Here is a 57,671-nt window from a genome sequence, read left to right as displayed (position 1 = left end):
GAATTTGTGGATTTTGATAGGGATCTTCGTCAGAAGAAAGGTAGTTGCTAAGTTCGACTACCGATACGTAAGAATAGGCCGGAGTCGTAAACTCGGCAATTTTCAGCTTATTAAATTCGGTTTCAATCACATTCAATTCTGCCATCGTCGGGCGCAAAATCATCAGCATGAAATCGGCTTTTTGTCCAACAACGCTGTAAAATGAATGACTGCCTTCTTTCGACTCCTGTGTGGCTTCCAATTTATAAAGAAACTTGCGGAATTCGCTGATTGCACTTTCCCGCTCGTCACTCGACAGCATTTTCCATGATGCCCAGTCAATTGAACGGAAATCATGCAAACAGTACCAGCCCTCAAGCGTTTTTGCTGCTTCACTCATTTTCATTCATCTCCTATGTATTGTATTCTGACTCTACTATAGCATAAAATGATCAAAAGCTAACTTCGCGGTGTCCTCCCGCTGCGCTTCAAAGCTGCCACGTCCTGTGGCATTCACGCGACTAGACCATCCGGGTCGTCGCAACGCTTTTGTGCCCTGCTCAGCAGGCCTAAAGCTTGAACCGCTCCCGTCAGAAAGCTACAGTTGAAAGAGAACATTTTGTGAAGGGGAATAACAATTATGGATCAATCAGAATCGCTCATACGCCGTCCGGTTTGGCGATTTATCGACCAATCCGCCTATGGACCTGGCTTTAACCCGCTTCATTCATTTGCAACCGACGATGCGCTGGCAACAGCAATCGGTGCCGGATACAGCCCGGCAACTGCACGTGCGTGGGTGCATCATGATACGGTCGTGCTGGGCATTCAAGATACGAAGCTTCCGTATTTAAAAGACGGCGTGAAAGTCCTGGAAGACGCCGGCTACCGGGTCATTGTCCGAAATTCGGGAGGCTTGGCGGTACTCCTTGATGATGGCGTGCTAAATTTGTCGCTTATTATACCAGATACGGAAAAAGGCATCGACATTGACCGCGGCTACGAAGCGATGTACACGCTTATGTGCCATATGTTTCCAGAGGCCAATATCGATGCCTATGAAATTGTCGGTTCCTACTGTCCTGGAAGCTATGATCTTAGTATTGGCGGACAGAAATTCGCTGGTATTTCACAGCGCCGCTTGAAAAAAGGCGTTGCTGTTCAAATCTATTTATGTGTGAATGGCAGTGGATCAGAAAGAGCGGCAGAGATTCGTACGTTTTACGAAGCGGCCAAACGAAACAATGAGACGAAATGGGTTTTTCCGAATATCGAGCCGGATGTGATGGCGTCTCTTGCCGAACTAACCGGAGAGCCGTTGACAATCCAGAGCGTGATGATCCGTTTCCTTCAATCGCTAAAAGAACTCGGTGGTCCGCTTGAAGGCGGCTCCATGAATTCGTTTGAAGCAGACATCTTTGACGGCTATTTGCAGCGGATCATCGAACGAAACGACAAAGCACTCGCATAGGGTTATTCGGCTACTTTTTCGAGGTTGCCGTTTCGTTCCATTTTAAATGTTACAGCAGGTGTCTCATCATCATCTAGAGCAACAAATTTACGGGCACGATTCATAATTTTCATCAATGTTTCATAGTCTTCCTGCATAATTTCAGAAGATTGCTCGATTTTATCCAACCTGTGCTGCAGCTGTTCGTTTTCGACGCGCAGCCGCTCGTTTTCTGCTTTGACAGTGTCAACTGACTCAATGCTTTGCAAATAGCCGATGACATCCGCCATTGTTAAGACTCCTTCAACAGGAGGGGCATACAGCACTTTTTTCTCAATCATTCGGTTTCGTTGTTTTCGCTGTTTTTTGGCGAGACCGAGCGCTTTTTCATATTGTGTGCGGACGACGGCATTCCAGCGAAATCCGCAAGCGGCGGACGTTCTGTTTAACAAATCGCCTACTTCTTCAAATGCGTTCAACTGTGTGCTGCCTTCGCGCACATGGCGAAGAACCGTTTCAGCTAGCAGCAAATCATTTTCTTCTGACCAAGCATCTTGACGAACTTTCATCTTAGCATCTCTCCTTATGAAAATAGTCTCTATGGACAGGATAGCCGGACATTTGCCGTTTTATACATGGTAAGCTTGCAAACACGCTTTTTTCCATGTAAAATATCGTGATGAATGAACGGAAAGGAATGTTTGACATGGCGAATGAATTTCGCGTATGCGATGATTGCCAAGCAGTAAATCTGAAAACATTGATTCCAAAGCTCGAAAAATTAGATTCGGACGCATCGATTGATATAAAGTGCCAATCATATTGTGGTCCTGGCCGCAAAAAAACGTTTGCGTTTGTCAATAACCGACCCGTTGCGGCGTTAACAGAAGACGAGCTCATGGAAAAAATCGTGAAAAAGCTAAAGTCATAATCCAAATCACCTTTTCTTTTGAAAAAAGGTGATTTTTTTTCTGTTTGCTAGCAGTATATGCATCCATCAGTGCGAATTTTCCCATAATGATTGATTTTTCCGTTATAATGGACAAAAAAAGAGAATGGGGGCGCATATGTGAGCTACGCGAAGCAGAAGTTGAAAGAAGAGAAAGTGTTTAAAGATCCGGTTCATCGCTACGTTCATGTGCGGGATGTGGTGATTTGGGATTTAATCGGCACGAAAGAGTTTCAGCGGCTGCGTCGAATTCGTCAGCTCGGTACAACGTACTTCACTTTTCATGGGGCAGAGCACAGCCGGTTCAACCATTCTCTCGGTGTCTATGAAATTGTCCGCCGGATTGTCGATGATATTTTTCGCGGCAGACCGGAATGGAATGCGGAAGAACGTCTTGTCAGTCTTTGTGCGGCGCTATTGCACGACGTTGGCCACGGCCCGTTTTCCCATTCATTTGAAAAAGTATTTGGGCTTGATCACGAAGAATACACGAAGCGGATCGTACTTGGTGATACAGACATTAACCGGGTACTGTCCAAAGTGAGTGACGACTTTCCAGAAAAAGTGGCCGCGGTCATTAATAAGACGTATCCGAATAAACTGGTTGTAAGTTTGATTTCGAGCCAGATTGACGCGGATCGGATGGATTACCTGCAGCGCGACGCGTATTACACGGGCGTAAGCTACGGCCACTTTGATATGGAGCGCATTTTGCGGGTCATCCGTCCGCGCGAGGAACAGGCTGTCTTTAAATTGAGCGGCATGCATGCGGTAGAGGACTACATTATGAGCCGCTACCAAATGTACTGGCAAATTTATTTTCACCCGGTTACGCGCAGTGCCGAAGTACTGCTGTCCAAAACATTGCACCGGGCAAAAGTGCTGTATGAACAGGGATATTCATTCCGGCAGGAGCCCGTTCATTTTATCTCTTTGTTTGGCGGGGATTGTACGCTTGAAGAATATGTGAATCTTGACGAGTCGGTTATCATGTTTTATTTTCATGTCTGGCAGGAAGAAGATGATGAGATTTTACGGGATTTGTGCAGCCGGTTTATGAACCGGAATTTGTTTAAATACGTTGAATTTGATCCAGCGGCGGAGCAGGAAAAGTATGCAGAGCTGGAAGAATTATTCCGAAAAGCAGATATTGATCCCGAGTACTACCTCGTCCATGATTCATCGTCTGATCTGCCGTACGATTTTTACCGGCCGGGTATTGAATCAGAGCGGCAGCCTATTTATTTATTGATGAAAGACGATGAAACACTGCAGGAATTGTCCAGCCGCTCGGACATTGTTGAAGCGATTTCCGGCAAACGGCGGACGGATCACAAATTATATTTCCCGGTTGATCTGCTGCGGGATGAATCATCGAATCGGACGGTGAAACGGAAAATAAGAAATATATTAGAAATATATCGAAAGTAAAGGAGATTACTTTTTGGAACAATTTTTAGCATTTCGACTGGAGCAATTGCCGTTTGTTATTATTGCACTGCTTGTCGCATTTACGGTGCATGAGTTCGCACACGCATATACAGCGTATAAATTCGGGGATGATACGGCAAAAAAGCAGGGAAGACTAACGTTAAACCCGGTTCACCATCTTGACCCGATCGGAACGCTTTTCATTTTAATTGCCGGGTTTGGCTGGGCGCGCCCGGTGCCGGTTAACCGCCGTAACTTTAAAAACCCGAAACTTGCCGGTGTGCTCGTGTCGCTTGCGGGGCCGCTCAGCAACTTTCTAATTGCATTTATCGCATTGGGCATTTTATATTTGATCGGCGGCAACGCGAATGAATTTGTTTTCAAGCTATTTGAAACGATGGTCTGGCTGAACGTTCTCCTGTTTGTGTTTAACCTGCTGCCGTTCCCGCCGCTCGACGGTTACCGGATTTTAGAAGATTTGGCGCCGTCGCACTTGCGGGTAAAAATGACGCGGTACGAACAATACGGCGTGCTGCTGTTTTTAATTCTGGTTATTACACCGCTTGGCGATTATACGATCAGGCCATTTTTGGACACGATGACAAACGCAGTACTCGCTGGATTCAATACGATTTTTGGCGCATTTTTGTAAGGAGGGCTAAACAACGATGGAACAAAAAAAGAAAGTCGGCTTTAACATTATTAAAAACGACCCTACAGATGGACATAAAGGATTCGGGAAGAGTGCACTCAGCCTTGAGCAGATGTCACCGGTTATTATTGACGTGGAGGATGGGTCCGCACATATTGATATCGGTGCGATGCATGCGCGCAGTGCGGTTGAAAAAGGCATTAAGTTTTTAAAAACAAAAGAAGAAGTGCCGGATGCAAAACTATATTGGCTCGTTTGGGTGACAGTGGATCGAAACGAAGAAGGACCGTATTATGCGGGCGTGACAGCGTGTGAAATGACGGTAAACCGCGAAATCCGACGCGGTTATAAGTCGCTGCCGGAACACGTGAACCGGATGGATAAATCGTTAAAACGCCACATTATCGTTGATGTGATGGATGATCGTTCAAAAACAATTTTGCATGATTTTCTCGTCAGCCATAACGCGGATATGTGGGGACGTTCGTCAAACGAATTGAAAAATGGGTTAAATGTGACGAAAATGTGAAAAATCCAAAATTTAGCTTTCTTCTGTTGCCGGATACTGCAAAAAAAGAGTAAACTGAAAGCAATGCATAAATGCATACGCTAGGACATGCAAATCGCCCGGGGGACAGCACCCCCGGGCTTTTGCATGTCATCGGAACCATTCGGGCAGCTCCGGAAATAGCATATCTTCTGTATGATCATTTGTTTGCTGACATTCTTCCTTCGGTTCGGTCCCGCGCTCAAACAGCAATTTATGCCCGCCGTTGCACGCTTTTCCGCTTATGATATCCACTTCCACTTCTATTAATCCGCGCGGCCGCGTGAATTCTTCCGGCTGCCGTCCCGCGTGGACCTTTTCCATATACTGTGACCAAATAACCTTCGCACGTGAACGGTCTTCTATTTTTGTAATTTTTGATCCATCATCGTAGCCGGTCCAGACGACAGAGGTAAGAGAAGGAGTAAATCCGGCCATCCAGTAGTCGTACGGGGTTGACCCGGATTTCCCGGCATATGGACGCGTCAGGGCACCCGCCATCGCCGCGCCGGTCGGCGTTGCATAATCACTCATTGTTTCGTCAAACATACCGGTCATTAACCGCGTCAGCACGGCGATTTTTTTTTCGTCAAACCGCTGTTCATGACGTTTTTTGTATCGGTAAAGCACGGTTCCGTCTGTGCTTTCCACTTTTGTAATAAAAACCGGCTTCCCATACGTGCCGCCTGAGGCGATCGTGGCATATGCGTTGGCTGTTTCAAGAGCCGTCATACCTGATGTGCCGAGTGCGAGGGATGGGACAGCTTCCAGCTCGGATGTAACACCAAATTGCTTCATCGTTTTGACAAGTGTTTCCGGCTCCAGCAGCATATTTGTTTTCACCGCGTAAATATTATCGGATACGGCAAGCGCCTCTGCCATCGTCACGCCCCGCTCCGCGTATTGGCTGTTAAAATTTTTCGGTGAGTACGCCGCGTTAAACGTTGTCGGTTCGCTTTTTCGTTTTGTCACGGGTGTGAACCCATTTTCAAGCGCTTCGTAGTACAAAAAAGGTTTCATTAAAGAGCCAGGCTGCCTGAAGGCTTGAACGGCTCGGTTAAACGGACTTTCGGTGTAATCCCGCCCGCCGGACAGGGCTGTTACATAATGGGTGTCAGGATCGATTGAAACAAGTGCCGCCTGAACGGATGAACCATCTGCAATGCCTTCCGCTACTGCTTCATTAGCTGTTTTCTGATGTGACGGATTAAGTGTCGTGTACACTTTCAGCCCGCTTTGCTCCCGAAACCCGAGCGATTCCAGCTCGCTCCTCACAGCGTCGATAAAATAGGGCGCTTCATTTTCGCTGTTCGCAAACGCCCCTGTCACATCCGGAATTTCGGCTATTGCTTCTTCGTACTCGTTTTTTGGCAAGTTCATTTCGGACAAAATAAGCCGGCGCCGGTCTTCTGATTTTTCACGTGAGGCGAGCGGTGAATAAATAGACGGACCTTTCGGAATGCCGGCAAGCAGTGCCGATTCCGAAGCTGTTAAGGCATCAGCGGACTTGTCAAAGTAAAATTGGGACGCCGCTTCAATGCCATACGCGCCATGGCCGAAATATACGGTATTTAAATAGCCTTCCAAAATCTCGTCTTTTGAATAAAAGGCTTCAATCCGCAGCGCCTGCCACGCTTCTTTCAGCTTGCGTGCCCACGTTTTATCATGTGTTAAAAAGACATTCCGCGCATATTGCTGCGTAATCGTGCTTGCCCCCTGCACTTTTGCCATCGCTTTTATGTCTGCCAGTGCGGCTCCGGCAATCCGTTTCGGATCCAGACCAAAATGGTGATAAAACTGCTTATCTTCGATGGAAATGACGGCATCGATCGCAGACGGGGCAATGTGATCAAGCTTCACCCAATAGCGTTTTTCACCTGTATGCGTTTCGGCTGTTTTCGTTCCATCTGCCGCATAAAACAAAGTGGAGCGCGGCACCGTTACATCCGGCGGTCCAGCGGCATATAACGCGTAAAAAAAGACAAGAATAGCACTGGTGACCAAAACGAGTATCGCGATGATCCACTTTTTCATGCGGCATATCCTCCTTTTTCTAAAAATGAGAAAGTGTATATTTCTGAGCATTGTCCAGCTCCAGGCGGCCAGTCCTTCGGTCATAAGCCGTCACAGCTGTGTGGCAAAGAGCGCCACCCTGCTGGTCCGTCTTACGTCTGCCAGGCCTGAACGGCCGCCTTGCGCTTTTCTTTTGTTAGTATGAAAAAAATGGTGGTTTTTTAAACGTCTTATCACAAAATCACTATGCTTTTTCATCAAATTGTTCTATACTTTTTTTTTAGAGTCGCACGAAGCGGCATTTGTAATCCTTAAAGGAACAAGGAGGCAGTAAAAATGAGTGAATTATGGTACACGGAAAAGCAGACAGGCAGCTACGGCATCACGATGAAAGTGAAGCGTACTTTGCATACAGAGCAAACCGATTTTCAATATTTAGAAATGGTCGAAACAGAAGAGTGGGGCAACATGCTGTTTTTAGACGGCATGGTAATGACAAGCAAGCGCGATGAATTTGTCTATCATGAAATGGTTGCACATGTGCCATTGTTCACGCACCCGAACCCGGAAAACGTTCTTGTTGTAGGGGGTGGTGACGGCGGCGTTATTCGCGAAGTGCTCAAGCATCCGTCTGTGAAAAAAGCGACACTTGCCGAAATCGATGGGAAAGTCATCGAATATTCAAAAGTATACTTGCCGGAAATCGCAGGCGATCTTGAGGATCCGCGTGTAGAAGTAAAAGTCGGTGATGGATTTATGCATATCGCAGAATCTGAAAATGAATATGATGTGATCATGGTGGATTCAACAGAACCGGTCGGCCCGGCGGTTAATTTGTTTACAAAAGGCTTCTATGCCGGCATTTCAAAAGCATTAAAACAAGATGGCATTTTTGTCGCTCAATGTGATAATCCTTGGTTTAAAGCAGATCTAATCCGTCAGGTGCAGTCAGACGTGAAAGAAATTTTTCCGATTACGCGTCTTTACACAGCAAATATCCCAACGTACCCGAGCGGCCTTTGGTGCTTTACAATCGGCTCGAAAAAATATGATCCGCTTGCAGTAGAAGACGGCCGTTTCCATGAAATTGAAACGAAGTACTACACAAAAGAGCTGCACAAAGCGTCATTCGCGCTGCCAAAATTCGTGCAGGATTTAACATAAGATGAGATTTGACGAAGCGTATTCAGGAAATGTATTTATCGGAACACAAACTTCATTTGAAGATAGCGATGTTGTGCTGTACGGCATGCCGATGGACTGGACGGTCAGCTACCGTCCGGGCTCGCGTTTCGGCCCTGCCCGTATTCGTGAAGTATCAATCGGGCTTGAAGAGTACAGCGCGTATTTAGACCGCGAGCTGCATGAAGTGGCGTATTTTGACGCCGGTGATATTCCATTGCCGTTTGGCAATGCGCAGAAAAGCCTTGATATCATTGAAGACTACATTGACAGCTTGCTTGAGGCTGGGAAAAAACCGCTTGGCATGGGCGGTGAGCACTTAGTATCGTGGCCAGTTATGAAAGCAGCGGCTAAAAAATATGATGATCTCGCCATCATTCATTTTGACGCACACACGGATTTACGTGAGGAGTATGAAGGCGAGCCATTGTCGCACTCTACGCCTATCCGTAAAATCGCTGGGCATATCGGACCTAAAAATGTTTACTCGTTCGGCATTCGCTCCGGCATGAAGGAAGAATTCCAGTGGGCAAAAGAAAACGGCATGCACATTTCGAAGTTTGAAGTGCTCGAGCCGCTGAAAGAAATCCTGCCAACACTTGCGGGACGTTCTGTATACGTCACAATTGACATCGATGTGCTTGACCCGGCGCACGCGCCTGGTACAGGGACCGTGGACTGCGGCGGGATTACGTCAAAAGAGCTTTTGGCATCGATTCATGCGATCGCCGGTTCTGACGTAAACGTGATCGGTGCCGATCTCGTTGAAGTCGCGCCAATTTATGATAACTCTGAGCAAACAGCTAACACAGCATCAAAGCTGATTCGTGAAATGCTGCTTGGTTTCTTTTAATGAATGAAGTGTCCGGTTTTCAGCCGGACGCTTTTTTCTCGCGTCCGCAGCGGATTGGTCACGAAAAGCGGGAATTGCTGACGATCACAGTAGATTAGTCATGGAAAATAGGAATTGCCCACGATCAAATTTGGTGCTGACGAAAAACTGAGTTCAGCCTTCGTCGTTTCTGTGTTAAAATATACACACATTAAAACAAGGAAGTGATTCGGCGTGACAGATGAGCAGATGCCGGTGAAAATCTGGGTGAAGACGGATGTGGCGCACGAAGGGGAACGTGAGACATTTGAATTATCGCTGTTCGGACGGCTGTTTAAAAAAGATGGCTCGACCTTTTTAAAATACGATGAAGTGCAGGATGAAGGCGTTGTGCATACGATTGTAAAGCTGGCAGATGAAAATGCGCTTATCTTGCGGAGCGGTGCGCTGAAAATGCGGATGATTTTTGAAAGAGGCCAGCAATTAAACGGCTCATACGAAAGTCAGTACGGCACCCTGCTTGTTACAACGGATACGCAAGCCTTTACGCATAACACGAGCGATGCGGGCACCGGGCAGGCAGAATTAGTTTACAAGCTGCTCATGCAGGGCGACGCAGTCGGCACATATACGATGAACATTCATTATGAACTGGAGGAAAACTTGTGAACATTGCAGAACAAATGCAGGCACAGCTGAAAGAAGAAATTAAAGCAGCTGTCCTGAAAGCGGGGCTTGCCGCAGAAAGTGAAATTCCGGCCGTCCTACTCGAAACACCGAAAGACAAATCACATGGCGATTATTCAACAAACATGGCGATGCAGCTTGCGCGTATCGCGAAAAAAGCGCCGCGTCAAATTGCCGAAGCGATTCAAAAAAACATGGATTTGTCAAAAGGCTCGGTTGAAAAAATAGGCATTGCCGGTCCGGGTTTTATTAACTTTTACATGAACAACAGCTATTTAACAGACCTCATCCCGGCAGTATTGAAAGCAGGCGATGAGTACGGGAAGTCGAATGCCGGACAAAATCAAAAAATTCAGGTCGAGTTTGTTTCTGCCAACCCAACCGGCGACTTGCACCTTGGCCATGCCCGCGGCGCATCTGTCGGTGATTCATTGTGTAATGTGCTTGATGCAGCCGGCTATGACGTCACACGTGAATATTACATTAATGACGCCGGTAATCAGATTCATAATTTGGCGCTGTCCGTTGAAGCGCGTTACTTCCAGGCGCTTGGCGAGGAAAAAGCGATGCCGGAAGCCGGCTACCACGGAAAAGACATTATTAACATCGGGAAAGAGCTCGTCGATGAATTTGGCGATGAATTTGCGAAAATGCCAGAAGAAGAGCGCTATAAAACATTCCGCGCGCATGGCTTAAAGCTCGAATTTGCCAAGCTGCAAAAAGATTTAGCGGATTTCCGCGTAAACTTTGACGTCTGGTTCTCTGAAACATCCCTTTATGAAAACGGTAAAATTGACGAAGCACTCAAAGCACTCGATGAAAAGGGTCATTCATTTGAAGAAGATGGTGCACTTTGGTTCCGTTCAACAACGTTCGGTGACGACAAAGATCGCGTTCTTCGCAAGCAGGATGGATCTTACACATACTTAACACCAGATATCGCTTATCACCGCGATAAATTCGAACGCGGCTTCCAAAAAGTCATCAATATTTGGGGTGCTGACCATCACGGCTACATCCCTCGTATGAAAGCGGCGGTCGAAGCACTTGGTATGAAGCCGGATCAGCTGGAAGTGGAAATTATCCAGATGGTGCAGCTGTATAAAGACGGAGAAAAAATGAAGATGAGTAAACGGACAGGGAAAGCTGTAACGATGCGTGAGCTTGTCGAAGAAGTCGGTTTAGACGCCGTTCGTTATTTTTTCGCGATGCGCAGCGGCGACACACATATGGACTTTGACTTAGATCTTGCTGTATCGCAATCAAATGAAAACCCTGTTTATTATTCACAATATGCTTATACCCGTATTTCAAGTATTTTGCGCCAGGCGGCCGAGCAAGGCTTAAAGGCATCGCCAGAAGCAAATGTTGCATTATTAACATCTGAAAAAGAAATTGATTTGCTGAAAAAAATCGGAGACTTCCCGCAAGTCGTAGCTGAAGCAGCAGACAAGCGCATTCCGCACCGAATTACAAACTACGTTCATGAGCTTGCGGCTGGGTTCCACAGCTTCTACGGCGTGCACAAAGTCGTTGATAAAGAAAATGAAGACGTATCAAACGCACGTCTTGCACTCGTTCAGGCGGTGCAGATTACATTGAAAAATGCATTGAAATTGATTGGTGTTTCCGCACCTGAAACAATGTAATAAATTTTTTTAGCTGCCCGGCGAAAGCCAGGCAGCTTTTTTATGCATCAAATATATGAACGATATGACTGCATATACATTTTTCGAGAATGCCATAAAAAATATTGACTGAATGCTCATTCATATATTACGATAGAAGAAATCAAAGGGGATTAATGGGAAAGGATGTGCACGGTATGAACGGGTTGTTATGGATAAATTTAATTGCTGCACTTTTTGTAATCGCTTACGCAGGTTGCTTATTCGTATATCTATTAAAAACACGCTATGAATTCATTAAGCTTGGCAAAAAAGAAGAGTTTGATCGGAAAAAGGATGAGCGAATCCGAAATATTATAGTCAACGTTTTCGGTCAGAAAAAACTATTAAAAGACAAAAAAAGCGGTGCGATTCACGTCATGTTTTTCTATGGCTTTTTGCTTGTTCAGCTTGGGGCGCTAGACTTTATTATAAAAGGGATCGTACCGGGAGCGCATTTGCCGCTCGGCCCGCTTTATGGACCCTTCACCTTTTTCCAGGAACTTGTGACGTTGATGATTCTCATTGCGGTCATATGGGCGTTTTACCGCCGTTATATTGAAAAGCTTGTCCGCCTAAAGCGCGGCTGGAAAAGCGGACTTGTTCTCATTTTTATCGGCTCGCTTATGGTGTCAGTGTTAGTCGGCAATGGGATGTCGCTCATCTGGCACGAGGAAACGGTTCATTTGGGCTGGTCAGAACCGGTCGCATCTGTTATTGCGCTTATTTTCGCCGGCCTCTCAAAGCCAGTTGTCATTGGATTGTTTTATGTGATGTGGTGGATTCATTTATTCGTCCTGCTCACATTCCTTGTATATGTGCCGCAGTCGAAGCACGCACACTTGATCGCAGGACCAGTGAACACGTATTTTCATCGGTTGAACAAAGCGGGTACACTCCGCAAAATTGATTTTGAAGACGAAACGCAGGAATCGTTTGGCGCGGGAAAAATTGAAGACTTTACGCAGACACAAATGATTGATTTTTATGCATGTGTGGAATGTGGACGCTGCACGAATATGTGTCCGGCAACCGGAACAGGAAAGATGCTGTCACCGATGGATTTGATCGTGAAGCTGCGCGATCATTTGACGTTTACCGGTGCAGCGGTCACCTCCCAGCAGCCGTGGGTGCCGGCTTTTGCGTTTGCGGATACGCAGGGAAACAAAATTGCCAGAGGGATTGATCCATACAGTCCGCAAATGATCGGCGACGTCATTACAGAAGAAGAGATTTGGGCATGTACGACGTGCCGTAACTGTGAAGACCAGTGCCCGGTCATGAATGAGCACGTGGACAAAATTATTGACATGCGCCGCTACCTCGTGCTGACAGAAGGGAAAATGAATCCGGATGCGCAGCGCGCGATGCAAAATATAGAGCGGCAGGGCAATCCATGGGGATTAAATCGGAAAGATAAAGAAAAATGGCGCGAACTGCGCGATGATGTCCATATTCTGACTATGAAGGAAGCGCAAAAAGTGGGCGAAGAGCCGGAATACTTATTCTGGGTCGGTTCTATGGGGGCGTTTGACAGCCGCAGTCAAAAAATTGCTCTGTCATTTGCAAGGCTGATGAATGAAGCCGGCGTCTCCTTTGCGATTCTCGGCAACAAAGAAAAAAACTCTGGCGACACACCGCGCCGGCTGGGCAACGAATTTTTATTTCAGGAGCTGGCGGCTGCGAACATCGCGGAATTCGAAAAAAACGATGTAAAAAAAATCGTCACAATCGATCCGCATGCGTACAATATTTTCAAAAAGGAATATCCGGACTTTGGTTTTACAGCAGACGTGTACCATCATACCGAATTATTAGATACACTAGTGAAAGAAGGAAAACTGAAGCCGGTGCATGCTGTAAACGAAACGATCACGTTTCACGACTCGTGCTATCTCGGCCGCTACAACGACGTGTACGATCCGCCGCGTGAAATCCTAAAAGCTATTCCAGGGGTCGAACTGGTAGAGATGAAACGAAACCGCCAGGACGCCATGTGCTGCGGCGCAGGCGGCGGCATGATGTGGATGGAAGAAGATACGGGCCATCGGATAAATGTTGCACGTACCGAGCAGGCACTTGCCGTTGCGCCGTCAGTGATCAGCTCCGGCTGCCCGTTCTGCCTAACAATGCTCAGTGACGGAACGAAAGCAAAAGAAGTAGAAGAGTCCGTCGCCACATATGATGTGGCAGAAATTTTAGAGAAATCAATTTTAGGCACGCAGCAAGAATTAAGTGCCTCATAAAAAGTAACGGGAAGCGGCATCATGTTTCCTAGTTTCCTGTTCCAAAAGGAGGACGGCACGTTTGAAAGTAAAAAAAATAATGGTTATCGGCGCCGGACAGATGGGTACGGGCATTGCACAAGTATGCGCGCAGGCCGGCTATGATGTGCTTCTTTATGACATTGACGAAGCTAATCTTGATAAAGGCATAAACAAGATTGAAAAAAACCTTGCCCGCCAAGTGGAAAAACAGCGTATAAATGAAAATGAAAAAAAAGATGTGTTCACAAAAATTCGGCGATCGGCCACATTGTACGATGCATCGGGCGTCGATATCGTCATCGAAGCAGTCGTTGAAAAAATGAATGTAAAACGGGAGATTTTTGCCCAGCTGGATGAAATTACGCCGGATCATACGATTCTCGCTTCGAACACATCATCGATGCCTATTACAGAAATTGCGGCGGCAACCGATCGTCCGGAAAAAGTAATCGGCATGCATTTTATGAACCCGGTGCCGGTGATGAAGCTTGTTGAAATTATTCGCGGACTTGCTACATCAGATGAAGTATATAAAAAAATAGAGGAAGTCACCAGAGCGATCGGCAAGGTGCCGGTTGAAGTAAATGACTTTCCTGGTTTTGTTTCAAACCGCATTTTAATGCCAATGATTAACGAAGCCATCTATACGCTATATGAAGGTGTGGCGACGAAAGAAGCAATTGATGACGTCATGAAGCTTGGCATGAATCATCCGATGGGACCGATTCAGCTCGCTGATTTTATCGGGCTCGACACATGCTTGTCGGTTATGGAAATTTTGCACGAAGGCTTTGGCGATGACAAATACCGGCCGTGCCCGTTGCTCCGGAAATATGTAAAAGCCGGCTGGGTTGGCAAAAAAGCGGGACGCGGGTTTTATACCTACGATTAAACGGGGGGATCGGGATGAACTTCGGGCTTACCGCTTCACAGCAGCAAATGCGTGACGCCGTCCGTCATTTTGCGGAAAACGTTGCAGCGTCATTTATTCCGCAAATGGAAGCGGGTGAATTTCCGTATGCACTCGTGCAAAAAATGGCAGATCACCAGTTGATGGGCATCATCATTCCTGAAACATACGGCGGGACCGGGTGCGATTTCATCTCGTACATCATCGCCATTCATGAACTGTCAAAAGTTAGCGCGGCTGCCGGCGTTATTTTGTCCGTCCATACATCAGTCGGCACAATCCCGATTTTATCCTTCGGGACAGAAGCACAAAAACAAGCGTACATTCCAAAGCTTGCCTCCGGTGAGTGGCTCGGCGCTTTTTGCTTAACCGAGCCGTCGTCGGGTTCTGATGCGGCGTCTTTGAAAACATCCGCGCACCGCGATGGAAACATGTACAGGGTAAACGGATCAAAACTGTTCGTTACGAACGGCGGCGCGGCGGATACATATATCGTTTTTGCCAAAGCTGAACAAGGCATCACTGCTTTTATTGCAGAAAAAAATATGCCGGGCCTCGTTATTGGCAAGGATGAGAAAAAGATGGGGCTGCACGGATCAAAGACGGTCTCTATTACATTTGACGATGTGTGTATTCCGGTTGTGAACAGGATCGGGGAAGAAGGGGACGGTTTTAAAATCGCGATGGCAAACCTCGATGGGGGGCGAATTGGCATCGCCGCACAAGCGCTGGGCATTGCAGAAGCAGCATTTCAGTATGCGAAAGAACATCATCCAGGTATACAGCTGGCTAACATGGCTGCGTCCGTTGAAGCAGCCAGACTGCTCGTCTACCAGTCGGCTTTTCTACGGTCGGCCGGGCGGCAATGCGGAAAAGAAGCGTCGATGGCAAAGCTTTTTGCTTCAAAAACGGCTGTGGCGGCAGCTGGTGAATGTGTGCAGCAAATGGGACGGAACGGCGCGGCAGAACGATATTTTCGCGATGCAAAAGTGACAGAAATATACGAAGGTACATCAGAAATTCAACGGATCGTCATCAGCAAGCATTTAGCAAGGGGGATGAAGAGATGAACTTTACACTATCAGAAGAACATACCATGATTCGCAAAATGGTACGGGACTTTGCCGAAAATGAAGTCGCGCCGACCGCAGCAGAGCGGGACGAGGAAGAACGATTTGATATGGATATTTTCCGAAAAATGGCGGAGCTTGGCTTAACCGGTATCCCGTGGCCGGAAAAATACGGCGGCATCGGCAGCGATTATCTTGCGTATTGTATTACGGTCGAAGAATTATCCCGTGTCTGCGCATCCACAGGCGTAACGTTATCTGCGCATACATCGCTTGCTGGCTGGCCGATTTATACATTTGGCACAGAAGAGCAAAAAATGCGTTATTTAAAACCGATGGCACAAGGGGAGAAAATCGGTGCATATGGCCTGACAGAATCCGGAAGTGGTTCAGATGCGGGTAGTATGAAAACGACCGCCCGCCGTGACGGAGATGATTTTATTTTAAACGGATCTAAAATTTTTATTACAAACGGCGGTGTTGCGGACATTTACATCGTTTTTGCGATGGCGGAAGAAGGCGTCACAGCGTTTATTGTTGAAAAAGAACTCGACGGGTTTTCCGTCGGCAAAAAAGAACAGAAAATGGGTATCCGTTCTTCTCCAACGACGGAGATTATCTTTGACAATTGCCGTGTTCCGATAGAAAATATACTTGGTGAAATTGGAAACGGTTTTAAAATCGCGATGATGACGCTTGACGGCGGCCGCAATGGGATCGCCGCGCAGGCAGTCGGCATTGCGCAAGGTGCACTTGATGCGGCACTCCTCTATGCACAGGGACGAAAACAATTTGGCAAGCCCATTATCGCCAATCAGGGCATTTCGTTTAAGCTCGCGGATATGGCCACGTCGATTGAAGCGTCAAGACTGCTTACTTATCAAGCAGCATGGCTGGAAACAGTAGGGCTGCCGTACGGAAAAGCGTCAGCCATGTCAAAGCTGATGGCTGGTGATACGGCGATGATGGTCACGACAGAAGCAGTACAGATTTTCGGCGGCTACGGCTACACAAAAGACTATCCGGTTGAGCGGTTTATGCGTGATGCGAAAATTACGCAAATTTATGAAGGCACGCAGGAAATTCAGCGTCTCGTTATTTCCAGAATGCTGACAAAGTAAGGCGGTGTTATGAATGGAACAAACGAAACGGCCGGTGCATACGTCGGTTAAGGATGAACAGCTCATTGAAAAGCGCCGGGCAGAAATGATTCGCGGCTCTGTGCAGCTTTTCAAGCAAAAAGGATTTCACCGGACGACGACCCGTGAAATTGCTAAAGCGGCCGGTTTTAGCATTGGCACGTTATATGAGTATATTCGCACAAAAGAGGATGTCCTTTATCTCGTCTGTGACAGTATTTACGATCAAGTGAAAAGCCGGCTGCAGCAAATTGACCTTGAACAAGGAACATTAGAAAGTCTAAAGCTTGGGATCAGCTATTATTTCCACGTAATCGATGAAATGCAGGATGAAGTGCTTGTCATGTATCAGGAAGCAAAGTCGCTCTCAAAAGATGCGCTTCCATACGTGCTGCAAAAAGAAGTGGATATGACGGGCATGTTTGAGACGCTTATTCAGCGCTGCGTCGACCGCGGTGTGCTGGAAATGAGCGAAGCACACGTTCATTTGCTGGCGCAAAATATCTTTGTACAAGGGCAGATGTGGGGTTTCCGACGCTGGATGCTGCAAAAAAGCTTTGCACTAGAAGAATACATTGACCTGCAGACAGATCTTTTGTTTGACGGTCTCACAGGATATCAAAAAAAATCCGCCCTCAGCTGAGAGCGGATTTTCTTGGGCCTGCGTGATGCAGGTTACGAAGGCGTTGCCGCAGGACGCGGCGAAGTTAGCCTTTGATCCTTGGGCCTGCATGACGCAGGTCACGAAGGCGTTGCCGCAGGACGCGGCGAAGTTAGCCTTTGATCCTTAATGTTAAAGCAAATCACGGCCTGTGCGTATTTTGCCGTCTTCTTCAATGTGTGCTTCCTCACGACGAACTGTATCGCGGACTGTTTCTGTCTCTTCCACTTTTCGTTTGCCAATGACAATTTCTTCTGTTACAACCGGTTTTTTCGTTACTTCAACGCGTTCCTCCGTAATTGGGACACGAATCGTTTCTCCATCATCTTTAAATGCACGATCACGATCGTCAAATGCTGTTAAATCATCGTCTGTTGCTGTAAGGTCGCCGTCTGTCACCGGGCGGCGTTCAACGAATACTTCTTCGCGCTCAACCGGCACGTCAATGACCTGCTCTTCTTCAATGACTTCTTTTTCAACATAAACCTCACCCGTTTGAACGCGTTCTTTATTTACATTTAAGCGTTCTTCATGCAAACGAAGCGTTTCTTCTTCGCTTAACGTGTCATCTGTCCGCAGTCTGTCCCGCTCGGTATGCATATTGCCGCCTAGATTCGTATCTGTCAGACCAGTTTCCATCGAAGAACGTTCCTGGTTCCGGTTCATGTTATCAAGAGCGTCATAATCAATCGGCTCTAAACGTTCTCCAGCTAAATCCGCTGTATTTCCATTAGCGATGCCGACTGTGCTGCTTGGATCATAATCGCTGCCGTAGCGGCTGCCATAATCACGGTCTACATACAAAAGCATGCCGCCGTTTTCAACTTCTGTATAGTAACGATCTGCTTCTTCATCCGAAACGCCCATATTACTGAATGCACCTCGGATCGGATCAACGCCTGATAAGAAAGACATAAAACGGTCTCCCCATGAGCCGCCTGCCGTTTCAATCTCAGCGTTTGTCCGGCCGCGAACCATTGAAACCGCCTCTTTATCTTTCACAGTAATATACATATCTTCTTCTGCATAGCCATTTGCTTTTAATTCATCCATTTTCGCCAGTAAATCCGTTTCATTGTGGTATACACCAATAAATTTTTTGTTATCCATGTTATTTGTACCCTCCTAAAAGGTTTTTATTTGTGGGTGCTTCTGCTCTTTCATTTACCCGGTTAACGCAGCCTAAAACTAATTGGATTGAAAATGGTTATAAGGATGCATATCTATATTGAAAGTTTCTTTTTTGGTTAAAATACGGGTGAAATCGAGTTATTTTTTGAAAAAGCGGGAATACTTATAATTAAATTTACATTTCATACATATTCTTATTATAGTAAGAAGGTATAATTAGGAATGTGAATATAAAATTGAGTGAAAAATGTCGAAAGAAAGGACGTGAAAGCGTGAGGCAGTTTCTTACCTACTTAACAATTGCAGTTGTCTCAATTGGATCTTCTTGGCTTTATATGAAACAATTTGGGGCTGTTCCGTTCCTGCTTCTTTCGATTTTTTTCTTTTATAAAACGTATGATGAAGTAACAGGAAGGGCAAAAAAACGCCGAGAAACGAAGCAAATGAGCCATTCCAGTGCTCCCGCAGGAAAAAAAGCAGAAATCATCACATAAATATGGCGTAGAGCCATATTTTTTGTTTATAATGGAGAATATGCCAAAAACGTTTTTGCTCTTTTTTTGGGCGTGCAAATAGAGAAGGGAAGTGCGGATGGTGAGCTTGCAACATTCGAAAGAAGAATTAAAAGAAATGTCATTCCTTGAACTGGCACATTTGATCCTTGCCGACAAACGTGAACCAATTTTGTTTAAAGACCTGCTGGCTGAAATTAAAAAGCATTTGGAGATTTCAGAACAGGAAGTAAAATCCCGTATGGTCCAGTTTTATACAGATCTAAATATTGACGGGAGCTTTTTATCGCTTGGTGAAAACCGCTGGGGGCTTCGTGCCTGGTATCCAGTTGAAAAACTGGAAGAAGAAACGACAAACGCACCAGTGAAAACACGTAAGAAAAAAGCGAAGAAGGCCGTTGTGGATGACTTTGAAGAAGAAGTCCTAGAAGAAGAAGAGGTCCTCATTGATTTTGAAGAAGAAGAAGAAGATTTCGATGAGGTGGAGGAAGATCTTGACGTCGAGGAAGAGGATCTAGATGAAGATCTTGAAGACGGTCTGGATGTTGTCGAAATTGATGAAGATGATGAAGATGATGAAGATGATGACTTTGAGAAAGAAGAGGGTGCCGAGGACGAGTACAATCTCGGCGATAAATAAACAAGAATCTTCCCTTGACTATTTCAGTCGTGAATTGTAGTATTTTATTTGGGCTCTTTATGAGACGAAGAATTTAGTCGATAACGCTCCTCTTACTGAGAAGTAAGCGGGGCGTTTTTTGTATTTTTTGGAGAATTAGAACCATTTAAGGAGGATTTTCACTTTGACGAAATATATTTTCGTAACAGGCGGCGTTGTTTCATCTCTTGGAAAAGGCATCACTGCTGCATCTCTCGGCCGCTTGCTGAAGAATCGCGGATTAAAGGTATTCATTCAAAAATTTGATCCGTACATTAACGTAGATCCGGGAACGATGAGTCCATATCAGCATGGAGAAGTATTCGTAACGGATGACGGTGCAGAAACGGATCTTGACCTTGGTCATTATGAGCGCTTTATTGATATTAACTTAACGAAGCTGAGCAATATTACAACGGGTAAAGTATACTCTACGGTTCTTCGCAAAGAGCGCCGCGGTGAATATTTGGGCGGCACGGTGCAGGTTATTCCGCACATTACAAATGAAATTAAAGAGCGCGTCTTCCGTGCGGGCAAAGAGTCAGGTGCAGACGTCGTCATTACAGAAATCGGCGGCACGGTCGGTGACATTGAGTCCCTTCCGTTTTTAGAAGCGATCCGCCAAATTAAAAGTGATGTTGGCCAAGATAACGTTTTGTACATTCACTGTACGCTTATTCCGTATTTAAAAGCCGCTGGCGAAATGAAAACAAAGCCGACACAGCATAGCGTAAAAGAATTGCGCAGCTTAGGCATTCAGCCAAACATTATTGTTGTCCGGACGGAAATGCCGATTTCACAGGACATGAAAGACAAGCTGGCTCTTTTTTGCGACATCGCGAAAGAAGCGGTTATTGAAGCCACAGATGCTGACACGTTGTATGCTGTTCCGCTTATGCTTCAAAAACAAAATATGGACGAACTTGTTTGCCGCTTGCTAAAAATGCAGTGCCATGAAGCCGACATGACAGAGTGGAACGCGCTCGTAGACAAAGTGCGCAACCTGCCGAATAAAACACGCATTGCCCTTGTCGGGAAATACGTTGAATTGCAGGATGCCTACATTTCTGTTGCGGAATCATTAAAACATGCGGGCTATCAGTTTGATACAGATATTGAAATCGACTGGGTTAACTCAGCGGAATTGTCCCAGGAAAATGCGGCAGAACGCTTAAAGGATGCAGCGGGCATTCTCGTGCCGGGCGGATTCGGCGATCGCGGCATTGACGGAAAACTGGCTGCGATTCAATATGCGCGTGAAAATAATGTTCCGTTTTTTGGTATTTGTCTGGGCATGCAGCTCGCATCAATCGAATACGCACGCAACGTGCTGAACTTAGAAGGTGCCCATTCTGCAGAAATTATGCCGAAAACGCCATATCCGATTATCGATCTTCTGCCGGAACAAAAAGACATTGAAGACCTTGGCGGCACGCTTCGCCTTGGCTTGTATGCATGTAAATTAAAGCCGGAAACGCGGGCGCGCGCAGCCTACAATGAAGAAATTGTATACGAACGCCATCGCCACCGGTACGAATTCAATAACGAATTCCGCGAGCAAATGGAGAAAAATGGCTTTATTTTCTCTGGTACAAGTCCGGATGGTCGTCTCGTTGAAATCGTTGAGCTTGCGGATCACCCGTGGTTTGTCGCCGCGCAGTTCCACCCGGAATTCACATCGCGTCCGACACGTCCACAGCCCCTATTCAGAGAATTTGTTCAAGCATCAATTGAAAATAATTAAAAAAAACGGAACCGGATTTCAATCGGGTTCCGTTTTTTTAGGTAATTTTTTTGACTGACAGCTGAAATAAACAAGAGGAAGGTGGGAGAAATCGAAAAGACGGCCAGGGAAAATTTTTCCAACCGTTCAGCTTATTATCTCGACCGTTATCACTCTCCATATTCAGCTGCAATTTCTTCAATCGTCATTTTAAGCAAGAAGTAGGCGTACAGCCCTGCAATAGAAGAGGGAAACCCAGTTCTTCCGCCTTCATCATCCGGTAAAAGTCCTTTTGCCAAATGCAGATCGATAAACACATCGGCTAACTCGTCGATACCGGATTCATCTTTTTTTGATGCCAGTGCCACAAATGGAATGCCGTCTTCATGAAGCTTTTCAGCCAGCCGCAATGCATCAGGATCGTCTGAAAAGCGCGTTGCCACGAGCAGGCGATCTGCTTCAGTCAACCGGGCATCTGTTGTCCAGCTCTTTACACCGTCAAGTACTTCGGCACCGTGAACCGCTTCGATCTCAATCGCGGCCATTTCATCAAATCCTTTTATATATATAGACCCTTCGCTCATTAAGCTTTGAGCTAGTAAACGTCCCGCATCTTCAAGCGGGAATTCTTCTTTTTCACTAATCTTTTTTAATAAACCGCTCAGCTGCGTCATAAACATTTTCGACAAATCGAATCACTCTTTCTGTTTTTCTTCATTATAAGGAAATTCTCCTAAAAACGCACACGTCCTGTGTGCAACGGAGAATCCAGAACATCCTGTTTAAGTAAATTGAAAAAAGGAATTTGAATGATTTCGTCGAATGTAAGTAAAAAGACAAAAACGGCAAGCGAAACATAGGAGGAATATTGAATGGCGGCAAAGATACTCATTGTGGATGACCAATACGGCATCCGGATTTTATTAAACGAAGTGCTGAAAAAAGAAGGATATGAAACATTGCAGGCGGCGAACGGCCCGGAAGCGATTCAATTGGCGAAAGAACAAAACCCCGATCTTGTTTTGCTCGACATGAAAATTCCGGGTATGGATGGGATCGAGATCTTAAAAAGAATGAAAGCGGAAAACCCGAATATCCGGGCGATTATTATGACCGCCTATGGGGAGCTGGATATGATTCAAGAAGCCAAAAACATTGGCGCCATTATGCACGTTCCGAAGCCATTTGACATTGATGATATTCGCAAAACCGTTAAAGAGCATTTAACTCATTAATGGAATAGGGTAGATTCTGTTGGTAATAAAAAGATGAATTTGATATGATACAAATGTGGTTTTTTTCATGAAGCAAACATTTCCCTTAGAGGAGGAACCAAAATGCCATTAGTATCAATGAAAGAAATGTTAGACACTGCGAAAGAGAAAAAATACGCAGTAGGCCAATTCAACTTAAACAACCTTGAGTTCACTCAAGCGATCCTTCAGGCAGCTGAAGAAGAAAAGTCACCAGTAATCCTTGGTGTATCTGAAGGCGCGGCTCGTTACATGGGCGGCTTTAAAACAGTTGTAAAAATGGTGGAAGGTTTGATGGAAGACTATGGTACAACTGTACCTGTTGCCATTCACCTTGACCACGGTTCAAGCTTTGAAAAATGTAAAGAAGCGATCGATGCAGGCTTCACGTCTGTCATGATTGACGCATCGCACCATCCATTTGAAGAAAACATTGCGACAACTTCTCAAGTTGTGGAATATGCACATTCAAAAGGCGTTTCAGTTGAAGCAGAACTTGGCACAGTAGGCGGGCAAGAAGACGACGTTATTGCTGACGGCGTTATTTACGCAGATCCAAAAGAATGCGAAGAGCTTGTTAAACGCACAAACATCGACTGCCTGGCGCCAGCGCTTGGTTCTGTTCACGGTCCTTACAGCGGTGAGCCTAACTTAGGTTTCAAAGAAATGGAAGAGATCGGAAAAGCAACTGGTCTTCCGCTTGTTCTTCACGGTGGTACAGGCATCCCAACAAAAGACATTGAGAGATCAGTTTCTCTTGGAACTGCTAAAATTAACGTGAACACAGAAAACCAAATCGCTTCTGCAAAAGCAGTGCGTGAAACACTTGCAGCAAAACCGAACGAGTACGATCCACGTAAATACCTCGGACCGGCACGTGATGCGATTAAAGCAACAGTAATCGGCAAAATGCGTGAATTCGGTTCTTCTGGCCAAGCATAAGACGGCGTTCTTAGCTTTTGACCATGTTAACTGAAACTTAATGATAAGATCACAACAAGAACCGCCTTTTTTAACGAATAGGCGGTTGTTGTCTATATAATAAAATGAACTGAAAAGAGGGAATATTTAATGAAATTCTTTATCGACACGGCTAACATCGACGAAATCCGCGAAGCACATTCTTGGGGCATCCTCTCTGGTGTTACGACAAATCCATCATTGGTGGCGAAAGAAACCATCCCATTCCACGACCGTCTTCGTGAAATTACCGAGCTTGTTTCGGATTCAGTGAGTGCGGAAGTCATCGCGCTTGATGCGGAAGGCATGATTGAAGAAGGCCGCGAACTGGCGAAAATCGCGCCAAACATTACGGTGAAAGTACCAATGACGCCGGAAGGTTTGAAAGCGGTCGCAGTATTCGCTAAAGAAGGCATTAAAACGAATGTCACTCTTATTTTTAGTGCGAACCAAGCATTAATGGCAGCTCGTGCAGGTGCTTCATACGTCTCGCCATTCCTTGGCCGTTTGGACGATATTGGACAAGACGGACTTGAAGTGATCGAAACAATTGCCGACATTTTTGTGATTCATGGGATTGAAACAGAAATCATTGCAGCGTCTATCCGTCATCCGCAGCATATTACAGCGGCAGCATTAAAAGGCGCACACATTGCGACAACACCTTACAAAGTGCTTGAGCAATTATTCAAACACCCGTTAACGGATAAAGGCATCGAAGGATTCCTGGCTGACTGGGAAAAACGCAAAGCGAAGTAAGAATCGTACATGAGACGATTGTTATCGGTTAAACTACGACTACCAAGAAAGCTTTCCCGCTTTCCGTTTACACAGGAAGAAGGGAGTACAACATGATGGAAAAGTTAAAAGTTGAAGGCGGTCATCCGTTAAAAGGAACGATCAAGGTAGATGGGGCTAAAAATAGCGCCGTTGCCCTTGTGCCGGCTGCCATTTTGGCGGAATCTCCGATCACTATAGAAGGACTGCCGGATATTTCTGATATTCATATGCTGAAAGGTCTTTTGGAGGAAATCGGTGGAAACGTGACGTTTAAAGACGGTGAGATGAAGATCGATCCGACGAACATGACGGCCATGCCGCTCCCGAACGGAAAAGTCAAAAAGCTGCGCGCTTCTTATTATTTGATGGGTGCGATGCTTGGCCGTTTCAACAAAGCGGTTATCGGCTTACCGGGGGGCTGCCACCTTGGTCCTCGTCCAATCGACCAGCATATTAAAGGATTTGAAGCGCTCGGTGCAGAAATAACCAATGAACAGGGCGCGATTTATTTGCGTGCCAAGGAGCTGCGCGGTGCGCGAATTTATTTAGATGTTGTCAGCGTCGGGGCCACAATTAATATTATGCTGGCGGCTGTCAAGGCAAAAGGACAGACGATTATTGAAAATGCTGCAAAAGAGCCGGAAATCATTGATGTTGCAACACTTTTATCAAATATGGGTGCCAACATTAAAGGGGCCGGCACGGATATAATCCGCATCGACGGTGTTGAACGGCTTCAAGGCTGCCGCCACTCCATTATTCCGGATCGTATTGAAGCAGGAACATTTATGATTATGGCAGCTGCCGCTGGCGAAGGCGTTATTATTGATAATGTCATTCCGCTTCATATGGAATCATTAACAGCTAAGCTGCGTGAAATGAACGTGCCGATTGAACTCGGGGAAGACCGCATTTTTGTTGGGAAGGCGGAAAGCCTTAAAACAGTCGACATTAAAACGCTTGTATATCCAGGATTTGCGACGGACTTGCAGCAGCCATTTACATCGCTTTTAACGAAAGCGTCTGGTTCGGCCATTGTGACCGATACGATCTATCCAGCACGTTTCAAACATATTGATGAACTGCGCCGTATGGGAGCAAATGTGAAAACAGAAGGTCGTTCTGCAATCATTAATGGACCAGTTCAGCTACAGGGTGCGAAAGTGAAAGCGAGTGATTTGCGTGCGGGTGCAGCGCTTGTGCTGGCCGGATTAATGGCAGATGGCGTAACAGAAGTAACCGGACTTGAGCACATTGACCGCGGCTACAGCAATCTCGCGGAAAAACTCACAGCGCTCGGCGCCAATATTTGGCGGGAAGAAATGACGGCAGAAGAATATAGCGAAATAAAAAGTTGATAAGGTTATGATGAACAAATGGTAAATGTGTTACAATATATAGAGAATATGTGGCATAAAGCCGCTGTTTGTTCGTCGTATGGGGGGGTAGGGAGCAATGGAGAGAAGTTTATCGATGGAACTGGTTCGTGTAACAGAAGCAGCGGCGCAAGCGTCAGCACGCTGGATGGGTGGCGGCCTGAAAGATGAAGCGGACGGTGCAGCAACATCAGCCATGCGTGGTGTATTTGATACGATTCCGATGAAAGGCACGGTTGTAATCGGCGAAGGGGAAATGGATGAAGCCCCTATGCTTTATATCGGTGAAAAGCTTGGAAAACGGATACGGTCCACGTGTTGATGTTGTGGTTGATCCACTTGAAGGAACAAACATTGTCGCAGCGGGCGGCTGGAATGCATTGGCTGTTCTTGACGGTCCGTTTTGTCGATGGACGCCATAGCTTAAATAAAAAACCTAACCTTGTCATTAAACCATAAACCATAAAACATAAAACATACTAACAGCGGTGCAGCCGGTCCGGTTCTCCGCTGTTTTGCTTCATCTGTCCACTCGTCTAGAATGCTTCAAGATTGCCGGCTATCGACCTCCCTCCCTCTTAAAAATCAATTTAATAAAGTGTGGTGCCATAATGGAAGAACTTACAATCAATTATCTTGAAAACTTAAAGCTGAAGGAACTATATGAACTTGCCAAAACGTACAAAATCTCCTACTATAGCAAGCTCACCAAAAAAGAACTTATTTTTGCCATTTTAAAAGCACGTGCTGAACAGCAAGGCTTCTTTTTCATGGAAGGTGTATTGGAAATTATTCAATCAGAAGGCTTCGGTTTTCTTCGTCCGATCAACTATTCAGCTAGCTCAGAAGATATTTACATTTCCGCTTCCCAAATCCGCCGCTTTGATCTTCGGAACGGCGATAAAGTATCCGGAAAAGTTCGTCCTCCAAAAGAAAATGAACGGTATTACGGCCTTTTGCATGTAGAAGCCGTTAATGGAGAGGACCCGGAAACAGCGAAAGAACGTGTTCACTTTCCGGCTCTTACGCCGCTTTATCCGGACCGGCACATTATGCTTGAGCTCGAATCAAAGCATTTATCAACCCGTATCATGGATCTTGTGTCCCCGGTCGGTTTTGGCCAGCGCGGATTGATCGTAGCGCCGCCAAAAGCAGGTAAAACGATGCTGTTAAAAGAAATTGCCAACTCGATCTCGGCGAATCATCCGGAAGCGGAGCTGATCGTTCTGCTGATAGATGAACGTCCAGAAGAAGTAACCGACATTGAAAGATCGGTTGAGGCCGAAGTCGTCAGCTCAACGTTTGATGAAGTGCCGGAAAATCATATTAAAGTGGCGGAACTTGTGCTTGAGCGTGCAATGCGCCTCGTTGAGCATAAGCGCGATGTTGTTATTTTAATGGATTCGATTACACGTCTTGCCCGTGCATATAACCTTGTCATTCCACCAAGCGGCCGAACGCTTTCCGGCGGGATTGACCCGGCAGCATTTCATCGTCCGAAGCGCTTTTTCGGAGCCGCGCGTAATATTGAAGAAGGTGGCAGCTTGACGATTTTAGCAACCGCACTCGTCGATACAGGGTCACGGATGGATGATGTCATTTATGAAGAATTTAAAGGAACCGGTAATATGGAGCTTCATCTCGACCGTTCACTGGCCGAGCGCCGTATTTTCCCGGCAATCGATATTCGCCGCTCAGGCACACGAAAAGAAGAGCTCCTGATTGGGAAAGAACAGCTTGATATGGTATGGGCAATTCGGAAAACGATGTCGGATGCGCCAGACTTGGCCGATAAAGTGCTCCGTCGTCTCCGTCAGACGAAAAACAATGAAGACTTTATTGCCCAGTTGCTTGCGGAAACGAAGAAAAACGGTGCATCGAAAAAAATGCTGTAACACATTTGCAATTTTTAATAGTGCCTGCTATAATAGAATTTGTATGAATGAAATAAATAATTAGGACTAGCGCCTGGTTATATTTAACTCTGTTTCGGAATGACTCAGGGCGGAAGGAGAGAAAAGACATGCAAGCAGGACTTCATCCTAACTACAAAACAGCACTTGTTAAATGTGCATGCGGAAATGAGTTTAACACTGGTTCCGTAAAAGAAGAAATTCGCGTAGAGGTTTGCTCTGAATGCCATCCATTTTACACTGGTCGTCAGAAATTTGCTGACGCAGGCGGACGTGTGGATCGCTTCAACAAAAAATACGGTATTAAAGATCAAGCAAGATAATGATAAAAAGGGACAGGCAAGGAGTGAAAACTGCTTGCCTGTTTTTTTGTATGTAAAAACGGAGGGACTACCAGCATGGCCCAGCTTTTTTTCAAATATGGCGCAATGAACAGCGGCAAGTCGATTGAAATTTTAAAAGTTGCGAATAACTATGAAGAACAAAATAAATGTGTGCTTTTGTTTACATCCGGACTCGACACGCGGGATGAAGTCGGCTACATTTCCAGTCGTATTGGTCTTCGCCGCCCGGCTCGTCCAGTATTTGCAGATACAAACGTATTCGATGAAGTGAAAAGCGATCCGTCTAATCCATCATGTATTTTACTGGATGAAGTCCAGTTTCTATCAAAAGAACACGTGCTGCAACTGGCGAGAATTGTAGATGAACTAAACATTCCGGTTATGGGATTCGGCTTGAAAAATGACTTTCAAAACGAATTATTTGAAGGAAGCCAATATATGCTCATTTACGCGGATAAAGTAGAGGAAATGAAAACAATCTGCTGGTTCTGTGAGCGGAAAGCAACGATGAATTTACGCGTAGATGAGGCGGGTAAGCCGGTTTATACAGGTGAACAAATTCAAATTGGCGGCAACGATTCTTATTACCCGGTTTGCCGTAAATGTCATCAAAACCCGCCGCTTTAAAGAAGCGGCAGGTTTTTTTTGCATTTTGCCGAAATAATCAAGTAGATTGCGATGAGGAAGGAGCTGGAGCAATGCAGAAAGACAAGCAGCAGCTTCATGAAATATGGAAGCGCTTTATTAACGAGGGTAGAATGGATAGCCATCTTGACCCTTTTATTCAAACGTCGTGGATTCGCTCCAAGAAAAATGGTGTAAATGCCTTTCGCCGTGGCGGATCAGTAGCGGAAAAGCAATTGAAAAAAGCCTTAAAGGAAAAATCGCTGCTGATTGAGGTTTCGCTGCCGCTTATGGAAAGTCTTTTTGCAATTGTGGAAGGTTCTGGATTTGTTGTCATTTTATGTGATGAAACAGGCATGTTGTTAAAGGTAATTGGGGATGAAGAAACGATTCGGGAAGCGGAAAAAATGTCATTTGTAGAGGGAGCAAGCTGGAATGAGCATGAACTTGGAACAAATGCAATTGGAACAGCCATTTTTGAAGGTCAGCCGCTTCAGGTTTATGCACATGAGCATTACTGTGCCGCCTGTCATGCGTGGACATGTTCGGCATCCCCTATTAGAGGGAAAAATGGTGATATTATTGGCGTTCTAAATATGTCCGGACCATTTGATAAAGTGAATCCACATACACTTGGGATGGTTGTATCAGCCGTAAAGGCAATTGAAACACACCTTCAGTTACTTGAAAAATCTGAAAAAAATGAAATGATGAAACGATATTTAGAGGCGACAACCAACACGCTAAAAGATGGACTGCTGATCATGGACAAAAACGGTCGAATTGTAAAAACAAATGGGGCTCTTCAGCAAATTACGGATATGGTTGAAGAAGAGATGACGGGTAAAACGGTTGTCTCTATCTTCAAAAACCGTATCTTTGACGACGTGCTCGAAGGACGTGCATGGGCGGGGGATAAAGAAATTCGCCTGCGCATAAACGGAAAGGAAGAGAGGAAGCATGTTCTTCTTGGTATGCATCCTATTGCGGGGAATATTGGATGGCTCATCCAATTCAAAGAAATTCAACAGGTACGGCAGTTTGTCAATGCGATGACGGGCAGCCAGGCAAAAATAACCTTTCAGGAAATTATCGGCCGCTCTCCCGCTTTTGTGACACAAATTCAAGAAGCAAAACAAGCTGCGATGACGGATGCAAATGTGCTTCTTCTTGGAGAGAGTGGAACAGGAAAAGATGTGTTTGCCCAGGCCATTCATAATGCGGGAAATCGCAGGCACAAACCATTTATCGCAATTAATTGCGGGGCTATTCCAAGGGATTTGCTCGGCAGTGAATTATTTGGTTATGAAGAAGGTGCATTTACAGGTGCAAGAAAAGGCGGCAGCCCGGGGAAGTTTGAATTGGCAGATGGCGGCACGATTTTTCTTGATGAAATCGGGGAAATGTCACTTGAAATGCAGGTCGTGTTACTGCGCGTTCTTCAAACGAAAGAAGTCATTCGAATCGGCGGACACCGCGTTCTGCCGGTTAACGTCCGGATTATTGCAGCGACGAATAAGAAGCTGGAAGAGGAAGTACGGAATGAAACGTTTCGTGAAGATTTATTTTACCGGTTAAATGTCATACCGATCCGGATTTTGCCGCTCCGCGAACGAAAAGAAGATATTCCCCTGCTTGCCAACTACTTTGCCGGTGAATGCAGCCGGCGGATGGGAAAGAAAATTGACAGGATTTCACCCGCTGTCAATGAAGCACTGTGTGAGTATGAATGGCCGGGTAATGTACGTGAACTGCAAAACATTTTAGAGCGCTCAATTCATAAAACAACCGGAACGATGCTCCAAGTGAATACACTGCCAGCCGAAGTTTTTCGCCGGCATACGATGGAACAATCAAATTCTTCAAAGCCGGTAATGAAAAAAGAAGAATGGAAAAAACAAGCGTTACTGCAGGCTCTCTCGCTTCATGAAAATAACTGCAGCCGTGCTGCCAAAAGCCTTGGTATATCCAGAAGCACACTTTATCGGCAAATGGAGCAGTTTCATTTAAAATAAGTGTCCCTTTATTGTACAACTGTCCCGTTTTGAAACAACTTTTGTTTTAAAACGGGACAGTTTTTGTATGGCATAAAACATTTTTGTTAGCGCATACAAAAAAGACAGCCATTTATCTGATCCTTTCATATTGGCACGCTATTTGCAGATAAGAGGGTGAATCCAATTATAGTTAAAAGGGGGCTCTATTATGACAATTCCTGTTGAACAAGCGAAATGGATGTATGAAACGATGGTGAAAATCCGGCATTTTGAAGATGAAATGGAGCAGGCATATGGGGAAGGGAAAAGCCCGGTATTTAACATAGGCTCAGGACCGGTCCCAGGTGAAATGCATTTAGCAACAGGACAGGAACCAGCGGCTGTTGGGATTTGTGCTCATTTAACGGCGGATGACACGGTGACCTCACCGCATCGGCCGCATCATCATGCGATTGCTAAAAATGTAAACCTCGATAAAATGGCGGCGGAAATGTTTGGAAAAGTGACGGGTCTTGGAAAAGGAAAAGGCGGTCATATGCATTTATTCGATCCATCTGTGAAATTTTCATGCGGTGGTATTGTCGGTGCCGGCATTCCTCACGCTGTTGGTGCCGCACTAGCTGCAAAAATGAAGAAAAAAAACTGGGTGGCTGTTTCCTTTATTGGTGAAGGGGCTGCGAATCAGGGAGCGTTTCATGAGTCATTGAATATGGCGGGTCTTTGGAAACTTCCGTTAATTATTGTCGTTGAAAATAATGATTATGGAATTTCTGTTCCAAAGCACGCTTCCACTGCGATTGAATCAAATGATAAACGGGCGGCCGCTTATTCAAATGTCGCCGGTGCTTACGTGAAAAATAATGATCCTGCGGAGATGTACCGTGTTTCTGAAGAAGCGGTGAAACGCGCACGCAATGGAGAAGGGCCGACAATCATTGAAATAGAAACATATCGCTATCTCGGACACTTTCAAGGCGATCCGGAAATGTATCGTGAAAAAAATGAAGTACCGGTATTGAGGGAGAAAGATCCAATTGTTAAATGGAAAACCATATTACAGAATGAATTTTCTGTTTCTGAACAGGAGATTGAAGAAATGGAAAAGCGGGCAAAGCAAGACGTTGAAAATGCATATCGATTTGCGCGCGAAAGTGAAGAGCCGTCCATTGAATCAGCGCTTGAAGATGTCTTTATTTAATCATATTTAGACGAAAGGAAATGATGAGCGATGACAACAGTAAAACAGCGGATGCTGACAGGAAACAAGGCAATGGCGGAAGCAATTGCGATTGAAATGAAGCGTAATGCGGACGTGTTTGTGCTTGGGGAAGATGTCGGAAAATACGGCGGTATTTTCGGTTCGACACAAGGGCTCATTGACCAGTTTGGTGAACAGCGCGTCATCGATACACCTATCTCCGAAACAGCTTTTATTGGAGCCGCCATCGGGGCGGCCGCAGAAGGGATGCGCCCGATTGTTGAGTTAATGTTTGTTGACTTTTTCGGTGTTTGCATGGACCAAATTTACAACCACATGGCAAAAATCCCCTATATGTCGGGCGGAAATGTCAAGCTGCCGATGGTATTGATGACGGCAGTAGGCGGTGGTTATTCCGATGCGGCACAGCACTCACAGACATTATATGCCACATTTGCCCACTTGCCGGGCATGAAAGTCGTCGCGCCCTCAACACCGTACGATTTAAAGGGAATGATGGCGTCTGCAATACGAGATGACAACCCGGTTGTCTTTATGTTTCACAAATCGCTTCAAGGGCTCGGATGGATGGACCAGCTTGATGCGGCAGTTGGCGAAGTGCCGGAAGGAGAATACATCGTGCCGCTCGGAAAAGCAAAAGTTGTGCGGGAAGGAAAAGATGTCACCATCGTCGGGTTACAAATGACGATGCACTATGCGCTTGAAGCAGCTGCAAAACTGAAAGAAGAAGGAATTGATGCAGAAGTCATTGATTTGCGCTCGCTTGCACCGCTTGATCGGGATACGATTATTGAATCCGTGAAAAAAACACATCGACTCGTCGTAGTAGATGAAGATTATTTATCATACGGAATGACAGCTGAAGTATCTGCGAGTGTAGCGGAAAGTGCGCTCTATGACCTTGAAGCGCCGATTCGCCGTATTGCGATTCCTGATGTACCGATTCCATACAACAAAAACTTAGAGCGGTTTGTACTCCCGGGTGCAGAACGTATTTATGATGAAGTCATTCGGTTAATGAATGAGTGAGGGAGATGCGCTATGACAAATGCTGCTTTAACACCTGTAAAGCTCCCGCGATTATCAGACAGAGATGACGAAAGTGTCATTGTTTTCTGGCATAAATCAGTGGGGGATGAAGTGAAGCAAGGAGATGTGCTTGTAGAAGTACAGACCGCAAAAGCCGTCAATGAAATTGAAGCACCTGCAGACGGCTTCTTAACAGCCATCCGTATCGCAAGGGGGGAGGTAGCGTCTGTTGGGAATGTGCTGGCTGACATCGAGGTGGTAAAGCCTGTAACTATTGATGAAGCAAAAAAGAAAATGAATGAGAGTTTTGTTGAAGCCTCTCCGCGTATAAGAAAAATCGCAAAGGAGCTCGGGGTAAATTTAGCTGACGTTTCACCGACTGGACCGAATGGACGGCCGACAGAAGCAGATGTCCGGCGATTTGCAGAGCGGGCAGCCGAAACAAAGGCAGAAACATCACAACAAAAACACCGTGTCATTGCCACACCTTCTGTTCGGAAATACGCCCGCTCAAAAGGCGTTACGATTGATGAGGTGCAGGGCCAGGGCGGCAATGGACGTATAACGGCAGACGATATTGACAATCACATAAAGCAATCTGTCCCTATTTTAAACAAACCTGAGGCACACATACTCCCTATTTCACAAGATAGTCGAATAGAAGTGGAGAAAATGTCTGTTACCCGAAAAGCGATTTCCAATGCCATGATACATTCAAAGCAAACCGTTCCGCACGTAACACATTTTAGTCAGGCAGAAGTGTCAGAACTTGTCCGTGTCCGTCATTCATGGAATGAAAATGCCGTTGAAAAAATCACGTATTTGCCGTTTATTATAAAAGCATTTGTGCAAATGTTGAAAAAATATCGGATATTAAATGCATCGATTCGTGAAGAAACAGATGAAGTAGTGTATAAATATTTTTATCATATTGGCATTGCCGTTCAAACAGAAGATGGTCTTCTTGTGCCTGTCATAAAAGACTGTGATCAAAAATCAGTTATGGGCATCGCGGAGGAACTGGGTGAGTTAACAGAGAAGGCCCGAACCGGTAAATTAACGGCTGCAGATATGCAAGATGGAACATGTACCATTTCCAACATTGGCTCTGCAAAAGGCAGTTGGTTTACACCGGTCATTCATCATCCAGAAACTGCTATTTTAGGTGTTGGCATGATTGAGAAACAGCCGGTTATCAAGGGAAATGAAATTGTCATTGGGCAGGTTATGCCGTTATCATTAAGCTACGATCACCGATTAATTGACGGTGCAGCAGCGCAAAATGCATTAAATGACCTGAAAGAAACGCTTGAAAATCCGATCAAACTATTTATGGAGCTCACTTAAACAGGATAGTGGGATTGTCGAAGTGAATACCTCTATACTATAATGAAAACATTATGGGGAAAAGATAGAGGTGACCGGCATGTTTGACCGACTGCAGGCGGTGGAAGACCGTTATGATAAATTAAATGAACTATTAAGTGATCCGGACATTGTAAACGATCCGAAGCGGCTGCGTGATTACTCAAAAGAACAGTCCGATATTCAAGGGACGGTTGAAGCTTACCGCGAATACAAAGACGCAAAAGAACAATATGCGGATGCGAAAGCAATGCTGGAAGAAAAGCTGGATGCAGAAATGCGTGAAATGGTGAAAGAAGAAATGAGTGAGCTCGAAGAAACACTTGCTGATCTGGAAGCGCGGATGAAAATTTTGTTGATCCCGAAAGATCCAAATGACGACAAAAATGTCATTATGGAAATTCGTGGCGCAGCCGGAGGCGATGAAGCCGCCCTTTTTGCCAGTGACTTGTACCGGATGTATTCGCGCTATGCAGAAGCGAATAACTGGAAAATCGATGTCATTGAAGCGAGTACAACGGGTGTCGGCGGCTATAAAGAAATCATTTTTATGATCAACGGCCGCGGTGCGTATTCCAAGCTGAAATATGAAAACGGGGCACATCGTGTGCAGCGCGTGCCGGAAACGGAGTCAGGCGGCCGGATTCACACATCAACCGCGACGGTCGCTGTTTTGCCTGAAACAGAAGAAGTTGAAATTGACATTCACGACAAAGATATCCGGGTTGATACGTTCACGTCAAGCGGCCCAGGCGGCCAATCGGTTAATACGACGATGTCTGCCGTCCGCCTGACTCATATGCCTACAGGAATTGTTGTATCGTGCCAAGATGAAAAATCGCAAATTAAAAATAAAGAAAAAGCGATGAAAGTATTGCGTGCGCGCATTTATGACAAATTTCAAAAAGAAGCGCAGGCTGAATACGATGCAGTGCGTAAATCAGCGGTAGGGACGGGTGATCGTTCTGAGCGGATTCGCACCTATAATTTTCCGCAAAACCGTGTCACAGATCACCGGATTGGGTTAACAATCCAAAAACTGGATCAAATTCTCGAGGGAAAAGTCGGTGAAGTGATCGACGCGCTTATTGTGGAAGATCAATCAAGCCGTCTTGAAAACCTGGAGGATTAACCTATGGAACAAAAAGTATACGAAGCCCTAAAGTGGGCTTCTTCTTATTTAATGGAGCGTGGCCGCGACGCGAATGCAGGCGAACTTGTCATGAAGCATGTGTTAAAGACGAGCCGTTCTGATCTCCTGGCACGTCTGCATGACCGGTTGACAGATGAGCAGTCGGCTGAATTTCAACAAATGGTTACAGACCATGCAAAAGGAGTGCCGGTGCAGCATTTGATCGGCACAGAAGACTTTTACGGGCGGTCGTTTATCGTCAACGGCGATGTACTCATTCCGCGCCCGGAAACGGAAGAACTCGTCTATCAAGCACTCCAAAAAATAAAAACGAGGATAAATCCTGTTATTGCTGACATTGGTACCGGCAGCGGGGCCATTGCGGTCACGATGAAGGCGGAAAGACCGGATGCAGATGTCTACGCAGTTGATTTATCAGCGGAAGCAATCAAAACAGCCGCTCAAAATGCCGCAGTGCTTGGAGCGGAGATCATTTTTTTACATGGCGACTTGGCGGCGCCATTAATAGAGCGGGAATTGTTTGTAGATGTTTTGCTATCCAATCCGCCATATATTCCTGTGAATGAACGAGAAACATTGTCCACAGTGGTTGTGGATTACGAGCCGCATATGGCCTTATTTGGCGGAAAAGACGGTCTTGATTTATATCGAAAATTAGCAAAACAGCTGCCACTTGTAGTGAAAAAAGGCGGGCTGGTGGGCGTAGAGACAGGCGCCGGCCAAACAAAAGACGTGGCCGCGATATTTCAAGCGTCTTTTCCAGACAGGGAAACAGAGATTGTGTATGATATTAACGGAAAAGATAGAATGGTATTTTTGTACGTTTAAGATTGTTCTGTTCCGGTGATACTGATTGCCGGGAGGGATGACAAAATGAAAACAAAAATTCTTATTTTATATGTATATGGACTTGCAGCAGCTGCCTGCTTTATGATGTACTTTGCCCCGGCGGATCCGGCAGCAGGCGGTATTCCGGATGAGGCGATCCGTATAAGGGTAGTAGCGCATGATAATAGCAAAGCAGAGCAAGAAAGAAAAGAGCGCGTTCATTTAGCGGTGGCGGCTCAAATCGGAGAGTGGGCTGCTAAAGCGCAGTCACGCGAAGAAGCACGAGTACTGATCGCAGAAAATGTACAAGATGTGACAAGCAATGCGTCAAAAGCGGCCGGCGAAAACGTACAAGTTTCTTTCGGTACAGAAGCATTTCCTGCTAAGCAGTATGGCCGCTATGTGTATCCGCCAGGTGAATACGAATCACTTGTTATCACCATTGGGGATGGACAGGGAGATAACTGGTGGTGCCTGCTGTATCCATCGTTTTGTTTTCCAGAAGAAGAAGAGGAAAAACCGGAATACAAGTGGGCGGTCATCGAATTATGGGAAGAGCTGCAGAGTGAAGATCCTATAAAGGTGAATGATAAAGCCATTGTCACAAAAAATGATATCAAGTCACTTTGTACAACAATTGCAAAAAATCCACAATCATCCACACAGTTATACACAGAAGCGGATGAGTTATACACATATTGTGAATAACTTTGTTTGCAAATGAAGTAGAAAGTGGATTTATATATAAAATAATAGGATTATATTAGATTTTGTGAATAAAAAAGTAAAGGTGACGAATATGGAGACGAAACACTGGGTTGTGGATAAGTCGGTTATAACTCATCAACATTATCCACATATAAAAGAAGCAGCCGACCTTATTCGAAATGGTGACGTGGTTGCTTTTCCGACAGAAACGGTTTATGGACTGGGTGGACAAGCGAAATTAGACAATGCTGTGGAAAAAATTTTTCAAGCGAAAGGCCGTCCATCCGATAATCCGCTAATTGTCCACATTGCGGAACAGGCGGACGTGGACAAATTGGCACATTCGATTCCGACATACGCATATCTGTTGATGAATGCGTTTTGGCCGGGACCACTGACTGTCGTTGTGCCGAAAAAAGAAGGAGTCTTGTCCGAGCGTGTAACGGCTGGTCTCCATACAGTCGCGATTCGCATGCCGGATCATCCTGCGGCGCTGGCACTTATTAAAGAATCGGGCGTTCCGGTCGCGGCGCCAAGCGCGAACCGCTCCGGCAAGCCAAGCCCAACAGCTGCAAAGCACGTGCTGGATGATTTAAACGGGCGTATCGCCGGTGTATTGGATGCCGGGGAAACAGGAGTCGGACTTGAGTCCACCGTTGTCGATTGCACAGGAGACTATCCTGTTGTTCTGCGCCCGGGCGGTATTACGCAGGCCGATATTGAAGCGATAGCCGGAAAAACAGATACAGATACGACACTAAAACAAAAAGAAGAGACTCCGAAAGCACCAGGCATGAAATATGCGCATTATGCGCCTGAAGCGCCTCTTTACATAATGGAAGGACTGCCCGCCGTGATTCAGGAAAAAGTCGATGAGTGGCGTGCGGAAGGAAAAAAAGTCGGTGTGCTTGCGGCAGCAGAAAGCGCTGCAATGTACAAAGCCGAAGCAGTTATAACATGCGGTTGCCGAAGCGATTTAGCTTCTGTCGCAAAAGAATTATATGGAGCGCTCCGGTCGTTTAATGAACAGCCGGTTGATGTTATTGTTGCGGAAGCTTTTCCGACAGAAGGAGTCGGAGCTGCCATTATGAACAGATTGGAAAAAGCGGCAGGGGATAAATGGATTAAAACGAAGTAAGCAGGCTGCATGAGCAGCCTGCTTTATTTTTTTCTTATCTGAAAAGCGAAAGCCGAAAACATCACTCATATTCATTGTTCCTCCCCATTACGTGTATAGAAAAAATCAAAAAGCATATAAATAAGCATGGATATTTTTATTTTATCATTGGCGCTGTCGGCAGATGCATTTGGTGCAGCACTGGCTGTTGGAATGAGGCGCATGGGGCTTTTGGACAAGCTGATGTTAAGTGCAGCGGTCGGCATTATGCATATTTTACTGCCATTGATCAGCATGACAGCAGGCAGTGAATTGCACGGACTATTTGGTGATATCCTCTATTCGGCGGGCGGTATAGTGCTCGCGCTTACCGGGCTGCAAATGGTATTGTCTTTTTTCAAAAAAGAGGAACGAAAAAAGCCGGCAGGACTTGGGATGGTGCTTTTTGCGTTTGGGGTAAGCATGGACAGCTTTTCAACCGGGCTGTCACTCGGTGTGCTTGGGATGGACAAGTCGATAGCGGTCATAAGCTTTGGTGTATGTGCCTCTTGTATGACAATGGCCGGTCTTATGTTCAGCAGCCGGATCAGTACAGCCGCAGGGAAAGCGGGTGAAGCGGCAGGGGGAGTGCTTCTGTTGTTAATTGGTTTAAAATGGATATTTGTTTAGCGGAAGTCCTTTTCTTCACGAAAAGGACTATTTTCCTGTAAACCGTTCCTTTATAATGAAAGAAAACGGATGCAAAGGTGGTTTTTATGAATATTTTGTTTGTGTGTACAGGCAATACATGCCGAAGTCCGATGGCGGAAGCGATTTTGCGTCAAAAGAAACCGGAGTGGCAAGTAAAATCGGCAGGTTTATATGCACATCCAGGTGAGCCGGCTTCGAAAGGAACCACCACAGTGTTAGCCGAAAAAGGCATTCCGCATCATCATACTTCTTCTCAAGTAACGGAAGAATTACTTGACTGGGCAGATTCGGTTTTGACGATGACATCGTCACATAAACAATTGATTGACATTCACTTTCCCCATTTTCGGGATAAAGTAACGTTGCTAAAAGAAATAGACGGTGACGTGGCAGACCCATTTGGTGGTCCGGATTCCGCATACAGAAAGACATTTGAAGAATTAGACCACTACATAAGCAGATGGCTTGAAAAGAAGGCACGGAAATGAGAGAGAAAAAATCATATTCATTTGGCATTCGAAAAAAACTCGTCGTGCTCGTTACATTGCTTGCACTCATAACGTATACGTTTAGTGCATTATTTATGTATTACGTATATCCGGCTTATTTTTCACATATAAACGAAATGGTTTTTACCATTGGGACGCTGGCACTTGGCATTCTTTGGTCAGCGATTTTGGCTTATTTTGCTGCTTCCTATTTTGTAAACCCAATCGTCCGGCTCGAATCAGCGGCTCACGCGGCGGCTTCAGGGCGGATTGAACATGAAGTGGAACTTCCGAAAAGTGACGATGAAATCAGGGCGCTCGGCGTCGCATTTAATGATATGCTGACCAATTTGCGGACGATGGTGCAAAGCATTGAAAGCAATTTTTCTGTCACAAATGAAAGTGTCGGGCATATCGCAGAGATTAGCAGTCAGGCGGCACAGCAGGCGCTCGGCATGGCGCAAACGGCTGAGGAGATCGCTGGAGGTGCGGAAAGTTCGGCGCACGCTGTCCAGGCGACAGCCGAAGCAATGGAGGAAGTAGCGGACATTGCAGGATCAGTACAGAAAAAAGCAAAGGAATCCGCTCACAAAGCAGGCAGTATGGTACAGGAATTGGACATAAGCAGGCAAGCATTTCAATCCCTTATTTCCGGCATGGATACACTTGCTGCGGACAATATAGAATCACTCGAAGCGGTAAGGGCACTTGAAGAAAATGCGCGCAAGGTGGGCAATGTCATCAGCCTTGTCGGCGACATTGCCGCGCAGACAAATTTACTGGCGCTTAATGCCTCAATTGAAGCAGCGCGTGCTGGAGAGCATGGAAAAGGATTTGCAGTTGTGGCAGAGGAAGTAAGGAAGCTGGCAGATGAAAGTGCCACGGCGGTAAAAAGCATTTCCGCTCTCGTTAAGCAAATTCAGCTTGAAGTTGATCATGTCGTCCGTAAAATTACCGATCAGGCGAAAGCGGCTGGAGAAGGCGTTAAAAAAGGAGCATCCGCCCAAGAAGCGGTTGGCCACATTAGCGGAAAAATTAACAGTATGGCAGCAGAAGTCGAAGAAATTTCGCGTCTTGTTGACAAGCAGATGGGCAAAATCGAACAAACAACACGCCAATCTCAAGAAGTGGCGGCGATCGCAGAAGAAGCCTCCGCCGGTGCAAATGAAGTCACACATGCCGCTCATACACAATCGGATGTTATTCACGAAATCGGCGGAATCAGCCAAAAATTGCAGGAGCATGCGGCCGCGTTAAAGTCAGTTATTACCCGTTTCAAATTGTAGTTTTCGCGTAAAATATGAGAAAATAAAAACAGAAAAGCTTGAAAGGAGCGTTTTAACATGAAGGTGGCAATTGCATCAGATCACGGCGGCATGAACATTCGCGAAGAGATTAAAACATTAATGCAAGAACTCGGTATTGAATATGAAGATTTCGGCTGTGAATGTGCCACATCTGTTGATTATCCGGATTATGCCATCCCAGTAGCAGAAAAAGTAGCGGCAGGCGAATTTGACCGGGGAATTTTAATTTGTGGGACAGGCATTGGCATGTCGATTACGGCAAACAAAGTGAAAGGCATTCGCTGCGCACTTGTTCACGATGTGTACAGCGCCAAACTGACCCGCCAGCATAACGATACAAACATCATTGCGATGGGCGAGCGGGTTATCGGAGCCGGGCTTGCACGGGAAATTGCCCAAACATGGCTGACAACGAACTTTGAAGCAGGCCGCCATGCCACACGGATTGGAAAAATTGCGGAATATGAAGAAAAGAGTGAGCTGTGATGGACGCGCCCACTGCGTTCCAGCAAGCGTTAGAGACAATTCTTTTGGAGCTGCAGGAGCAAGCGCAGTTTAAGAAAGGACAGTTATTTATCGTTGGCTGTTCTACTTCTGAAGTCGCCGGAGGCCGGATCGGTACAGCCGGCACGGATGAAACAGCTGCTGCTCTTTATGAAGTACTCGATTCATTTGCAAAGAAAACAGGTGTTCATCTGGCTTTTCAATGCTGTGAGCATTTAAACCGGGCGGTTGTGCTTGAGCGCCAAACTGCTGAGAAATTCGGCTATGATGAAGTGGCCGCTGTACCTGTTCGGACAGCTGGCGGTGCCATGGCAGCATATGCATTCGGGCAAAAAGATTGCGTGCTCGTTGAATTTGTCAAAGCAGACGGCGGGATTGACATTGGCGATACGTTTATTGGCATGCATTTAAAACACGTGGCAGTGCCGGTTCGTACGTCCGGTAACTCGGTGGGTGCAGCACATGTAACAATGGCGAGAACGCGTCCGAAATTAATCGGCGGTCCGCGTGCTGTTTACGAAAAAACGAATGTAAGCGATTTGAATGGGCCTGAATGTTAAGAAATTGCTGTCTTTTTTGTGGGAGACAGCCCTTTTTTTACGGAAAAGACGTAAAAAAGCATAAAATGCAGTTGAAAGATTCGGAAAACATGTTATTATGAAAGAGGATTTTTTAACAACTATTCGTATACATTATTTTATAGATCGGGAAGGGGAACAACGATGAGTAAAATTCAAGCGCAAGACCCGGCTGTATTTGCAGCAATTGAAGATGAACTAAAGCGCCAGCAAACGAAAATTGAGCTGATTGCGTCAGAAAACTTCGTATCGGAAGCGGTAATGGAAGCACAAGGTTCGGTTTTAACGAATAAATATGCAGAAGGCTATCCAGGCAAACGCTACTACGGCGGCTGCGAGCACGTTGACGTTGTGGAAGATTTGGCGCGCGATCGTGCAAAAGAACTTTTCGGTGCAGAATATGTAAACGTTCAGCCGCATTCAGGTGCACAGGCAAACATGGGTGTTTACTTTGCTGTTTTAGAAACAGGCGACACGGTTCTTGGCATGAATTTATCTCACGGCGGCCACTTAACACACGGAAGCCCCGTTAACTTCAGCGGTGTTCAATATAATTTTGTTGAATATGGTGTCACAAAAGACGAGCAATTAATCGATTATGAAGATGTTCGTCAAAAAGCGCTTGAGCACAAGCCGAAATTAATCGTTGCAGGTGCTAGTGCATACCCGCGTGCAATCGACTTCGCAAAGTTCCGTGAAATTGCGGATGAAGTCGGCGCTTACTTGATGGTGGACATGGCGCATATTGCTGGTTTAGTTGCTGCAGGTCTTCACCAAAGCCCAATTCCATACGCGCACTTTGTGACAACAACAACACACAAAACGCTTCGCGGTCCACGCGGCGGAATGATTTTGTCAACTGAAGAGTTTGGCAAAAAATTCGATAAATCCATTTTCCCTGGTATTCAGGGCGGTCCGCTTATGCATGTTATTGCTGCAAAAGCGATTGCATTTGGCGAAGCGCTTCAGGATGATTTTAAAGTATACGCGCAAAACGTGATCGATAATGCAAGCCGTTTGGCTGAAGGCTTGAAAAACGAAGGCATCGACATCGTGTCAGGCGGAACAGACAATCACCTTCTATTGATCGACCTTCGTTCACTTGGCCTGACAGGTAAAGTGGCGGAAGCCGTATTGGACGAAGTCGGCATCACTGTAAACAAAAATACGATTCCATATGATCCGGAAAGCCCATTTGTAACAAGTGGTGTCCGTATCGGTACAGCAGCGGTTACATCACGTGGATTCGATCTTGCGGCAATGGATGAAGTAGCATCAATCATTGCGAAAACATTGAAAAACCATGAAGATGAAGCGGTGTTGAAAGAAGCGGCTGAACGTGTGGCTTCTTTAACATCAAATTATGCACTTTACCAGGAAGCATAAAAAAAACTGCCGGCCGTGCGCCGGCAGTTTTTTTCACGATGCTGCAGAATATTCCAATTCTCATTCGGTTGCCCGCCTTGTGCTTTTCAAGTAAAATAGGATTGGCTTTGCATGAGCGTATAAATGAGGAGTGAAAATGATGGGAAAAGTTTATGTATTTGATCATCCGTTAATTCAGCACAAATTGACGATGATCCGTGATAAAAACACTGGCACAAAAGATTTCCGTGATCTGACAGACGAAGTAGCCACATTAATGGCGTTTGAAATTACACGCGATTTGCCGCTTGAAGAAGTAACGGTTCAAACACCGGTTTGTGATGCAAAAGCAAAAGTGCTGGCCGGCAAAAAGTTAGGAATTGTGCCAATTTTGCGCGCGGGTATTGGTATGGTGGACGGAGTGCTTAAACTCATTCCTGCTGCAAAAGTGGGTCATGTCGGGTTATACCGTGATCCGGAAACGCTTCAGCCGGTTGAATACTATGTGAAGCTTCCTACGGATGTGGAAGATCGTGATTTCATCGTTGTCGATCCAATGCTTGCAACAGGCGGTTCTGCGATTGAAGCGATTAATTCCCTGAAAAAACGCGGCGCGAAAAATATTAAATTTATGTGTCTGATTGCAGCTCCTGAAGGCGTGGATTTATTAAAAGAAGCACATCCGGATGTGGACATTTATATTGCTTCACTGGATGAAAAGCTAAACGAAAAAGGCTACATCGTTCCGGGTCTTGGTGATGCCGGCGACCGGTTATTCGGAACCAAATAAAGAAAAGCAGGTGGAGAGAATGGATCGCCCGATTAAAGTAATGACGATTTTCGGCACGCGGCCGGAAGCGATTAAAATGGCACCGCTCGTTTTAGAATTAAAAAAACGTCCGGAAGAATTTGAAGCCATCGTAACCGTAACAGCACAGCACCGCCAAATGCTTGACCAGGTGCTCAATATTTTCAATATTACACCGGATTATGATTTGAATATTATGAAAGACCGTCAGACGTTGATCGATGTAACAACGCGTGGACTTGAAGGGCTCGACCAGATAATGAAAGACGTCAAGCCGGATATAGTGCTTGTTCACGGTGACACAACAACGACATTTGTTGCAGGTCTTGCTGCATTTTACAACCAGATTGCGGTTGGCCATGTGGAAGCGGGTCTTCGTACGTGGAATAAATACTCACCGTTCCCTGAAGAAATGAACCGCCAGCTGACAGGTGTGATGGCAGATCTTCATTTTTCACCGACAGCACAATCTGAGCAAAACCTGTTGAACGAAAATAAAAATCAGGAAGCGATTTTTGTTACAGGAAACACGGCGATTGACGCATTAAAAACGACAGTGAAAGACGAGTATACACATGAAGTGCTGCAAAAGCTCGGCGCCGACCGTCTCGTATTAATGACCGCACACCGCCGTGAAAATCTCGGCGAGCCGATGAAAAATATGTTCCGCGCGATCAAGCGTCTTGTCGAAGATCATGATGACATTCAAGTTGTCTACCCGGTTCATTTAAATCCAGTCGTTCGTGAAACAGCCGATTCGATTCTGGGCAACGATCCACGCATTCATTTAATTGAGCCGCTCGATGTTATTGATTTTCATAACTTTGCAGAGCGTGCCCACATTATCTTGACGGATTCAGGGGGCGTGCAGGAAGAAGCACCGTCACTTGGTGTACCGGTTCTCGTTTTGCGCGATACTACAGAACGTCCTGAGGGGATTGACGCCGGAACATTGAAACTTGCCGGTACTGATGAAGAAACGATTTATTCACTTGCTTCCGAGCTTCTGACAGATAAGACTGCTTACGAAAAAATGTCGAAAGCATCGAATCCATATGGTGATGGGGAAGCGTCACGCCGCATTTGTGACGCGATTCGCTATTACTTTAAAGCGGCAAAGAACAAGCCGGAGCGATTTGAAGTGAAATAAAAATAGAAGAAGGTCGTCTAAAATTGCGGACGACCTTCTTCTATTTTGAAATGAACGTTCGGAAAAAATGGAAAAAGTATGAGCATTTTGTGAAATATCCGTGTTGGCTGCTGAGGTTTTCGTTCACAACACATTGACATTGAAAAAGGGCTATTGTATGCTAACAAAGGGTAAGGAGAATGGGTTTTATACATAGTGTAACCGTTTTTTTGCCGCTGTTTTTTTTATGTCGTCAAGCATACGATTGAGGTGTGTGATGAACCGGAATCAGAAAAACCGACCTTTTAGGGCGATGGCGCTTTATAGTGCTGTACTTGCTCAGCTCGCCGGCTCGATGATTGCCGGTATTTTTGCAGGTCTGGCGCTTGACAACCATTTCAATACAGTGCCTCTTTTTTTAATCATCGGACTGCTGGGAGGCCTCTCGGCAGGAATTTACGCCATGCTGCGGACAATTCAACATTTCAATTCAGGAGACTAGCAATCAATGCCCGAACTCCAGCATTCCATTAAACGACAGCGAAAATATTTGCTTTATCTGCTTGCCATCTTCGTCATCGGCTGGGGATTTACGTCCGCTCAAGCTGTTTATGCAGGACTGATCTTAGGGACTGCGCTCAGTCTTTACAACCACTGGATTATCGCAAGAAGAATTGAACGCTTCAGCAAAGCAGTGGAAGATGGACGGAAGATTCCATCTCTTGGCACAATTCTGAGGATGGGATCTGCAGCACTTGCAGCCATGATCGCTCTCCAAAACCCGGATCAATTCAATTTGATCAGCACCGTTATTGGATTAATGACTGCTTATGCAGTGATTATGATAGATTTTGGAATCCAACATATTATAAAACGCACGAACGGGAAAGAGGTGAAATAATTTGGATCATAAGTCTCCATTAATTCATCCTGAAATATTTGGGGTGACATTGACGTTCAACCTGGCAAACATGCTGATGATTACAGTAGCCAGTGTCATTGTATTTCTGATCGCGGTGCTCGCTACACGAAAGCTGGCATTGAAACCGACCGGAATACAGAACTTCTTTGAATGGGTCATGGACTTTGTCAAAGGGATTGTTAAAAGCAATATGGACTGGAAGACAGGCGGGCGATTCCATGTTCTTGGAATCACACTGATTATGTACATTTTCGTATCCAATATGCTCGGACTTCCGTTCGCGATTGTTTATAACGATTATTTATGGTGGAAATCACCGACAGCCGATCCGGTTGTCACACTCACGCTGGCCGTAATGGTAGTGGGCTTGTCTCATTATTATGCGATCCGCATGAAAGGTTTTTCCGAATACGGAAAGGATTTCTTCCGCCCGATGTGGTTTATGTTCCCGCTGAAAATTATCGAGGAATTTGCCAACACGCTTACACTTGGTCTCCGGCTTTATGGTAACATCTTTGCCGGTGAGATTCTGCTTACACTACTTGCAGGATCGCTTGCTACAGGCGTTGGCGGACATCTGGCAGCTGTCATTCCGACACTTGCATGGATGGGCTTCTCTGTTTTCGTTGGTGCCATTCAGGCATTCATCTTTGTTATGTTAACGATGGTTTATATCTCACATAAAGTGAGCGATGACCATTAATATAATTACCTGTTCAGCCATTGGACAAACAAATTTTAGTAAATCAGGTTTTCAAAAATAAGGAGGAAAAATTAACATGGGTCTTTTAGCAGCAGCAATTGCAATTGGTTTAGCGGCCGTTGGTGCCGGTGTAGGTAACGGTCTGATCGTATCGAAAACAGTCGAAGGTATGGCTCGTCAGCCAGAAGCACGTGGTATGCTCCAAACAACAATGTTCATCGGGGTAGCACTAGTAGAGGCGATTCCTATCATCGCCGTAGTAATCGCGTTCATGGTACAAGGACAATAAGAAATGCGGAGACGGCCTGATCAGACTCGACAGGCATAAGGGGCATTGGATGTGTGGCGCTTTTTGCCACATGGCCGGTGACACTTATGACCCCGAGAGTCTGGCCGTCATAGCTGGACATAGTACAAATTTATGGCGAAGATCACATTCTTATGGGAGCCTTCGCCATTCCTTTATGTGTAAATCGCAATAACCGTTTATTGGAATGTTTTTTCTTTTAATAGGAAAGAACACGAACCTCTTGAAGGGAGTGAAATGATCGTGACGACAAACGCATACGTACTTGGAGCGGGCGCCGGCTTTAATGGCGGCGACATCATCTTCCAATTACTCATGTTTATCATCTTGCTCGCATTGCTGAAAAAGTTTGCTTGGGCGCCATTAATGGGCATCATGACTCAGCGTGAAGAGCATATTGCATCGGAAATCGAAGCGGCTGAAAAAAGCCGTGTCGAAGCGAATCAATTATTAGAACAAACACGTGCGGAAGTAAAAACAGCCCGCCTTGAAGCACAGAATACAATTGAAAATGCCAAGAAAATCGGCGAAGAGCAAAAAACAGAAATTCTTGCGGCTGCTCGTGCAGAATCAGAACGCTTGAAAGAATCCGCGAAGCTTGAAATTGCGCAAGAGCGTGATAACGCAATGAACTCATTGCGTGAGCAAGTGGCTGCATTATCTGTGATGATCGCCTCGAAAGTGATTGAAAAAGATCTTTCAGCTGCAGATCAGGAACAGTTAATTAATGAGTACATTAAAGAGGCAGGGGAAGAGCGATGAGTAAATCCGGAGCGGCAAAACGCTACGCGATCGCGCTTTTCGAACTGGCAAAAGAAAAAAACGAAGTAGCGAAGTATGACCAGGAACTGCGCGTCATAAAACAGGTCATCGATGAAAATAGCGAAATTTCCAAACTGTTGGAATCGCCGAACTTATCAGTGGCAGACAAGCAGGCCCTAGTTAATACACTAGCTGCCCACGCATCAGTAACCGTTTTAAATACGCTAAAGCTGCTTGTTGAGCGCCGGCGTGCCAATGAAATCGTAGCTGTATGTGAGGAATTTATTAAGCTTTCTAATGAAGAACGCGGCATAGCTGATGCCACTGTTTTTTCCACGCGCCCACTGACAGAAGCAGAAAAAGTGAGCGTATCTCATACTTTTTCCCGTAAAGTCGGCAAGCAGACGTTAAACATTGAAAACATTGTGGACCCGAATCTTCTGGGCGGCTTAAAAGTCCGGATCGGCAACCGCATTTTTGACGGCACTTTGCGTGGCAAATTAAACCGTCTTGAAAAACAATTAACGACAAATTTATAATTTAGATAGAAGCATTTAAGCTTCTTGAAGAAACTGAGGGGTGACATGCATGAGCATCAAAGCTGAAGAAATCAGTGCGCTGATAAAAAAGCAAATTGAAAACTTCCAGTCCGACATTACAGTTAGCGACGTCGGTACTGTCATCCAGGTTGGGGACGGTATCGCACGTGCTCATGGCCTCGACAACGTCATGGCGGGAGAGCTTCTTGAATTCTCTAACGGCATCATGGGGATGGCTCAAAACCTGGAAGAAAACAACGTAGGTATTATCATTCTTGGTCCTTATACTGGGATCAAAGAAGGCGATGAAGTGCGCCGCACAGGCCGCATCATGGAAGTACCGGTTGGCGAAGAGCTAATCGGCCGCGTTGTAAACTCACTTGGTCAGCCAGTCGATGGTCTTGGTCCAGTCAATACAACGAAAACACGTCCAATCGAAAGCCCGGCAACAGGCGTTATGGCCCGTAAATCGGTTCATGAGCCGTTGCAAACTGGGATTAAAGCAATTGACGCCCTCGTGCCAATCGGCCGCGGACAGCGTGAATTAATCATTGGTGACCGTCAAACAGGTAAAACGACAGTTGCAATTGATACAATCTTGAACCAGCGTGACCAGGATATGGTATGTATCTATGTTGCGATTGGCCAAAAAGAATCAACAGTCCGTAATGCGGTGGAAACACTTCGCAAACACGGTGCGCTTGATTACACAATCGTTGTAACAGCGTCGGCATCTTCACCAGCTCCATTGTTGTTCCTTGCGCCTTATACAGGCGTATCAATGGCAGAAGAATTCATGTTTAACGGCAAACACGTTTTGATCGTATATGATGATCTTTCAAAACAAGCAGCTGCATATCGTGAACTTTCCCTTCTTCTTCGCCGTCCTCCAGGTCGTGAAGCGTATCCTGGTGACGTATTCTACTTGCATTCACGCCTTCTTGAGCGTGCAGCGAAATTGAATGATACACTTGGTGCAGGTTCGATTACAGCACTTCCATTCGTTGAAACACAAGCAGGGGATATCTCCGCCTACATTCCAACGAATGTTATCTCAATTACAGACGGACAAATCTTCTTGCAGTCTGACTTGTTCTTCTCCGGTGTACGTCCGGCGATCAATGCGGGTCTTTCTGTATCACGTGTTGGTGGTTCCGCACAAATTAAAGCGATGAAAAAGGTAGCAGGTACACTGCGTCTTGACCTTGCCGCTTATCGTGAGCTTGAAGCATTTTCACAGTTCGGTTCAGATCTTGATGCGATTACGCAGTCGAAGCTAAACCGTGGTGCCCGTACAGTTGAAGTATTGAAGCAGGATTTAAACAAACCGCTTAAAGTTGAGCGCCAGGTTGTCATTCTTTATGCATTGACACGCGGCCACCTTGACGATATTGCGGTTTCAGATATCACTCGTTTCGAAGATGAACTGTTACACTGGCTCGATAAAAACCACACAAATGTGTACGATCATATTCGCACAACGAAAGAACTTCCGTCTGATGATGAATTGAAAGCAGCAATCAGCGAGTTTAAAAAGTCGTTTGTGAAATCCGAATAAGAGCAGCATGAGGGCGGTACCGTCTACCGGACGTCCGCCCTGTCTGCGTCATCAAACACAAAAAGGGTGGTGAGAGAAAGTGGCATCGTTACGCGATATACAAACACGTATTACATCGACGAAAAAGACGAGTCAGATTACGAAAGCCATGCAAATGGTATCCGCTTCTAAATTGAGCCGTGCGGAATCAAATGCAAAATCATTTGTTCCTTATATGGATAAAATTCAGGAAGTTGTTGCGTCAATCGCGCTCGGCAGTAAAGATGTAACACATCCGATGCTTGTCTCCCGCCCCGTTAAAAAAACCGGGTACCTTGTTATTACATCGGACCGCGGTTTGGCGGGAGCTTATAACAGCAGCATTTTACGTTCTGTCTACAAACAAATTCAAGAGCGTCATACGTCAAAAGACGAGTATGTTGTCATTGCGCTTGGACGCGTTGGCCGGGATTTTTTCCGCATGCGCGGCATTGAAGCTATTGAAAGCGTCACAGGTCTTCCAGATCAACCGTCTTTCGCTGATGTAAAAGAGATCGTTCGTAAAACCGTCGATCTTTTCTCCGAAGGCGCATATGATGAACTTTATATGTACTACAGTCATTTCGTCAATGCCATTCAGCAAGACGTTACTATGAAAAAAGTATTGCCTTTGACGGATATCGAATCGTCAGGCGGCCGCCTTTCTTCATATGAATTCGAACCTTCCGCAGAAGAAATTCTTGAAGTATTGCTTCCTCAATATGCAGAAAGCTTAATTTATGGAGCACTTCTTGACGGAAAAGCGAGTGAGCACGCGGCGCGTATGACGGCTATGCAAAGTGCAACCGACAATGCCAAAGAGCTCATCCGTGCATTAACACTTCAGTACAATCGTGCGCGTCAAGCAGCAATTACCCAGGAAATTACGGAAATTGTCGGCGGGGCAGCCGCACTCGAATAGTAACATAAAGCGGGCGGTTTTTGTCCATGACCTACAAGAAGCAGGTCGCAAATACATGGCGATTGACGCCGCGAAATTAGCATTTGATCATTATACAATTCAAATGCAATTGAACAAAACAGGAGGGAAAATGATGAACAAAGGACGCGTTCTTCAAGTCATGGGTCCGGTCGTTGACGTTAAGTTTGAAAACGGTCAGCTTCCAGCCATTTACAACGCCTTGAAAGTTCAAATCGGCTCAGAAGCCGGCAGCAAAGCTTCTGAACTTACGCTCGAAGTCGCTACGCATCTTGGCGATGATTCTGTACGTGCGATTGCAATGGCATCAACGGATGGCCTTCAGCGTAACCAGGAAGTAGTGGATACAGGAAGCGCGATTTCAGTACCAGTTGGAGATCTCACACTTGGTCGTGTATTTAACGTACTTGGTGAACCCATTGATCTTGCAGCACCAATCGAAGCAGGAGCCCGCCGTGATGCGATTCACCGCCTGGCGCCTACATTCGACCAGCTTTCAACTGAAGTTGAAATTTTGGAAACAGGGATCAAAGTTGTTGACCTTCTTGCCCCGTACATTAAAGGTGGTAAAATCGGTCTCTTCGGCGGTGCCGGTGTAGGGAAAACAGTACTTATTCAGGAATTGATCAACAACATTGCGCAGGAACACGGTGGTATTTCTGTATTTGCCGGTGTTGGAGAGCGTACTCGTGAAGGGAATGACCTTTTCCACGAGATGAGTGATTCCGGTGTTATCGCGAAAACAGCGATGGTATTCGGACAAATGAATGAGCCGCCGGGTGCACGTATGCGTGTTGCCTTAACTGGTTTGACAATGGCTGAATATTTCCGTGATGATCAAGGGCAGGATGTACTGTTCTTTATCGATAATATCTTCCGTTTCACGCAAGCGGGTTCTGAAGTATCAGCCCTTCTTGGACGTCTTCCGTCAGCGGTAGGTTACCAGCCGACATTGGCAACAGAAATGGGTCAGCTTCAGGAACGTATCACATCAACTAACGTAGGTTCTGTTACATCAATCCAGGCAATTTATGTCCCAGCCGATGATTATACGGATCCGGCTCCAGCGACAACATTTGCTCACTTGGATGCAACAACGAATCTTGAGCGTAAACTTTCTGAGATGGGTATCTACCCTGCGGTAGATCCACTTGCATCAACGTCACGTGCCCTTTCACCGGCAATTGTTGGAGAAGAGCATTACAACGTCGCACGTTCTGTACAGCAGACATTGCAGCGTTACAGAGAATTGCAGGATATTATTGCAATCCTTGGTATGGATGAATTGTCAGAGGATGATAAATTGACGGTTTCGCGCGCACGCCGTATTCAGTTCTTCCTTTCACAAAACTTCCACGTGGCGGAGCAGTTTACAGGCCAAAAAGGATCTTACGTACAAGTACAAGATACAGTACGCGGATTCCGCGAAATTTTGGACGGCAAACACGACAATCTTCCTGAAGATGCATTCCGTTTGGTCGGCAGCATTGAAGAAGTTGTGGCAAAAGCACAAGAAATGGGTGCGAACGCCTAATATAGGGACCAGGAGGTTTAGCTATGAAGACATTTAACGTCAATATCGTCACTCCTGACGGTCCGGTCGTAGATACGAACGTGGAACTTGTTAGTGCGAAAGCACAAAGCGGTGAGCTCGGCATTATGGCCGGCCACGTCCCGATGGTCGCTCCCTTGCAGATCGGCGCTGTCCGGTTGGTTACGGACGGCAAGCAATCCGAATTGGTCGCTATCAGCGGCGGCTTTCTCGAAGTTCGTCCGGATCAGGTAACGATATTAGCGCAAGCTGCTGAAAAAGCGGAGAACATCGATGTTGCCCGTGCAAAAGAAGCTCAGCAGCGTGCTGAGCAGCTATTGCAAAGCAAACAACAAGAAAACATCGATTTTAAACGTGCCGAACTAGCTTTGAAACGTGCGATTAACCGCGTTAATGTATACGAAGGCAAACTATAAAAAATGCTGCCCATCGGTTGTGACGATCGGGCAGCTTTTTTCTTTTTTAATGAATAACTAGACTTCGTTTCGCGACCAAAGTCTACGCGCGTGAACGAATTTACATGTTCGTGACCAACCACAACATAAAAAAAGGAGAAATGACGTGATTGAATCATTTGGACAAGAAGCATTGATCAGCATGATTCTCAGCCTTTTTTGCATTGGCTTATCGTTTTGGGCATTACAATCGCTCCGGCTCGACCAGCTTTTTCGCAAAAATCAAGTTGCACAGGCGCGTATGCTTTATCTGCTGCTTTCGATTGCCATCGGGTCAGCGGTCAGCAGCTTCTTTTTAAACTATTTGCAATGGGCTCGTCAGCTTCCCTTACTGTTTTAATTCAAGTCGTGCACTGACGTACTTGCCTTTTCTGGGAAAATCATTTAAATTTGATGGAGATACTTTGTGAAAAAACATTCATTGTGGGTTTGTTACCTGATAAAACGGGAAAACAAAAAAAGGTGGTTTTTTGAATAATTTCACAAATTCTCTACAAAATGTGCTAAATTTCACTTGTGAAACGCGCGATTAGGATGGTAAACTTTAATAAGTTTTGTCGAAGTTATGAAAAAGACATTGGACAGGGCTGGAACGTCAGTCCACTGATTTGAATATGTATAATAGAAAAGGACGCGGAGGGGAACAGTTTGGACAAAATTATCGTCCGCGGCGGCCGTCAGTTGAACGGTACCGTCAAAGTTGAAGGTGCAAAAAACTCGGTGCTGCCAGTTATTGCAGCAACCATGCTTGCAGGAGAAGGAAAGTGTGTCATTCGTGATGTACCTACTTTATCCGATGTATATACGATTAATGAAGTATTACGCCACTTAAATTGTGAAGTAACGTTTGAAAACAATACGGTAACAGTTGATGCAACACAAGAACTTTTAATTGAAGCTCCATTTGAATACGTTCGCAAAATGCGCGCCTCTGTTTTAGTTATGGGTGCACTTTTGGCACGGAACGGAAAAGCACGTGTGGCATTGCCGGGTGGATGCGCGATCGGTTCACGTCCCATTGATCAGCATTTAAAAGGATTTGAGGCAATGGGTGCCCATGTACGTGTTGAAAATGGCTTTATTGAGGCGGAAACGAATGGCCGCTTAAAAGGCGCAAAAATTTACTTAGATTTCCCAAGTGTAGGGGCAACGGAAAACATTATGACAGCAGCTGCTCTTGCAGAAGGCACAACCATCCTTGAAAATGCGGCAAAAGAGCCGGAAATCGTTGATCTTGCAAACCTCATTAACAAAATGGGCGGCAGAGTAATCGGTGCCGGAACAGAAACGATTCGTATTGAAGGTGTTGAAGTCTTAAGAGGTGCAGAACATGCCATCATTCCTGACCGTATTGAAGCAGGCACATTCATGACGGCCGCAGCGATTACAGGCGGAAACGTTCTCGTCGAAGGCGCTGTTGCAGAACATATGTCATCTTTGATCGCTAAAATGCGTGAAATGGGTGTTGAAATTATTGAAGAAGATAATGGCGTTCGTGTCATCGGCCCTGAAAAGATGAAATCGGTCGATATTAAAACAATGCCTCACCCTGGTTTTCCAACAGATATGCAGTCACAAATGATGGCACTTATGCTGAAAGCTGAAGGAACAGGTGTCATTACGGAAACTGTTTTTGAAAATCGTTTTATGCACGTGGAAGAATTCCGCCGTATGAACGCAAATGCAAAAATTGAAGGCCGTTCGGTTATTATTGACGGTCCAGCTGACCTGCAGGGTGCAGAAGTTGCAGCAACTGATTTACGGGCTGCAGCAGCTCTTATCTTAGCCGGCCTTGTTGCAGATGGCTACACACGTGTCACAGAATTAAAGCATCTTGACCGCGGATATGTAAACTTCCACGGCAAGCTTGCAGCGCTTGGTGCAGATATTGAGCGTGTAACGGAAACAGCAGATACACCAGTCGCGGTGAAGAGCTGAATTCTTTCTTAATTCTTTATTTTATTTTTTTACAAAAACCGTCTGTAGGTGCAGGCGGTTTTTTTACGTTCAGTCATAATCAGTATAGTCGGGCATATCCCTTTTTATACAGCAAGGAGGGAATTTTGTTGAAAAAGCCGTTATACACATTTTTATTTATTATCATCGCTGCGATTGCTATCCCTGCCGCAGGTCTATTACTCACAGAAAATAAAACAACACCGGATGTGCAGGAGCCGACAGTCGATGTTGTCCGATCGGATACGCAAAAAACAGAATCCGTTCCGCTTGAAGAGTACGTTGCAGGCGTGGTGGCGGCGGAAATGCCTGCTTCTTTTGAAAAAGAAGCGTTAAAAGCACAAGCGGTTGCCGCGCGGACATTTATTTTAACACAAACGCTAAAAGGGCTGGATGTGACAGATACGGTGGACGACCAAGTGTTTAAAGACGATGAAGACCAGAAGGAGATGTGGGGAGAAGATTTCGAGACAAACAAAACCAAGATCGAAGCGGCCGCACGTGAAACAGAAGGTGAAGTGCTCGTATATAACGGCAAGCCGATTACAGCAGCTTTTTTTTCATCCGGCAACGGGCAAACAGAAAATGCGGAAGAATACTGGCAGTCAGCTGAGCCGTATTTAGTGAGCGTCGCCAGTCCGTGGGATGCAGCTGCGCCAAACTTTGAGCAAGAAGTGGTTTTGACAAAACAAGAAGTCGAAGAAAAGCTGGGTGTTTCACTTCCAGAATCAGGTAGTGTGGGTGCTATCACTAAAAAAACAACGGGAGGCCGCATTGGAGCCATTACCATTGATGGGAAGTCATTTACCGGCCGCAGCATACGAGAAACACTCGGACTTCCTTCTGCGGATTTTCAGATGACGGTAAGCGATGGAGATGTTGTCGTCACGACAAAAGGATATGGACACGGCATCGGCATGAGCCAATATGGAGCAAATGGAATGGCAAAAGAAGGAAAAAAATATGAAGACATTACCGCCCATTACTACCCGGGAGCCGTGATTGGTGATGTCCAAACGTTTCTGAAGCGCTGAAAACAGAATGAAAAGCACGTCCGCTCTTATTGCGGACGTGTCCATTCGCTAAAGTCATCCATCCAGCGGCCAACTCGTGATTTTTGTTCAAAATACATATATTTAACAGCCAGAAAAGCAATAATTACACCGGTTACATCTTTAATCGCATCAATTAACGTCGCAGACCGGTATGGAACGAAAGCCTGATGAATTTCATCAGCCAGCCCATAAAAAGACGCAAAAACCGCTGCAGCAAGACTGACAAAAGGCGTTAATTTGTCATTGGCCAAAAATGCAAGCGCAATGAGTCCATACAAAATCGCAAATTCAACAAGGTGAAGCGATTCTTTCACAAATAAATCCACTGTATTATTCGGCAAATCCACAATTGTATCGTGCGGAAGCCCTGACATGATCCAAATCGCAATCATATATAAAACAGGCAGCGCCATCAATAAGAACCGAATCCCTTTTTTCACTACCACACCTCCACATCCTCTTTGATTTTACCACCTCCTTACAATACGAACGGACACGTTTGTGGCGTTTTTTTTACGATTTGGGGAATTTTATGGCACAGATGTATAAAAAATCATCTGCCTGTCCAAAATGGTTTTTGAGGTGATGACCATGAAAGAGGGCGGCAAAAAAACACTCCCCCCAAAACTGAAAGACTTTTTTATGAAGCGGCGGGCTTTGCCTGCGATTTATCTTGCTTGTGCTATTTTATTGATTTCGAGTCTCATGTTTTATGAAGTGATGAAGCCGGATGAGCAGGAAGATGCGACTGTATTTAATGAACAGGCGGAAAGCGTCAATGGCAGCGGAGCGCCGGAAAAAATGATTATGCCAGCCGTTGAAGAAGCAGTCGCGAAAACCGCTTTTTATGATGAAAAAGCGGAATCAGGAGATCAGGAAGATGCGCTTGTTGTATTTAACGACACGTATTACGAAAGCACGGGCGTCGATTATGTTCTTGAAAACGGAAAAACGTTTGCTGTCTCAGCACCGCTTTCGGGAACGGTTACGGATGTCCGCGAAGACGCATTTCTCGGCAATTACATCGAGATTGATCACGGAAACGGCGCGATCAGCACATTTCAATCGATCACGGACATTCAAGTGAAAAAAAATGACACTGTCAGCCAAGGACAAGAAATTGGTGAAGCCGGACGAAGCATTTTAAATGAGTCAGCCGGCGTTCATGTTCATTATGAAATGACCAAAGACGGCGAATTATTAAATCCATCTGCGCTCTATGGAAAAGCTATAAGTGAATGGAAATGAATATTTCCCAGGCTATACGCATATTGTTAATAAAAAGAAATGGGTCTACTTTCATTCGATGAAACCTGTGGCCGCACCATTCGACACCGCTCATCCCGTTTCCGTTGAAGGAGGCGTGTGCGTGCGCGAATACATCAAAGAAAGAGCGCTGAAGGCCGGCAAGCATATCGTCGAAACAAATAAAACCGTCCGGGACATTGCCAAAGAATTTGGTATCTCAAAAAGCACCGTCCACAAAGACTTAACCGAGCGGCTGCCGAACGTAAACCCAGAATTATCTGCCCGCGTGGAACATATTTTACACTACCATAAATCCATCCGGCACCTGCGTGGAGGAGAAGCGACCAGACAAAAGTGGAAGAGGCCGGTCTAAGGACTGGCGCACTTCCACTTTTGTAAGAATGAATGCTAAAAACGCCGCTTCCTGCGGCACGTATTCATGATTCACATCCTGTGAACCCGAGGCCTGTTTAGGCTCGACAAGCACAAGGGGCATCGGCGAAGTGGCGTTCTTTGCCGCATAGCCGTTGACACTTGTGACCTCAAGAGCCTGGCCTCTGGAACTGGATGAAGCAAAAGTGGAAGAGGCCTGTTTAGGCTCGACAAGCACAAGGGGCATCGGCGAAGTGGCGTTCTTTGCCGCATAGCCGTTGACACTTGT

General features: G+C 45.7%; 62 protein-coding genes and 1 pseudogene (1 of these 63 running past the window's edge). 56 read left to right on the top strand and 7 right to left on the bottom strand.

Annotated features, from left to right (window positions below):
- Positions 1-379, bottom strand: partial view of a hydrogen peroxide-dependent heme synthase gene (hemQ, locus tag NLX67_RS03830; RefSeq protein WP_046179079.1) — the 5' portion only. It extends 368 nt beyond the left edge of the window; 379 of the gene's 747 nt are visible here — the first part of the coding sequence; it begins with the start codon at positions 377-379; its stop codon lies beyond the left edge, outside the window.
- Between the two features lie 240 nt (positions 380-619).
- Here hemQ and lipL point away from each other — a divergent pair, with 240 nt between their 5' ends.
- Positions 620-1,450, top strand: coding sequence for an octanoyl-[GcvH]:protein N-octanoyltransferase (lipL, locus tag NLX67_RS03825; RefSeq protein ID WP_254310448.1), 831 nt, complete (start codon positions 620-622; stop codon positions 1,448-1,450).
- 2 nt (positions 1,451-1,452) lie between these two features.
- On the opposite strand, the gene NLX67_RS03820 is transcribed toward lipL, so the two are convergent.
- On the bottom strand, positions 1,453-1,998 hold the full coding sequence (locus tag NLX67_RS03820) for an RsfA family transcriptional regulator (protein WP_046179077.1): 546 nt from the start codon (positions 1,996-1,998) through the stop codon (positions 1,453-1,455).
- A 137-nt stretch (positions 1,999-2,135) separates the two neighbouring features.
- Between NLX67_RS03820 and NLX67_RS03815 the strand changes: the two genes are divergently transcribed.
- From NLX67_RS03815 to NLX67_RS03800, 4 genes are all read left to right on the top strand, one after another.
- A complete protein-coding gene (locus NLX67_RS03815) occupies positions 2,136-2,360 on the top strand; it encodes a YuzB family protein (protein WP_046179076.1) in 225 nt (74 codons plus the stop codon).
- A gap of 138 nt (positions 2,361-2,498) precedes the next feature.
- Positions 2,499-3,809: an HD domain-containing protein gene (locus NLX67_RS03810; RefSeq protein ID WP_046179075.1), complete on the top strand. Its 1,311-nt coding sequence runs from the start codon at positions 2,499-2,501 to the stop codon at positions 3,807-3,809.
- Positions 3,810-3,822: 13 nt separating this feature from the next.
- Positions 3,823-4,461 carry a site-2 protease family protein gene (locus NLX67_RS03805; protein WP_254310447.1) on the top strand — a complete coding sequence of 213 codons (639 nt, stop codon included), beginning with the start codon at positions 3,823-3,825 and terminating at the stop codon, positions 4,459-4,461.
- 16 nt (positions 4,462-4,477) lie between these two features.
- A complete protein-coding gene (locus tag NLX67_RS03800) occupies positions 4,478-4,990 on the top strand; it encodes a YwhD family protein (RefSeq protein WP_254310446.1) in 513 nt (170 codons plus the stop codon).
- Between the two features lie 129 nt (positions 4,991-5,119).
- Here NLX67_RS03800 and NLX67_RS03795 read toward each other — a convergent pair whose 3' ends face one another.
- Positions 5,120-7,042 carry a transglycosylase domain-containing protein gene (locus NLX67_RS03795; protein WP_254310445.1) on the bottom strand — a complete coding sequence of 641 codons (1,923 nt, stop codon included), beginning with the start codon at positions 7,040-7,042 and terminating at the stop codon, positions 5,120-5,122.
- A 315-nt stretch (positions 7,043-7,357) separates the two neighbouring features.
- On the opposite strand from NLX67_RS03795, the gene speE reads away from it, so the two are divergent.
- The 9 genes from speE (at position 7,358) to NLX67_RS03750 (ending at position 17,418) form a co-directional block, all read left to right on the top strand.
- Positions 7,358-8,185, top strand: coding sequence for a polyamine aminopropyltransferase (speE, locus tag NLX67_RS03790; RefSeq protein ID WP_254310444.1), 828 nt, complete (start codon positions 7,358-7,360; stop codon positions 8,183-8,185).
- Between the two features lies 1 nt (position 8,186).
- A complete protein-coding gene (gene speB, locus NLX67_RS03785) occupies positions 8,187-9,056 on the top strand; it encodes an agmatinase (protein ID WP_046179071.1) in 870 nt (289 codons plus the stop codon).
- 213 nt (positions 9,057-9,269) lie between these two features.
- Positions 9,270-9,704: a YwiB family protein gene (locus NLX67_RS03780; protein ID WP_245618033.1), complete on the top strand. Its 435-nt coding sequence runs from the start codon at positions 9,270-9,272 to the stop codon at positions 9,702-9,704.
- Positions 9,701-11,371 carry an arginine--tRNA ligase gene (gene argS, locus NLX67_RS03775; protein ID WP_254310443.1) on the top strand — a complete coding sequence of 557 codons (1,671 nt, stop codon included), beginning with the start codon at positions 9,701-9,703 and terminating at the stop codon, positions 11,369-11,371. Before NLX67_RS03780 ends, argS begins: the two co-directional genes overlap by 4 nt.
- A 176-nt stretch (positions 11,372-11,547) precedes the next feature.
- Positions 11,548-13,635 carry a (Fe-S)-binding protein gene (locus NLX67_RS03770; protein WP_254310442.1) on the top strand — a complete coding sequence of 696 codons (2,088 nt, stop codon included), beginning with the start codon at positions 11,548-11,550 and terminating at the stop codon, positions 13,633-13,635.
- Between the two features lie 61 nt (positions 13,636-13,696).
- On the top strand, positions 13,697-14,548 hold the full coding sequence (locus NLX67_RS03765) for a 3-hydroxybutyryl-CoA dehydrogenase (RefSeq protein ID WP_046179069.1): 852 nt from the start codon (positions 13,697-13,699) through the stop codon (positions 14,546-14,548).
- Positions 14,549-14,562: 14 nt separating this feature from the next.
- Complete coding sequence (locus tag NLX67_RS03760; RefSeq protein ID WP_254310440.1) at positions 14,563-15,636, top strand: acyl-CoA dehydrogenase family protein; 1,074 nt, start codon at positions 14,563-14,565, stop codon at positions 15,634-15,636.
- A complete protein-coding gene (locus NLX67_RS03755) occupies positions 15,633-16,757 on the top strand; it encodes an acyl-CoA dehydrogenase (protein WP_254310439.1) in 1,125 nt (374 codons plus the stop codon). Before NLX67_RS03760 ends, NLX67_RS03755 begins: the two co-directional genes overlap by 4 nt.
- A 13-nt stretch (positions 16,758-16,770) precedes the next feature.
- Positions 16,771-17,418, top strand: coding sequence for a TetR/AcrR family transcriptional regulator (locus tag NLX67_RS03750; RefSeq protein ID WP_046179066.1), 648 nt, complete (start codon positions 16,771-16,773; stop codon positions 17,416-17,418).
- Between the two features lie 150 nt (positions 17,419-17,568).
- Here the strand turns inward: NLX67_RS03750 and NLX67_RS03745 are convergent, their stop codons facing one another.
- Positions 17,569-18,546: a YsnF/AvaK domain-containing protein gene (locus NLX67_RS03745; RefSeq protein ID WP_254310438.1), complete on the bottom strand. Its 978-nt coding sequence runs from the start codon at positions 18,544-18,546 to the stop codon at positions 17,569-17,571.
- A gap of 293 nt (positions 18,547-18,839) precedes the next feature.
- On the opposite strand from NLX67_RS03745, the gene NLX67_RS03740 reads away from it, so the two are divergent.
- The 3 genes from NLX67_RS03740 (at position 18,840) to NLX67_RS03730 (ending at position 21,481) form a co-directional block, all read left to right on the top strand.
- On the top strand, positions 18,840-19,061 hold the full coding sequence (locus tag NLX67_RS03740) for a hypothetical protein (RefSeq protein ID WP_156153973.1): 222 nt from the start codon (positions 18,840-18,842) through the stop codon (positions 19,059-19,061).
- A gap of 97 nt (positions 19,062-19,158) precedes the next feature.
- On the top strand, positions 19,159-19,719 hold the full coding sequence (rpoE, locus tag NLX67_RS03735; RefSeq protein WP_254310437.1) for a DNA-directed RNA polymerase subunit delta: 561 nt from the start codon (positions 19,159-19,161) through the stop codon (positions 19,717-19,719).
- A gap of 163 nt (positions 19,720-19,882) precedes the next feature.
- A complete protein-coding gene (locus tag NLX67_RS03730) occupies positions 19,883-21,481 on the top strand; it encodes a CTP synthase (RefSeq protein ID WP_046179062.1) in 1,599 nt (532 codons plus the stop codon).
- Between the two features lie 149 nt (positions 21,482-21,630).
- On the opposite strand, the gene NLX67_RS03725 is transcribed toward NLX67_RS03730, so the two are convergent.
- Complete coding sequence (locus NLX67_RS03725; RefSeq protein ID WP_309143105.1) at positions 21,631-22,140, bottom strand: DUF2529 family protein; 510 nt, start codon at positions 22,138-22,140, stop codon at positions 21,631-21,633.
- Between the two features lie 192 nt (positions 22,141-22,332).
- On the opposite strand from NLX67_RS03725, the gene NLX67_RS03720 reads away from it, so the two are divergent.
- From NLX67_RS03720 to spoIID, 37 genes and pseudogenes are all read left to right on the top strand, one after another.
- The gene (locus NLX67_RS03720) at positions 22,333-22,695 is read left to right on the top strand and encodes a response regulator (RefSeq protein ID WP_046179060.1); all 363 of its coding nucleotides are present in this window, start codon (positions 22,333-22,335) and stop codon (positions 22,693-22,695) included.
- A 102-nt stretch (positions 22,696-22,797) separates the two neighbouring features.
- On the top strand, positions 22,798-23,655 hold the full coding sequence (locus NLX67_RS03715) for a class II fructose-bisphosphate aldolase (RefSeq protein WP_046179059.1): 858 nt from the start codon (positions 22,798-22,800) through the stop codon (positions 23,653-23,655).
- 129 nt (positions 23,656-23,784) lie between these two features.
- On the top strand, positions 23,785-24,432 hold the full coding sequence (fsa, locus tag NLX67_RS03710) for a fructose-6-phosphate aldolase (protein WP_046179058.1): 648 nt from the start codon (positions 23,785-23,787) through the stop codon (positions 24,430-24,432).
- A gap of 95 nt (positions 24,433-24,527) precedes the next feature.
- Positions 24,528-25,811: a UDP-N-acetylglucosamine 1-carboxyvinyltransferase gene (locus NLX67_RS03705; protein ID WP_046179125.1), complete on the top strand. Its 1,284-nt coding sequence runs from the start codon at positions 24,528-24,530 to the stop codon at positions 25,809-25,811.
- A 97-nt stretch (positions 25,812-25,908) separates the two neighbouring features.
- Positions 25,909-26,221 (top strand): annotated as a pseudogene (locus NLX67_RS03700) (fructose-bisphosphatase class II); the annotation flags it as partial.
- A 219-nt stretch (positions 26,222-26,440) separates the two neighbouring features.
- A complete protein-coding gene (gene rho / locus NLX67_RS03695; RefSeq protein ID WP_046179056.1) occupies positions 26,441-27,724 on the top strand; it encodes a transcription termination factor Rho in 1,284 nt (427 codons plus the stop codon).
- Between the two features lie 128 nt (positions 27,725-27,852).
- A complete protein-coding gene (gene rpmE, locus NLX67_RS03690; RefSeq protein WP_046179055.1) occupies positions 27,853-28,065 on the top strand; it encodes a 50S ribosomal protein L31 in 213 nt (70 codons plus the stop codon).
- 75 nt (positions 28,066-28,140) lie between these two features.
- Complete coding sequence (locus NLX67_RS03685) at positions 28,141-28,713, top strand: thymidine kinase (RefSeq protein ID WP_046179054.1); 573 nt, start codon at positions 28,141-28,143, stop codon at positions 28,711-28,713.
- Between the two features lie 71 nt (positions 28,714-28,784).
- Complete coding sequence (locus tag NLX67_RS03680) at positions 28,785-30,725, top strand: sigma-54-dependent Fis family transcriptional regulator (protein ID WP_254310435.1); 1,941 nt, start codon at positions 28,785-28,787, stop codon at positions 30,723-30,725.
- Positions 30,726-30,915: 190 nt separating this feature from the next.
- Positions 30,916-31,905 (top strand): thiamine pyrophosphate-dependent dehydrogenase E1 component subunit alpha, encoded by a 990-nt coding sequence (locus NLX67_RS03675; protein WP_254310434.1) that lies wholly within the window; start codon positions 30,916-30,918, stop codon positions 31,903-31,905.
- Positions 31,906-31,935: 30 nt separating this feature from the next.
- The gene (locus tag NLX67_RS03670; RefSeq protein WP_254310433.1) at positions 31,936-32,955 is read left to right on the top strand and encodes an alpha-ketoacid dehydrogenase subunit beta; all 1,020 of its coding nucleotides are present in this window, start codon (positions 31,936-31,938) and stop codon (positions 32,953-32,955) included.
- Positions 32,956-32,967: 12 nt separating this feature from the next.
- Positions 32,968-34,302 carry a dihydrolipoamide acetyltransferase family protein gene (locus NLX67_RS03665; protein WP_254310432.1) on the top strand — a complete coding sequence of 445 codons (1,335 nt, stop codon included), beginning with the start codon at positions 32,968-32,970 and terminating at the stop codon, positions 34,300-34,302.
- A gap of 79 nt (positions 34,303-34,381) precedes the next feature.
- On the top strand, positions 34,382-35,452 hold the full coding sequence (gene prfA, locus NLX67_RS03660) for a peptide chain release factor 1 (RefSeq protein ID WP_254310431.1): 1,071 nt from the start codon (positions 34,382-34,384) through the stop codon (positions 35,450-35,452).
- Between the two features lie 3 nt (positions 35,453-35,455).
- Positions 35,456-36,301, top strand: a complete 846-nt coding sequence (gene prmC, locus NLX67_RS03655) for a peptide chain release factor N(5)-glutamine methyltransferase (RefSeq protein ID WP_254310429.1) — start codon at positions 35,456-35,458, stop codon at positions 36,299-36,301.
- A 45-nt stretch (positions 36,302-36,346) separates the two neighbouring features.
- A complete protein-coding gene (locus tag NLX67_RS03650) occupies positions 36,347-37,009 on the top strand; it encodes a stage II sporulation protein R (protein ID WP_254310427.1) in 663 nt (220 codons plus the stop codon).
- 91 nt (positions 37,010-37,100) lie between these two features.
- A complete protein-coding gene (locus NLX67_RS03645) occupies positions 37,101-38,147 on the top strand; it encodes an L-threonylcarbamoyladenylate synthase (RefSeq protein WP_254310426.1) in 1,047 nt (348 codons plus the stop codon).
- A 126-nt stretch (positions 38,148-38,273) separates the two neighbouring features.
- On the top strand, positions 38,274-38,795 hold the full coding sequence (locus NLX67_RS03640) for a manganese efflux pump MntP (protein ID WP_254310425.1): 522 nt from the start codon (positions 38,274-38,276) through the stop codon (positions 38,793-38,795).
- 86 nt (positions 38,796-38,881) lie between these two features.
- Positions 38,882-39,304: a low molecular weight protein arginine phosphatase gene (locus NLX67_RS03635; protein ID WP_254310424.1), complete on the top strand. Its 423-nt coding sequence runs from the start codon at positions 38,882-38,884 to the stop codon at positions 39,302-39,304.
- The gene (locus NLX67_RS03630; RefSeq protein ID WP_254310423.1) at positions 39,301-40,590 is read left to right on the top strand and encodes a methyl-accepting chemotaxis protein; all 1,290 of its coding nucleotides are present in this window, start codon (positions 39,301-39,303) and stop codon (positions 40,588-40,590) included. The genes NLX67_RS03635 and NLX67_RS03630 overlap by 4 nt, the downstream gene beginning before the upstream one ends.
- 57 nt (positions 40,591-40,647) lie before the next feature.
- Positions 40,648-41,097: a ribose 5-phosphate isomerase B gene (rpiB, locus tag NLX67_RS03625; protein ID WP_046179049.1), complete on the top strand. Its 450-nt coding sequence runs from the start codon at positions 40,648-40,650 to the stop codon at positions 41,095-41,097.
- Positions 41,097-41,675 (top strand): TIGR01440 family protein, encoded by a 579-nt coding sequence (locus tag NLX67_RS03620; protein WP_254310422.1) that lies wholly within the window; start codon positions 41,097-41,099, stop codon positions 41,673-41,675. The genes rpiB and NLX67_RS03620 overlap by 1 nt, the downstream gene beginning before the upstream one ends.
- A gap of 162 nt (positions 41,676-41,837) precedes the next feature.
- Complete coding sequence (glyA, locus tag NLX67_RS03615) at positions 41,838-43,079, top strand: serine hydroxymethyltransferase (protein ID WP_046179047.1); 1,242 nt, start codon at positions 41,838-41,840, stop codon at positions 43,077-43,079.
- Positions 43,080-43,218: 139 nt separating this feature from the next.
- Entirely contained in the window at positions 43,219-43,848 is a 630-nt protein-coding gene (upp, locus tag NLX67_RS03610; RefSeq protein ID WP_046179046.1) for a uracil phosphoribosyltransferase, read from the top strand.
- 19 nt (positions 43,849-43,867) lie between these two features.
- Positions 43,868-45,016, top strand: a complete 1,149-nt coding sequence (gene wecB / locus NLX67_RS03605) for a non-hydrolyzing UDP-N-acetylglucosamine 2-epimerase (protein ID WP_046179045.1) — start codon at positions 43,868-43,870, stop codon at positions 45,014-45,016.
- Positions 45,017-45,272: 256 nt separating this feature from the next.
- Positions 45,273-45,497, top strand: coding sequence for an AtpZ/AtpI family protein (locus NLX67_RS03600; protein ID WP_046179044.1), 225 nt, complete (start codon positions 45,273-45,275; stop codon positions 45,495-45,497).
- A 6-nt stretch (positions 45,498-45,503) separates the two neighbouring features.
- The gene (locus tag NLX67_RS03595) at positions 45,504-45,896 is read left to right on the top strand and encodes an ATP synthase subunit I (protein WP_046179043.1); all 393 of its coding nucleotides are present in this window, start codon (positions 45,504-45,506) and stop codon (positions 45,894-45,896) included.
- A gap of 1 nt (position 45,897) precedes the next feature.
- Positions 45,898-46,620 carry a F0F1 ATP synthase subunit A gene (gene atpB, locus NLX67_RS03590; RefSeq protein WP_046179042.1) on the top strand — a complete coding sequence of 241 codons (723 nt, stop codon included), beginning with the start codon at positions 45,898-45,900 and terminating at the stop codon, positions 46,618-46,620.
- A gap of 76 nt (positions 46,621-46,696) precedes the next feature.
- Positions 46,697-46,909: a F0F1 ATP synthase subunit C gene (gene atpE, locus NLX67_RS03585; RefSeq protein ID WP_045852010.1), complete on the top strand. Its 213-nt coding sequence runs from the start codon at positions 46,697-46,699 to the stop codon at positions 46,907-46,909.
- 261 nt (positions 46,910-47,170) lie between these two features.
- Positions 47,171-47,689 carry a F0F1 ATP synthase subunit B gene (gene atpF / locus NLX67_RS03580; RefSeq protein ID WP_254310421.1) on the top strand — a complete coding sequence of 173 codons (519 nt, stop codon included), beginning with the start codon at positions 47,171-47,173 and terminating at the stop codon, positions 47,687-47,689.
- Positions 47,686-48,228 carry a F0F1 ATP synthase subunit delta gene (locus NLX67_RS03575; RefSeq protein WP_046179041.1) on the top strand — a complete coding sequence of 181 codons (543 nt, stop codon included), beginning with the start codon at positions 47,686-47,688 and terminating at the stop codon, positions 48,226-48,228. Before atpF ends, NLX67_RS03575 begins: the two co-directional genes overlap by 4 nt.
- A gap of 49 nt (positions 48,229-48,277) precedes the next feature.
- Positions 48,278-49,786: a F0F1 ATP synthase subunit alpha gene (gene atpA / locus NLX67_RS03570; RefSeq protein WP_046179040.1), complete on the top strand. Its 1,509-nt coding sequence runs from the start codon at positions 48,278-48,280 to the stop codon at positions 49,784-49,786.
- 79 nt (positions 49,787-49,865) lie between these two features.
- The gene (locus NLX67_RS03565) at positions 49,866-50,726 is read left to right on the top strand and encodes a F0F1 ATP synthase subunit gamma (protein WP_046179039.1); all 861 of its coding nucleotides are present in this window, start codon (positions 49,866-49,868) and stop codon (positions 50,724-50,726) included.
- A 133-nt stretch (positions 50,727-50,859) separates the two neighbouring features.
- Positions 50,860-52,278: a F0F1 ATP synthase subunit beta gene (atpD, locus tag NLX67_RS03560; protein WP_046179121.1), complete on the top strand. Its 1,419-nt coding sequence runs from the start codon at positions 50,860-50,862 to the stop codon at positions 52,276-52,278.
- A 23-nt stretch (positions 52,279-52,301) separates the two neighbouring features.
- Positions 52,302-52,712 (top strand): F0F1 ATP synthase subunit epsilon, encoded by a 411-nt coding sequence (locus NLX67_RS03555; protein WP_046179038.1) that lies wholly within the window; start codon positions 52,302-52,304, stop codon positions 52,710-52,712.
- A 145-nt stretch (positions 52,713-52,857) separates the two neighbouring features.
- The gene (locus tag NLX67_RS03550) at positions 52,858-53,091 is read left to right on the top strand and encodes a DUF1146 family protein (RefSeq protein WP_046179037.1); all 234 of its coding nucleotides are present in this window, start codon (positions 52,858-52,860) and stop codon (positions 53,089-53,091) included.
- 308 nt (positions 53,092-53,399) lie between these two features.
- Entirely contained in the window at positions 53,400-54,689 is a 1,290-nt protein-coding gene (gene murA / locus NLX67_RS03545) for a UDP-N-acetylglucosamine 1-carboxyvinyltransferase (RefSeq protein WP_254310420.1), read from the top strand.
- A gap of 122 nt (positions 54,690-54,811) precedes the next feature.
- Positions 54,812-55,741: a stage II sporulation protein D gene (gene spoIID / locus NLX67_RS03540; RefSeq protein ID WP_254310497.1), complete on the top strand. Its 930-nt coding sequence runs from the start codon at positions 54,812-54,814 to the stop codon at positions 55,739-55,741.
- A 26-nt stretch (positions 55,742-55,767) separates the two neighbouring features.
- On the opposite strand, the gene NLX67_RS03535 is transcribed toward spoIID, so the two are convergent.
- Entirely contained in the window at positions 55,768-56,202 is a 435-nt protein-coding gene (locus NLX67_RS03535; RefSeq protein ID WP_254310419.1) for a VanZ family protein, read from the bottom strand.
- A 145-nt stretch (positions 56,203-56,347) separates the two neighbouring features.
- Between NLX67_RS03535 and NLX67_RS03530 the strand changes: the two genes are divergently transcribed.
- Positions 56,348-57,010 (top strand): M23 family metallopeptidase, encoded by a 663-nt coding sequence (locus NLX67_RS03530; RefSeq protein ID WP_172645543.1) that lies wholly within the window; start codon positions 56,348-56,350, stop codon positions 57,008-57,010.
- Positions 57,011-57,131: 121 nt separating this feature from the next.
- On the top strand, positions 57,132-57,383 hold the full coding sequence (gene spoIIID / locus NLX67_RS03525) for a sporulation transcriptional regulator SpoIIID (protein WP_046179033.1): 252 nt from the start codon (positions 57,132-57,134) through the stop codon (positions 57,381-57,383).
- Here spoIIID and NLX67_RS03520 read toward each other — a convergent pair.
- Positions 57,309-57,671, bottom strand: a 363-nt coding sequence (locus NLX67_RS03520) for a hypothetical protein (protein WP_254310418.1), incomplete at its 5' end; no start/stop codon positions are given. The genes spoIIID and NLX67_RS03520 overlap by 75 nt on opposite strands.

It is taken from the genome of Domibacillus sp. A3M-37 (genome assembly GCF_024213455.1).
In the GTDB taxonomy this organism is placed as follows: Bacteria; Bacillota; Bacilli; order Bacillales; family Domibacillaceae; genus Domibacillus; species Domibacillus tundrae.
The sequence above is the reverse complement of the archived record's forward strand: the minus strand, read 5'-3'. Positions and strand labels throughout refer to the sequence as shown.

Bases quoted from the DNA above. Each gene is read 5' to 3' on its own strand.
- lipL (WP_254310448.1), top strand. From the start codon at position 620: ATGGATCAATCAGAATCGCTCATACGCCGTCCGGTTTGGCGATTTATC.
- NLX67_RS03820 (WP_046179077.1), bottom strand. From the start codon at position 1,998: ATGAAAGTTCGTCAAGATGCTTGGTCAGAAGAAAATGATTTGCTGCTA.
- NLX67_RS03815 (WP_046179076.1), top strand. From the start codon at position 2,136: ATGGCGAATGAATTTCGCGTATGCGATGATTGCCAAGCAGTAAATCTG.
- NLX67_RS03800 (WP_254310446.1), top strand. From the start codon at position 4,478: ATGGAACAAAAAAAGAAAGTCGGCTTTAACATTATTAAAAACGACCCT.
- NLX67_RS03795 (WP_254310445.1), bottom strand. From the start codon at position 7,042: ATGAAAAAGTGGATCATCGCGATACTCGTTTTGGTCACCAGTGCTATT.
- speE (WP_254310444.1), top strand. From the start codon at position 7,358: ATGAGTGAATTATGGTACACGGAAAAGCAGACAGGCAGCTACGGCATC.
- speB (WP_046179071.1), top strand. From the start codon at position 8,187: ATGAGATTTGACGAAGCGTATTCAGGAAATGTATTTATCGGAACACAA.
- NLX67_RS03770 (WP_254310442.1), top strand. From the start codon at position 11,548: ATGAACGGGTTGTTATGGATAAATTTAATTGCTGCACTTTTTGTAATC.
- NLX67_RS03760 (WP_254310440.1), top strand. From the start codon at position 14,563: ATGAACTTCGGGCTTACCGCTTCACAGCAGCAAATGCGTGACGCCGTC.
- NLX67_RS03755 (WP_254310439.1), top strand. From the start codon at position 15,633: ATGAACTTTACACTATCAGAAGAACATACCATGATTCGCAAAATGGTA.
- NLX67_RS03750 (WP_046179066.1), top strand. From the start codon at position 16,771: ATGGAACAAACGAAACGGCCGGTGCATACGTCGGTTAAGGATGAACAG.
- NLX67_RS03745 (WP_254310438.1), bottom strand. From the start codon at position 18,546: ATGGATAACAAAAAATTTATTGGTGTATACCACAATGAAACGGATTTA.
- rpoE (WP_254310437.1), top strand. From the start codon at position 19,159: ATGGTGAGCTTGCAACATTCGAAAGAAGAATTAAAAGAAATGTCATTC.
- NLX67_RS03725 (WP_309143105.1), bottom strand. From the start codon at position 22,140: ATGTTTATGACGCAGCTGAGCGGTTTATTAAAAAAGATTAGTGAAAAA.
- NLX67_RS03720 (WP_046179060.1), top strand. From the start codon at position 22,333: ATGGCGGCAAAGATACTCATTGTGGATGACCAATACGGCATCCGGATT.
- NLX67_RS03715 (WP_046179059.1), top strand. From the start codon at position 22,798: ATGCCATTAGTATCAATGAAAGAAATGTTAGACACTGCGAAAGAGAAA.
- fsa (WP_046179058.1), top strand. From the start codon at position 23,785: ATGAAATTCTTTATCGACACGGCTAACATCGACGAAATCCGCGAAGCA.
- NLX67_RS03705 (WP_046179125.1), top strand. From the start codon at position 24,528: ATGGAAAAGTTAAAAGTTGAAGGCGGTCATCCGTTAAAAGGAACGATC.
- rho (WP_046179056.1), top strand. From the start codon at position 26,441: ATGGAAGAACTTACAATCAATTATCTTGAAAACTTAAAGCTGAAGGAA.
- rpmE (WP_046179055.1), top strand. From the start codon at position 27,853: ATGCAAGCAGGACTTCATCCTAACTACAAAACAGCACTTGTTAAATGT.
- NLX67_RS03685 (WP_046179054.1), top strand. From the start codon at position 28,141: ATGGCCCAGCTTTTTTTCAAATATGGCGCAATGAACAGCGGCAAGTCG.
- NLX67_RS03680 (WP_254310435.1), top strand. From the start codon at position 28,785: ATGCAGAAAGACAAGCAGCAGCTTCATGAAATATGGAAGCGCTTTATT.
- NLX67_RS03675 (WP_254310434.1), top strand. From the start codon at position 30,916: ATGACAATTCCTGTTGAACAAGCGAAATGGATGTATGAAACGATGGTG.
- NLX67_RS03670 (WP_254310433.1), top strand. From the start codon at position 31,936: ATGACAACAGTAAAACAGCGGATGCTGACAGGAAACAAGGCAATGGCG.
- NLX67_RS03665 (WP_254310432.1), top strand. From the start codon at position 32,968: ATGACAAATGCTGCTTTAACACCTGTAAAGCTCCCGCGATTATCAGAC.
- prfA (WP_254310431.1), top strand. From the start codon at position 34,382: ATGTTTGACCGACTGCAGGCGGTGGAAGACCGTTATGATAAATTAAAT.
- prmC (WP_254310429.1), top strand. From the start codon at position 35,456: ATGGAACAAAAAGTATACGAAGCCCTAAAGTGGGCTTCTTCTTATTTA.
- NLX67_RS03650 (WP_254310427.1), top strand. From the start codon at position 36,347: ATGAAAACAAAAATTCTTATTTTATATGTATATGGACTTGCAGCAGCT.
- NLX67_RS03645 (WP_254310426.1), top strand. From the start codon at position 37,101: ATGGAGACGAAACACTGGGTTGTGGATAAGTCGGTTATAACTCATCAA.
- NLX67_RS03640 (WP_254310425.1), top strand. From the start codon at position 38,274: ATGGATATTTTTATTTTATCATTGGCGCTGTCGGCAGATGCATTTGGT.
- NLX67_RS03635 (WP_254310424.1), top strand. From the start codon at position 38,882: ATGAATATTTTGTTTGTGTGTACAGGCAATACATGCCGAAGTCCGATG.
- NLX67_RS03630 (WP_254310423.1), top strand. From the start codon at position 39,301: ATGAGAGAGAAAAAATCATATTCATTTGGCATTCGAAAAAAACTCGTC.
- rpiB (WP_046179049.1), top strand. From the start codon at position 40,648: ATGAAGGTGGCAATTGCATCAGATCACGGCGGCATGAACATTCGCGAA.
- NLX67_RS03620 (WP_254310422.1), top strand. From the start codon at position 41,097: ATGGACGCGCCCACTGCGTTCCAGCAAGCGTTAGAGACAATTCTTTTG.
- glyA (WP_046179047.1), top strand. From the start codon at position 41,838: ATGAGTAAAATTCAAGCGCAAGACCCGGCTGTATTTGCAGCAATTGAA.
- upp (WP_046179046.1), top strand. From the start codon at position 43,219: ATGGGAAAAGTTTATGTATTTGATCATCCGTTAATTCAGCACAAATTG.
- wecB (WP_046179045.1), top strand. From the start codon at position 43,868: ATGGATCGCCCGATTAAAGTAATGACGATTTTCGGCACGCGGCCGGAA.
- NLX67_RS03600 (WP_046179044.1), top strand. From the start codon at position 45,273: ATGAACCGGAATCAGAAAAACCGACCTTTTAGGGCGATGGCGCTTTAT.
- NLX67_RS03595 (WP_046179043.1), top strand. From the start codon at position 45,504: ATGCCCGAACTCCAGCATTCCATTAAACGACAGCGAAAATATTTGCTT.
- atpE (WP_045852010.1), top strand. From the start codon at position 46,697: ATGGGTCTTTTAGCAGCAGCAATTGCAATTGGTTTAGCGGCCGTTGGT.
- NLX67_RS03575 (WP_046179041.1), top strand. From the start codon at position 47,686: ATGAGTAAATCCGGAGCGGCAAAACGCTACGCGATCGCGCTTTTCGAA.
- atpA (WP_046179040.1), top strand. From the start codon at position 48,278: ATGAGCATCAAAGCTGAAGAAATCAGTGCGCTGATAAAAAAGCAAATT.
- atpD (WP_046179121.1), top strand. From the start codon at position 50,860: ATGAACAAAGGACGCGTTCTTCAAGTCATGGGTCCGGTCGTTGACGTT.
- NLX67_RS03555 (WP_046179038.1), top strand. From the start codon at position 52,302: ATGAAGACATTTAACGTCAATATCGTCACTCCTGACGGTCCGGTCGTA.
- NLX67_RS03530 (WP_172645543.1), top strand. From the start codon at position 56,348: ATGACCATGAAAGAGGGCGGCAAAAAAACACTCCCCCCAAAACTGAAA.